We start from the raw sequence: 55044 nt of genomic DNA on the forward strand, positions 1-55044 counted from the left end.
GCGGCGGGGGCGGCGCCGCGCGCGACCAGCCGGGGTCCGGCCAGTGCGATCCCGGTGACGGCGCTTCGGGAACGCGTCAGAAGTCCACCGGCCATCGCTGCCTCTCAGCCCGTCTTCCGCGTGCGCGACGCGGACGCAGTCCCCCGGCTCCCACTCCCCGCCGAGCCGGCGGACCGACCGCCGGCGGCACCCTTCGCGGAGGTGTTCTTCGCGGCGGTCTTCTTCGCCCCGGCGGCGGTCTTCTTCGCCCCGGCGGCGGTCTTCTTCGCCCCGGCGGCCTTCGCGGCGGCGGTCTTCCGCGCAGCGGTCCCCGTCGCGGCGGTCCCCGTCGCGGTGGCCTTCTGCGCGGCGGCCCTGGTCGCGGTGGTCTTGCGCGCGGCGGTCCCCGTCGGGGTGGCCTTCGCCGTGACGGCCTTCGCAGCGGCGGACCTGCGCGCGGCGGTCCCGGACGCGGTGCCCTTCTGCGCGGCGGTCCTCGTGGCGGCCGACCTGGTCCCGGTCGTCCCCGCCGCGGCCGACGTGCTGCGCGCCGTCCTCGTCGCGACCGTCTTCGCCGCGGCCGTCTTCGCCGCCGCCGACCTCGCCGCCGCCGACCTGCTCGCGGCCCTCTTCGCCACGGCGCTCTTCCCGGTGTCGCCGGTCTCCGCGGCCGCGCTCCTGGTCGTGGTCCTCCTCGCGGCGTTCCGCTTCGCCGCCGTCGTGGCCGTCGGCGCGCTCCCGTCGGCGGTCGTCGCCCGTGCCGCCCCCGTCTCCTCCCGCGGGGACTGCTGGGGGCGCGGCCGCGTCAGCCACGCCACCGCCGCTCCGGTGAGCGCCACCGGCCACTCCACCAGACCGGCGACGCCCAGCACCCCGGCCCCGGTGTAGACGACCATGCGCCGACCGCGCGGTGACACGGCCCCGATCCTGCCCAGCGCCCCTTCGGCCACCCGGCCGACCGTCCCGGCGCCCGGCACCTTCCGCAGCACCGAGGCGGCCGCGTGCAACGGTCCCGGCAACGTCTGCGCCGACTTCTGCTCAGCCATGACTGTCCTCGCCCTGTGCGAACCGACGAAACCCTGGAACATCACCTTCCGCACATCTCCGGGTTCCCGCACCTCGGGCGGTCATCCCGGCGACGTCGCCCCGCGCGCCAGGGCGATCGCGTGCAGCCTCTCCAGCCGTTCCCGGGAGGTCTCGTCGGCCGGGACGTACGTCACCATGCGGGGCCCGGCCTCCGGCCCCAGCCACAGGTCGGTGTGGTCGACGCTGACGAGGCCCACGTACCGGTTGAGGAACTCCTTGCGCTTGCTGCGGTGGGCGACCACCTCGTACCGGTCCCAGGCCTCCAGGAACTCGGCGGACTCCGCCCGCAGCCGCTTCAGCAGCATCTTCCAGGCGGGCTCGGCGAGGTGACCGGCCATCGTGGTGCGGAACCGGGCGGCCATCAGCCGCTGGGCCTCCTCCAGGTGGACGATGGACGACCGCCACTCGTCGTGGGTGAAGGACAGGATCATGCAGTTGCGGTCCTCGGGCGGCACCGCGTCCAGGTCGCACAGCAGCAGCCCGTAGGTGCGGTTGTGGGCGAGGATGTCGTACCGGCTGTTCTGCACGCACGCCGGGTACGGCTCGAACTGCTCCAGCAGGGCGCGCACCGCCGGTGAGATCGACGGGCAGACCGTCGCGGGCGTCGGGTCGACGGCACCGGCCAGCCGGAAGAGGTGGGCGCGCTCGGTCGGGTCGAGCAGCAGCGCGCGGGCGAGGGCGTCGAGGACCTGCACGGAGACCTGGATGTCACGGGCCTGCTCGAGCCAGGTGTACCAGGTGACGCCGACGGCCGAGAGCTGGGCGACCTCCTCGCGGCGCAGCCCCGGTGTGCGGCGCCGGCGGCCGCGGGGCAGCCCGACCTGCTCGGGGGCGATGCGTTCGCGGCGGCTGCGCAGGAAGGCGGCGAGTTCGTGCCGCCGGACCCGCGACTCCGCCTCCGGGGGCCGCAGTTCCCGGTCCGTCTCCGGGGCGGCCGTCCGGCTCGCCGCCCCCGTGCTCTCCTGGGCCGTCGTCGTCATGTCTCCAGGGTGCCGCCGACCGCATCCTGTTGCCAGGTGTTTCTTCTACCAGGACAAGGAGACTCTGGTACCAGTCTGGAGGGCGCAGCAGTCTCGGTTGCGTGACCGAAACCATCACTTCACGTCCCGTCCGTCCGGCGGCCTCGGCGCCACCCGCGCTCAGCGGCCCCGGCCTGTTCACGGTGCTGCTGGCCGCGGCACTGCCCCTCGTCGACTTCTTCATCGTCAACGTCGCCCTGCCCTCCATCGGCACCGACCTCTCCGCGGGCGAGTCGGTCCTCGAACTCGTCGTCGCCGGGTACGGGGTGGCGTACGCCGTCCTGCTCGTCCTCGGCGGCCGGCTCGGCGACCTGTTCGGCCGGCGGCGGCTGTTCCTGGGCGGCATGGCCGCCTTCGGCCTGACCTCGCTGGCGTGCGGTCTGGCGCCGGACGCCTGGTCGCTGGTGGCGGCGCGGGTGGCGCAGGGCGCCTCGGCGGCCGCGATGCTGCCGCAGGTGCTGGCCACCATCCAGGCGACCACCTCCGGTCCCCGGCGGGCCAGGGCCATGAGCCTGTACGGGGCCACGGCCGGCCTGTCGATGGTGGCCGGCCAGATCCTGGGCGGCGTCCTGGTGGCCGCCGACATCGCGGGCACCGGCTGGCGTTCCGTCTTCCTGGTGAACGTGCCGGTCGTCCTGGTGGGCCTGCTGTTGGCCGCCCGCTCGGTCCCGGAGACCCGTTCGGCGCGTCCGGAGCCGGTGGACGGCCCCGGCACGGTCCTGCTGGCCGTCTCGCTCCTGACCCTGCTGGTCCCGCTCACCGAGGGCCGGGCGGCGGGCTGGCCGCTGTGGACGTGGCTGTCGCTGGCGGCGTTCCCGTTCGCGGCGGCGGCGTTCCACGCGGTGGAGCGCCGGGCGGACCGCGCGGGCCGCACGCCGCTGGTGCCGCCGAGCCTGTTCGCGATCGTCTCGCTGCGGCGCGGGCTGCTGCTGATCGTGCCGTTCTCGATCGGCTTCAGCGGTTTCATGTTCGTCATCGCGGTCGCGCTCCAGCAGGGCGCGGGCCTGGGCCCGGTGGCGGCGGGGACGGCCCTGGTGCCGCTGGCGGCGGTGTTCTTCCTCGTCTCCCTCGCCGGTCCCCGGCTGGTCGCCCGGTACGGCACCCGGGTGGTGCCGGCGGGCGCCGTGCTCCAGGGCGTGGGCCTGGCCCTGATGACGCTGGCCGCCTGGCGTTCCTGGCCGGACCTCGGCCTGGTCGAGCTGATGCCGGGCGCGGCGGTCGCCGGGGCCGGGCAGGCGCTCCAGCTCCCCGTGGTCTTCCGGATCGTCCTGTCGGAGGTTCCGCCCGCCCGTGCGGGGGTCGGCAGCGGCGTCATGATGACGACGCAGCAGTCGTCGCTGGCACTGGGGGTGGCCGCCCTGGGCACGCTGTTCCTGTCCCTGGTGCCGGGCCTGGGCATGCGGGACGCGCTGGTGACGACGCTGCTGGTCCAGTTGGCGACGGTGGTGCTGACGGGGTTGCTGAGCCTGCGCCTGCCGCGGACGATCGGCTGAGGCGGCCGGACGCCGATGAGTTCGGGACACGACCGGAGTCGTCACCGTGAACCGCGACGAACCGGAGGGCCCGCCCATGAACGACACGAGCGCACTGCGCACCACCCTGCGACGGTACGTGGACGACGGCACGGTGCCGGGCGCCGTGGCCCTGGTGGCCCGCGGTGACGACGTGGAGGTGGCGGCCGTCGGCCACGTGGACGCCGACGGCACCGCCCCCATGGCGCGGGACATCCTGTTCCGGATCGCCTCGCTGACCAAGCCGGTCGTCGCGGCGGCGGTCCTGGCGCTGGTGGAGGACGGCCTGTTGCGGCTGGACGACCCGGTGGACGCGTGGCTGCCCGAACTGGCGGATCCGGTGGTGGTGCGCACCCCGTCCGCCGCCGTGGACGACGTGGTCCCCGCGGCCCGTCCGATCACGGTCGAGGACCTGCTCGTCTTCCGGGCGGGCTGGGGCTTCCCGTCGGACTTCTCGCTGCCGGCGGCGCAGGCGCTGTCCGCCCTGCCGGGGCACCCCCTGCGCCCCGCGGAGGTGCCGGAGCCCGGGACCTGGCTGGCGGCCCTGGCGAAGGTGCCGCTGCTCCACCAGCCCGGGGAGGCCTGGCTGTACAACACCTGCTCCGACCTGCAGGGGGTGCTGATCGCCCGGGTCACGGGACGTCCGCTGCCCGAGTTCCTGGCGGAGCGGCTGTTCGAGCCGCTGGGCATGGTGGACACGGCGTTCGAGGTGCCGGCCGCGAAGCGGGACCGCTTCACCACGTTCTACCGGCCCGCCCCTTCCGGTGACGGGACCCTGGAGGTGTCGGACACGCCCGACGGCCAGTGGGGTTCCCTCCCGGTCTTCCCGTCCGGGGCCGGCGGACTGGTCTCGACGGCGGACGACCTGCTGGCCTTCGCCCGCATGCTGCTCGCCGGCGGTACGGCGAACGGCCGCACGGTCCTCTCCCCCGCCTCGGTCCGCGCCATGACCACCGACCACCTCACCGCCGCCCAGCGCGAGGCCGCCCGCCTGTTCCTGGAGGGCCAGGGCTGGGGGTACGGCGGCCAGGTCGACGTGGACCGGACGGAGCCGTGGAACGTGCCGGGCCGCTACGGCTGGGTGGGCGGCAGCGGCACCTCGGCCCACCTGGTCCCCGCCACCGGGACGACGGCGGTCCTGCTCACCCAGGTGGCCATGACGGGCCCGGCCTCGACACCGCTGATGCGCGCCTTCTGGCGGCACGCGGCCGGCGCCTGACGCCCGACGCCCGGCGGCGCGGCACCTGCGACGACGCCGGCGGACGGACCGACGGCCCGCGGAACGCCGAACGCCCGCTCCTCCCCGAACGGGTCGGGGAGGAGCGGGCGCGGGTCCCGGGGTCCGGGGGCGGGGCCCCCGGCACCTCATCGGAGACGGACGATCAGCAGCCGACGAGCCTCGAGGCGAGGTACCCCTCGATCTGGTCCAGCGACACCCGCTCCTGCTTCATGGTGTCCCGCTCGCGCACGGTCACCGCGTTGTCCTCGAGCGTGTCGAAGTCGACGGTGACGCAGAACGGCGTACCGATCTCGTCCTGGCGGCGGTAACGGCGCCCGATCGCACCGGCGTCGTCGAACTCGATGTTCCAGTTCTGCCGCAGCGCCTGGGCGAGGCCCTTGGCCTTGGGCGACAGCTCCGGGTTGCGGGAGAGCGGCAGGACGGCGACCTTCACCGGCGCGAGGCGCGGGTCGAGGCGCAGCACGGTCCGCTTCTCCATCTTGCCCTTGGCGTTGGGCGCCTCGTCCTCGACGAAGGCGTCGAGGAGGAAGGCGAGCATCGCCCGGCCGACACCGGCCGCCGGCTCGATGACGTACGGCGTCCAGCGCTCGCCGGCCTCCTGGTCGAAGTAGGACAGGTCCTGGCCGGACGCCTTGGCGTGCGCGCCGAGGTCGTAGTCGGTGCGGTTGGCGACGCCCTCCAGCTCGCCCCACTCGCTGCCGCCGAACTGGAAGCGGTACTCGATGTCGGCGGTGCGCTTGGAGTAGTGGGAGAGCTTCTCCTTCGGGTGCTCGTACCAGCGCATGTTCTCTTCACGCATGCCGAGGCCGGTGTACCAGTTCCAGCGCTGCTCCATCCAGTACTCCTGCCACTTCTCGTCCTCGCCCGGCTTGACGAAGAACTCCATCTCCATCTGCTCGAACTCGCGGGTGCGGAAGATGAAGTTGCCGGGCGTGATCTCGTTGCGGAAGGACTTGCCCATCTGGGCGATGCCGAACGGCGGCTTGCGGCGCGAGGTGGTCTGCACCTGGGCGAAGTTGGTGAAGATGCCCTGCGCGGTCTCGGGCCGCAGGTAGGCGACGGAGCCGCTGTCCTGGGTCGGGCCGAGGTGGGTGGAGAGCAGGCCGGAGAACTGCTTGGGCTCGGTGAAGGTGCCCTTGTTGCCGCAGTTGGGGCAGTTGAGGTCGGCGAGGCCGTTCTCGGGGGCGTGGCCCTTCTTCTCCTCGTACGCCTCCTCCAGGTGGTCCGCGCGGAACCGCTTGTGGCAGGAAGTGCACTCGGTCAGCGGGTCCGTGAAGGTGGCGACGTGACCGGAGGCGACCCAGACCTCGGGGGCCAGGATCACGGACGAGTCGATACCGACGACGTCCTCGCGCGAGGTGACCATGTAGCGCCACCACTGGCGCTTCAGGTTCTCCTTGAGCTCGACACCCAGCGGACCGTAGTCCCAGGCGGCACGCTGACCGCCGTAGATCTCACTGCAGGGGAATACGAAGCCACGGCGCTTGCTCAGGCTGACGATGGTGTCGATCTTGTCGGCGGCCACGGTGCTCTCTTCATTACGACGACGGGCGACGAAGCGAGATGCTTCCAGAGAATTGCCTCAGGTTACCGGCGCGGGACGCCCCCCGGCCAAATCGGGGGCCGTTCGGGGGCTTGTTGACAACGGTTTCCACATTCGTTGAAAATGACTGTCATGAACGCACGACGACGCCGCATATCCGGCATAGCGGTCACCACGGTCACCGCACTCGGTCTCGGGACCCTTTCGGCCTGCTCCACCGACATCGCGGCGGGCAACACGGACGCGTTCGACGTCGTCGCCTCGTTCTACCCGATGGCCTTCCTCGCCGAGCAGATCGGCGGGGACCACGTGAACGTCACCAGCCTCACCGCCCCCGGCCAGGAGCCGCACGACCTCGAGGTCAGCACCAAGCAGCGGGCCCAGCTGGAGGAGTCGGACGCGGCGCTCTACCTCAAGGGCCTGCAGCCCGCCGTCGACGAGGCCATCACCCAGTCCGGGATCGAGACGAAGATCGACGCGGCCTCCCTGACCTCCCTGGAGGAGCACGGCGACGAGGTCGGCGGCCACACGGACGGGCACGACCACGCCGCCGAGGAGGACGGGCACGGCCACGACCACGGCGAAGAGGGTGGCAAGGACCCCCACGTCTGGCTCGACCCGGTCAAGTACGCCGAGGTCGCCAAGGGCGTCGGCAAGGCCTTCGAGAAGGCCGACCCCGACCACGCCGCCGACTACAAGAAGAACACCGAGGCCCTGGTCAAGAGGCTCGGCGACCTGAACACGGCGTTCGAGACCGGCCTGAAGGACACGAGGACCAAGGTCTTCGTCACCACGCACGCCGCCTTCGGCTACCTCGCCGAGCGCTACGGCCTCACCGAGGAGGCCATCAGCGGCCTCGACCCCGAGTCCGAGCCCAGCGCCGCCCGGATCAAGGACCTCCAGAGGACGGCCGCCGCCGACGGCGTCTCCACCGTCTTCTACGAGACGCTCGTCAGCGACGAGACCGCGAAGACCCTCGCCAAGGACGCGAACCTGAGGACGGACGTCCTCGACCCGGTCGAGGGCATCACCGACGCGTCCCGCGGCGACGACTACTTCCAGGTCATGGAGGCCAACCTGAAGGCCCTGCAGACGGCCCTGGGCGCCGAGTGACCGCCCGGACCGAACAGACCGAACAGACCGACCAACCGGAGGGTGGCATGACCGAGCCCGTCATCGCACTGCGCGGCGTCCGCGCCGACCTCGGTTCGCGCCCCGTCCTGCGCGGCATCGACCTCACCGTGCGCCGCGGCGAGGTCGTCGCCCTGCTCGGCGCGAACGGCTCGGGCAAGTCCACGGCCGTGCGCACGATCATCGGCCAGGTGCCGCCCGTCGCCGGGGAGATCGAGCTGTTCGGCACCCCGCGACGCCGGTTCCGCGCCTGGGCACGCGTGGGCTACGTCCCGCAGCGCACCACGGCCGCGGGCGGCGTGCCCGCCACCGTGACCGAGGTCGTCTCCTCCGGCCGCCTCTCCCGCGCCCGCTTCGGCGTCCTGCGCAAGGCCGACCACGAGGCGGTGCGCCGGGCCCTCGACCTCGTCGGCATGGCCGACCGGGCCAAGGACTCGGTGAACGCCCTCTCCGGCGGCCAGCACCAGCGCGTCCTGATCGCCCGCGCGCTCGCCTCCGAGCCCGAGCTGCTGATCATGGACGAGCCGATGGCGGGCGTCGATCTGGCCAGCCAGGAGGTCCTGGCCGCCACGCTGCGCGAGCAGGTCGCCGCCGGCACCACCGTCCTGCTCGTCCTGCACGAACTGGGCCCCCTGGAGCCCCTGATCGACCGGGCCGTCGTCCTGCGCGACGGCTGCGTCCTGCACGACGGACCGCCCCCGAAGGCCGTCGGCCAGCACGCCCTGCCCGGCCACGACCACGTACACCCGCACGCACCCGCGGGCGCCGAACCGATCCGCACGGGACTGCTGAGCTGATGGAACTCCTGAACTACGCCTTCATGCAACGGGCGCTGCTGGCGGCCGTCCTGGTCGGCATCACCGCCCCCGCCGTCGGCGTCTACCTCGTCCAGCGCCGCCAGGCCCTCATGGGCGACGGCATCGGCCACGTGGCCATGACCGGCGTCGGCCTCGGCTTCCTGCTCTCCTGGTCCCCGGTGTGGATGGCGACCCTGGTCTCCGTCCTCGGCGCCGTCCTCATGGAGCTGATCCGCTGGTACGGCCGCACCCGCGGCGACATCGCCCTCGCCATGCTCTTCTACGGCGGCATGGCCGGCGGCGTGATGTTCATCAACCTCGCGCCGGGCGGCTCCAACGCCAACCTCACCTCGTACCTCTTCGGTTCGCTGTCGACGGTCTCCGAGTCCGACGTGACCGCGATCTGCGTGCTGGCCGCCTTCGTCGTGCTGGTCACCCTCGGCCTGCGCCGCCAGCTGTTCGCGGTCAGCCAGGACGAGGAGTTCGCCCGGGTCACCGGCCTGCCGGTGCGCGCGCTGAACCTGCTGACCGCCGTCACGGCCGCGGTCACGGTGACGGTCGCGATGCGTGTCGTCGGCCTGCTGCTGGTGTCCGCGCTGATGGTGGTCCCGGTGGCCGCCGCCCAGCAGCTCAGCCGCAGCTTCGCCGCGACCTTCGCGATCGCCGTCGCGATCGGCGTGACCGTGACGATCGGCGGCACGGTCACGTCCTACTACCAGGACGTGCCGCCCGGCGCGACGATCGTGCTGCTGACCATCGCCGCGTTCATCGCGCTGACCGCGCTGGCCACACCGCTGGCCCGGCGACGCGCGCGGGCCGCCGCCCTCGCCCGGTCCGCCGCGGATCCCGCAGAGTGCAGGATTCCGGCCTCCCGGGGAGCCGGTGACGAAATCGGCGCCTGACCACTGACAGCCCGGGCTGGCACAATGGCCCCGGCAGTGCAGACATGAGGAGGCCCCCGTGACGACCGCTGGACCGCCCGTGAAGGGCCGCGCCACCCGGCAGCGGGCCGCCGTGGCGGCGGCTCTCCAGGAGGTCGAGGAGTTCCGCAGCGCGCAGGAGCTCCACGACATGCTCAAGCACAAGGGCGACTCGGTGGGGCTCACCACGGTCTACCGCACCCTGCAGTCCCTCGCCGACGCCGGCGAGGTCGACGTCCTGCGCACCGCGGAGGGCGAGTCCGTCTACCGACGCTGCTCCAGCGACGACCACCACCACCACCTGGTGTGCCGGGTCTGCGGCAAGGCGGTCGAGGTCGAGGGCCCCGCGGTGGAGAAGTGGGCGGAGGCCATCGCCGCCGAGCACGGCTACGTCAACGTGGCGCACACGGTGGAGATCTTCGGCACCTGCGCGGACTGCGCGAGTGCCTCCGGCGGCTGAGCCGCCGAGGGCCCGGGGCTTCGGCCCCGGGCCTTTTCCGGCCCGACGGCCTCAGCCCTCCGTGCTCCTGCCCTCCATGGCGAGCAGCTCCTCGTTCGGGATGGCGCCGCCGAAGCGGCGGTCCCGGGAGGCGAACTCCAGGCACGCCCGCCACAGGTCGCGCCGGTCGAAGTCCGGCCACAACACGTCCTGGAAGACCATCTCGGCGTACGCGCTCTGCCAGATCAGGTAGTTCGACGTCCGCTGCTCCCCGCTCGGCCGCAGGAACAGGTCCACGTCCGGCATGTCCGGGTAGTACAGGTACTTCGCGAGCGTCTTCTCGTTCACCTTCGACGGGTCGAGCTTGCCGGCCCGCACGTCCTCGGCGATGGCCTGCGCCGCGTCCGCGATCTCCGCGCGTCCGCCGTAGTTCATGCAGAAGTACAGCGTCAGCCGGTCGTTGTCCTTGGTCTGCTCCTGCGCGACCTGGAGCTCCTTGGCCACCGACTTCCACAGCTTGGGCATCCGCCCCGCCCAGCGCACCCGCACCCCCAGCTCGTCGAGGGTGTCGCGGGACTTGCGGATGAAGTCGCGGTTGAAGTTCATCAGGAAGCGCACCTCCTCCGGCGAGCGCTTCCAGTTCTCGGTGGAGAAGGCGTACAGGGAGATGTTCCCGACGCCGATCTCGATCGCGCCCTGCAGGACGTCCATGACCTGCTCGGCGCCGACCTTGTGCCCCTCGGTGCGCGGCAGCCCGCGCTCCTTGGCCCAGCGCCCGTTGCCGTCCATGACGATCGCCACATGCTCCGGCACCAGCTCACCGAGCTTCGGGGGCCGCGCGCCGGACGGGTGCGGCTCCGGCGTCCTGTACTCCCGGCGCTGACGCCCCAGGAAACCGCGTACGGCCATGTGTCTCTCGTCTCCTCGTGCTCTACCTGTGTCCAGGACTGTCTAGGACTTCTCGACGTACCGCAGGGAACGCAGGCCGCGCTCCAGGTGCCAGTGCAGGTACGCGGACACCAGCCCGCTCCCCTCCCGGACGTACCGCGACTCGCACGCGTCCGCGGTCCCCCAGTCTCCCGTGAGCAGCGCACCGAGCAGTTCCAGGGCCTGCGGCGAGGGTACGACGCTGCCGGGCACCCGGCAGTCGGCGCAGACGGAGCCGCCCGAACCGACCGAGAAGAACCGGTTCGGTCCCGGCATGCCGCACTTCGCGCAGTCGCCGAAGGTCGGCGCGTAGCCGTTCACGGCGAGGGAGCGCAGCAGGAACGCGTCGAGGACGAGGTTCGGCGCGTGCTCGCCCCGGGCGAGGGTCCGCAGCGCGCCGACCAGCAGCAGGTACTGCTGCACGGCCGGCTCGCCCTCGTGGTCCGTGAACCGCTCCGCGGTCTCCAGCATGGCCGTCCCGGCGGTGTACCGGCCGTAGTCGGTGACGATCGCGCCGCCGTACGGCGCGATGGTCTCACTCTGCGTGCACAGCGGCAGCCCGCGCCCGACCAGCTCGCTGCCCTTCGAGAAGAACTGCACGTCCACGTGCGAGAACGGCTCCAGCCGCGCCCCGAACTTCGACTTCGTGCGGCGGACCCCGCGCGCCACGGCGCGTACGCGTCCGTGACCGCGCGTGAGCAAGGTGATGATCCGGTCCGCCTCACCCAGCTTCTGGGTGCGCAGCACGATGCCGTCGTCGCGGAACAGACTCATGGAGTCCATTCTCCCGCATGCCTCAGGGCACCTCGCCCCGGCTTCTGGCGTTGGTGTACGCCGTCGCCGCGCTGAGCCGCTCGGCCGGGGTGGCGTGGCGCACGTCACCCGGTTCGGCGTCCCACTCCCGGCCCCCGCCGTACGGCCGCATCTGGACGTACGGGCCCTCGTGCCCCATGACGATGCCGACCCGGCCGGTGCGGGTGTCGACGGCGTAGGACCCGACCGGCGGCATCATCGCAGCACCGCCGCGAGCCGGCGCGCGGTCTCCACGGAACACCGCCCCAATTCGATGAGCGGACAAGGCGCCTCCCGCGCAAGACTCACCGGGTCGATCCCGAGGGACGGCAGAGCAATTCCGGCCTTCTCGAGTGCTGCGCGCAATTCTTTCACCGCGTCCTCCGCTTCTTCGGCGCAGTGCGCCGAGTGTGTTGGCTCCACCGTGCTCCCCTCACCTTTCCTCTTTCACGCTTCGTCCTCCCAGAATGCCCGCCCACCTCTACACTTGGCAGGAGCCTGTGCACTACAAGTGCAGGTCAGCGCAGGGGGGTTTGGTTATGGCCAATGGTTCGCGGCAGGCCGCCTGGGAGTTCTTCGGCACGGAACTCAAGCGACGCCGGGAGGACGCCGGGATCACCCAAGTGGAGCTGGGCGCACGGGTATTTGTGTCCGGCGGTTACATCGGCCAGTTCGAACAGGCGATTCGCAAACCGCAGTTGGACGTGGCCCAGCGGATCGACGCGGTACTGCAAACCGACGGTATTTTCGAGCGCCTGTGCCGGAAGCTGATCGACGACCCGCGGTATGCGGATTATTTCGCGGCGGTGGCGGAGCTGGAGCGGACGGCTGTGGCCATCCTCGACTTCGAGCCGTCCGTCGTCCCGGGGCTCCTTCAAACACCGGACTACGCGAGAGCACTCACCCTGGCCACCCATCCGTTCGCGACCGACGAGTACGTCGACGACCGAGTCACCGCCCGTGTGGAGCGGTCACGGATTCTGGACGACGCTACAAGGCCGGAGTATTGGGTGGTCGTGCATGAAGCCGTGCTCCGCGTCGCCGTCGGCGGCCCCGAGGTGACGGCGCAGGCCCTGGATCACCTGGCTGCGCTGGCCCGTCAGCGAAAGGTGCTGCTCCAGGTGTTCCCGTTCTCGGCGGGAGCGCCCGCCAACAACGGCTCACTGCGGCTCATGGAGTTCGAGGACGCGCCGCCCACCGCCTATACAGAGACGTCGTTCTCAGGAAGCCTCCTGGACGATCCGGCGGTGGTGAAGCGGGCACGCCGAGCCTACGATCTGCTCAGGGGCGCCGCGCTGTCGCCGGAGGCGTCCCTCGCCCTGGTCCGATCGGCGGCTGAGGACTTCAGACGATGCGTGAGTACGACCTGAGCGGCGCCCGCTGGCGCAGGAGCACCTACAGCAACGGCGACGGCGGCAACTGCGTCGAGGTCGCCGACGGAGTCCCCGGTGTCGTCCCCGTCCGGGACAGCAAGGTGGCCGACGGTCCCGTGGTCCTCGTCGGGCCGGTCGCCTGGGGGGCGTTCGTCAGGGGTCTGGTGGGGTAATCCCCAAGACGTTTCAGGTCGTTGCCCGGATGGGGTGGGCCCCGGTGTTCCGCGAGGCTCGTCGCATGACGCAGCGCAAGCACACCATCCGCAACGCCGCCGTCGTCGGCGTCTCCACCGCCCTGCTGGCCGTCACCTCGCCCGTCACCGCCTCCGTGGCCGCGAGCCCGTCCGAGGGTCTCGACTGGACCACCTGCCAGGGCTCCGGCATCGACCCCCGTCAGCAGTGCGCCACCCTCGACGTGCCGATGGACTACGCCGATCCCGACGGTCCCCGCATCGAGATGGCCGTCTCCCGCATCCCCGCCGAGAAGCCGGACGCCCGGCGCGGGGTCCTGCTCCTGATCCCCGGCGGGCCGGGCGGGTCGAGCCTCAACGGCCCGTCGGGGAAGGGGCAGAAGCTTCCCCAGGAGGTCCGCGACACCCACGACCTCATCGGGTTCGCGCCGCGCGGCCTCGCGCCGTCCACGTCCGTCGACTGCGGGCTGGAGTACCGTGACCTCGCCACCTCCAAGCTCCGGCCCTGGCCCGCTCCGGACGGCTCGATCGACGCGAACCTCGACACCGCCCGGCGCATGGCCGACGCATGCGCCCGCAACGGCGGTGAGCTGATCAAGCACCTCAGCACCGCCGACGAGGCCCGCGACATCGACCGCCTCCGCGCCGCGCTCGGCGAGCGGAGGATCTCCGCGTGGGGAGTGTCGTACGGGACGTACGTCGGAGCGGTGTACGCACAGTTGTTCCCGCACCGCACCGACCGGATCGTGCTGGACAGCAACGACGATCCCGATCCCGGCCGCGTCAACCGCACCTGGCTCGCGGCTCACGAACGGGGAGTCGAGGACACCTTCCCGCACTTCGCCGCGTGGGCGTCGGAGCCCGGCAACCCCGACCGGGTGGCGGAGCGGGCCGCCGACGTACGGCCGCTGTTCCTGCGGCTCGCCGCCCGGCTCGACCGCGAGCCGATCCCGTGGCCCGGGGTCAACCCCGAGGAGCTGAACGGCAACGTGCTGCGGCAGACGATGCTGGACAGCTTCGCCGCCCCCAGCCGCTACCCGACGCTCGCCCGGCTGATGCGGGCCGCGGCCGAGGGCACCGTGCCGCCCGCACCCCAGGCGCCGCCCGAGGCCGTGCTGCAGAACGTCACCGCCGTGGGGTCCGGAGTGCTCTGCAACGACGTGGCCTGGCCCAAGGACGGGGCGGCATACGAGAAGGACGTCGCCGTGAGCCGCGCCAAGTACCCGCTCACCGCCGGGATGCCCCGCAACGCGATGCTCTGCGCGGCCTGGCCGTACCCGCCGCGTGAGGCGCCGGTGCGGATCACCGACCGCGGGCCGTCCAACGTGCTGCTCGTGCAGAACGAGCGGGACGTCAACACCCCGCTCGCCGGCGCCCTGCGGCTGCGCGAGGCGCTCGGCCGGCGCGCCGTCATGGTGACCGTGGACTCCACCGGCCACGACGCCTATCTCGCCAACGGCAACGCCTGCGGAGACGCCACGGTCTCCCGCTTCCTGGCGACGGGCCGGCGGCCGGCCTCCGACGTGCACTGCCGCTAGCAGGTCCGGGCGCAGCGGCGGGCCGGCCAGGGTGTGGACGGCCGTCGGTCCACGGCACCGTGACTTGGGTAGGCCGCCGGGCGTCGAAAGTCAGCCGGTGCCCGGCGTCACCAGGCCCGACTCGTAGGCCACGACGACCAGTTGGGCCCGGTCCCTCGCTCCGAGCTTGCCCATGATGCGGCTGACGTGGGTCTTCGCGGTGAGCGGGCTCAAACCCAGGGTCTCGGCGATCTCGGTGTTGGTGAGGCCCCGGGCGACCAGGGTGAGGACCTGGCGTTCCCGGTCCGTCAGGCAGTCGGGGCCCGGTCCGGGCGCGTCGGGGAGCGCCGGGCTGCGCAGGAAGCGCTCGATCAGGCGGGCCGTCGGGCCGGGTGAGAGGAGGGCGTCGCCCGCGGTCACCGTGCGGATGGCGTCCAGGAGGTCGGCGGGTCTCGTGTCCTTGACCAGGAAGCCGGAGGCACCCGCGCGCAGCGCCTCGACGATGTTCTCGTCGGTGTCGTAGGTGGTGAGGACCAGCACCTTCACGCCTGCCAGGTCCTCGTCGGCGGCGATCAGGCGGGTCGCCTCGATGCCGTCCAGGTCGGGCATGCGTACGTCCATGACGACGAGGTCGGCGCGTTCGCTGCGGGCCAGTTCCACGGCCTCGCGGCCGGTGCCGGCCTCGCCGACGACCTCCATGTCGGGGGCCGACGCCACCAGCAGGGCGAACGCCGCACGGACCAGGTTCTGGTCGTCCGCCAGCAGTACGCGTATCGTCATCCGGCTCGCTCCGGGGTCAGGGTCGTTCGGGGGGTGGCGGGGGTCGGCAGGACGGCCGTCACCTCGAAGCCGTCGGCGTTCCGGCGCGGTCCGGCGTCGAGTGTGCCACCCACGCTGCGGGCCCGCTCGCGCATGCCGACGAGGCCGAAGCCGGGGGTGCCCGCCGGGTCGGGTCCGGTGCCGTCGTCGGTGACGGACAGGCGCAGGGCGCCCGGCTCGGCCCGCACCTCGACGCGGACGGACGGCTCGGGTCCCGCGTGGCGTACGGCGTTGGTCAGCGCCTCCTGCGTGATGCGGTAGACGGCGGCGCCGACCGCGGGCGGGACGTCGTCGGCCTGCACCGACAGGTCCACGGCCGCTCCGGCGAGCCGGGCGCTCTCCGCCAGGTCGGGCAGGCCCCGCAGGCCGGGCAGCGGACCGCGGGCCTCAGGGACGCCGGCGGGGTCCTGGGCCCGCAGGACCTCCAGGGTGGTGCGCAGTTCGCCGCGCGCGGAGCGGCAGGTCTCGGCGATGTCGTCGAGGGCCTTGGCGACGGCCGCGCGGTCCAGGCGCTCGGGGTCGGCGGTCAGGACGTGCGCGGCGACCGAGGTCTGCACGCCGATCAGGGTGATGCTGTGCGCCAGCAGGTCGTGCAGGTCCCGGGCGACGCGCAGGCGTTCCTCGGCGACACGCCGCCGGGCCTCCTCCTCGCGGGTGCGTTCGGCGCGTTCGGCGCGCTCCACGATGGAGGCGACGTACTGGCGGTAGTAGCGGACGTCGATGCCGCAGAAGAGGATGGCGACGATCCAGCCGGAGATGCGGATCAGTTCGAGGGCCTGGTGGGTGTCGACGGTGAGCATGATGCTCACGGACACGGTGAGGACCGCGATGCCGGTGACGACGGTGCGCAGGGGGCGGCCGGTGACGGCGAGCGTGTAGAGCGCCACGTAGGAGGCGGGGCCCGCCGCGCTGTGGTTGTTGTCCAGCGCGTGGTACGGCACGACCAGTGCCATCAACGCCGCGAGGACCAGCAGCGGGTGGCGTCGCCGCCACACGATCGGGACGTGCGCGGCGACCAGCAGCGTCCAGCCCAGGGCGTCCGGGCGACGGCCGTCCTCGGTGAACAGCGCCAGGCAGACGGCGGCCAGGAGGAGGACCCCCGCGAGCACGGCGTCGTTGCGGGTGCCGTGCGGGGCGGTGCGCGGGTCGCGGTTGATCGCGGCGATGATCCGCTCGGCCGGACGGGGACGGGACGCTTCCCGGGTGGTTGCCTGCACGCGTCCATCCTCCGCGACGGGCGCGCCCCTCCGGGAGGGGAGGGACGCGTTCCGCCGACCCGGCGCCTCAGACACCGAGGGGCTCCCGCACCTCGTCGGGCGCGGGCCGGCCGGGCTCGCGGGACAGCCGTCCCGGCCACCACACCCGGCGCCGCAGGGCGACGCTCGCGCTGGTGACCAGGTAGGTGCGGACCAGGAAGGTGTCGAGCAGGACGCCGACCGCGATGACGAAGCCCAGCTCGACCAGCTGGACCAGCGGCATGTTGACGAGCACGGCGAAGGTGGCCGCGAGGACCAGACCGGCCGAGGCGATGACGCCACCGGTGGCGCGCAGCGCGGCCAGGGCCGCCCGGGTGGGTTCGGCTCCCTTCAGGGCCTCCTCGCGCATCCGGTGCATCAGGAAGATGCCGTAGTCGACGCCGAGGGCGACCAGGAAGACGAAGGAGAGCAGGCCGAGCCCGGGGTCGGTGCCCTCGAAGCCGAAGAGGGGGCCGAAGACGAGCCCGCCGACGCCGAGGGCCGCGCCCCACACGGCGACGACGGCGGCGACCAGGATCAGCGGCGCGACCAACGAGCGCAGCAGCACCGTGAGGATCAGCAGCACCGACAGCAGCACGATCGGTACGACGATGGCGGTGTCCCGGGCGTTGGTGTCCTCCAGGTCGATCTGCTCGGCGCTGGGGCCGCCGACGTAGGAGCCGTCGAGTGTGTCGCGCAGGGCTTCGACGGTGGCGGTCTCGGCGGCCGACTGGGGCGGGGCGGAGGCCAGGACGGTCAGCTCCGTCCACCCGCCGCCGCTGCGGCCGGCCTCGGCGCTCTCGACGCCCTCGGTGGCGCGGATTGCGGTGAGCGCGGCCTCGGCGCGGTCGGTGGGGGCGATGACGCTGATCGGCTGGCTGCCGCGCTCCGGGTAGGCGTCGGCGAGGGTCTCCATCGCGGCGATCGCGTCGGGGCGGGTGGTGAAGGTGTCCTCCTGTTTGAGGTTGCCGGGCAGGGCGAACGCGCCGAGCGCGAGCGCGCCGAGCAGGACGGCGCCGCCCACCAGGACGGTGCGGGGCCGGCGTTCGGCGGAGCCGCCCATCGCGGCGAACAGCGACCTGCGGGCCTTGGGGCTGCTGCCGTAGCGGGGCACGAGCGGCCAGAAGACGCGGCGGCCGAGCAGGACGAGGAGCGCGGGCAGCAGGGTCAGCATGGCGGCCAGCGCGCACAGCACGCCGACGGTGCCGAGGGGGCCCATGCCGCGGCTGGAGTTGAGGTCGGCGGCGAGCAGGCACAGCAGTCCGGCGGCGACGGTGCCGGAGGAGGCGAGCACGGCGGGGCCGCAGCCGCGCAGGGCGGCGAGCATCGCGTCGTACGGCCGCTCGATACGGCGCAGTTCCTCGCGGTAGCGGGAGACCAGCAGCAGCGCGTAGTCGGTGCCGACACCGAAGACGAGGATGGTCATGATGCCGCTGGACTGGCCGGAGACGGCGGTGCCGAAGGTCTGGTTGAGGCCGTAGGCGACGCCCATGGAGAGGTAGTCGGCGAGTCCGGCGACGGCGAGCGGGACGAGCCAGAGGAAGGGGCTGCGGTAGATGAGGATCAGGAGGAGGGCGACGACCCCGGCGGTGGTGTAGAGCAGGGGGCCGTCGAGGGAGTCGTAGACCTCGGAGGCGTCGGTGGCGAGCGCGCCGGAGCCGCCGACCTTCACGCTGAGCCCGTCGCCGCCCCGGGCGATGTCCCGTACGTCGTTGACGAGCGCGTCGCGGGCCTTCTCGTCGGTGCCGGGCTCGGTGGAGGCGACCGGGTACATGAGGGTGGTGCCGTCCTGGGACGGGATGCCCGTCGGGCGGGCGGTGAGTTCGTGCGCGGCGGCGATCTCGGCAACCTGCCGGGCGGCGGTGGTGCGGTCGGCGGCGGTCAGTCCGGCGTCGCGGTGGTAGACGAGGACCATCTCGGTGGTCTCGCCGCCCGGCAACTGCTCCTGGATCTTGGCGACCTGCGTCGAGTCGGCGCTGGCCGGCAGGTAGTCGACGGCCCGGTCGCGCTGCACGTCGCCGAGTTTCGCCGCGAACGGCGCGGCGATCGCCAGTACGGCGATCCACAGTCCGAGCACCAGCCACGGCACGGCCCGCCGCCGCCCCGCGCCTGTCTTCTTGGCCCCCATCTGTCGGGCTCCCCTCCGGTGGGTGTCTGGGTCGGTCTCCAGACTCCCGGCGGCGGGGCGCGGGCGCGTCGGACGTGAGGGCGAGCACCGCGCTACTGCCCGGGGAGACGCGGGGCCCGCGTTACTCCCCGGGGAGTACGGCGGCGGTCAGGCCCGGTCGACCATCCAGTTGCCGTCCTCCTCGGCGTCGACCCGCACCTCCAGCTCGCGCAGGCTCATGCTCCCCTCCCAGAGCTCCTTGAAGCGCTTCATCCGGTCCCGTACGTGTTCCTGACGGGCGATGAGCCGTGTCCTGACGTTGACGTCGCGCAGGTCCTGCTCGATCTCGAAGGACACCTCCTCGTCGAAGACGATGAAGTCGTTGGTGGTGCCGCGCTGGAGGTGCGGGGGCAGTTCGGGAAGGACCGCCGCGCGTACCTCGATGTGCCGCAGTTCCTGCTCCTCGCACAGCCGCAGCAGCCGGTCGTCGAGCTCCCGCGCGCTCTCCAGCAGGAACAGCCGGCGCACCGACACGCCGTGTTCGTCGACCGCGTCCTGCTGGGCCTCCAGGTAGCGGCTGGCGGGCTCGCTGTTCCAGAACTCGCGGTCGACGGAGGTGCTGGTGGCGCAGATGGACTGCTCGGCGGCCCGGGTGAGGGCGAGCATCCAGTCGTGGTTCTCGCCCGGGCACTCCGCGGTCAGGTTGGTGAGGTCCGCCATGTAGCCGACGACCCGCGTCATCTCCAGGCGGACGAAGGTGTAGAGGATCGAGGGGCCGGGGGCGAGGACCTCGGCGAAGCTCTTGGCCAGTTCGGGCACGCCCTCGATGCGGGCGCGGTCGAGCGGGGGGTAGGGCTGCTCGGCGCCGTGGCCCGCCTGGACGAGGTGGTTCTCGACGAGCTGCTTCACGTCCTCGGTGTGCCGGACCAGGCCGGTCCGCAGCTCGTCGTCGTACTGGTTCAGGCCGTCGCGCACGGCGGCGGCGTGCTCGGCCAGTGCGGTCTCCACGCGGCGGGTGTGTTCCTCCACCCGCCGGGTGTGCTCCTCCACCAGCAGGTCACGGGTGTGCGGGTCCCTCGCGCGCGGGTCCTCGGTGGGCCGGCCCAGGCCGTGGACGTACTGGACGAGCACCGCGGCGGCGGCGCACAGGGCGGCGGTCGCTAACTGCCGCAGCGGGCCGCTGTCCGGGCTCAGCAGTGCGGTGACGCTCCAGGCCAGGGCGCCGAGGACCAGGCCGGTCAGCAGGCGGCGCGGCCACGGGGACTCCCCCGTCAGGACCGCGGGGCCGGGGACCGCCGGGCCGTCCGTGCGGCCGGGTGCGACGGCCGGGTCGTCGGGCTGGGGTGACTGTGCCGTGCTCATCTCGCTTCTCCCCCCGTTGGGATACGCGTCGGATCGGGGTGCTGCGGGGATGTGCGTGGGAGGTCGTGCCGTCGCTCAGGACGCCGGCTCCACCTCCCGGTGGGCCGAGGGGATCGCGTGCAGCGTCAGCTGGTCGCGGATGCGCTGCACCAGCGTTCGCCACTGGCGGGTGAAGCCGGGCCGCTCCTCCAGCGGGTCCCACAGCGCGGCCAGCTCCTGGGGCACCCGGGCACGCGGCATCCACAGGTGCAGCAGGTGGTGGACGGCGGGGCGCAGGGCCTCGACGACGGCGAGGCCGTGTTCCGGGCCGCCGCCCAGGCGGATGCCGTCGAGCATGCGGACCAGGGTGGTGAGCAGCCAGTCGTGCAGGGCGAGGTCGTCGCACAGGGCGGCGAGGTCGGCGCCGGCGGTGTCCTCGGGCACCCGGAGCAGGACGGTGCGCAGTTCGTCCTCGGCGAGCGTGAACCGTTCGATCGACGGGCCCTCGCCCGGCGGGGCGGGCAGGGCCGCCCAGCGCAGCCGGGTGGGGCGGGACCGCAGGGGCGGCCGGTGGTCGAGGAGGGGGTGGCGCAGCAGCCGGGTGAGCAGCCCGTCGGCGATCAGTCCGGCGTCGAGGTCGCCGTGCCGCCCGCCGCCGAGCACGCCCTGCGCGACCGCCTCGCGGGGCAGCCGGCCGAGCGGTTCGACCACGCCGGGCCGCACCAGGTAGTGGCCCCAGGGCCGGCGCTGGTCGGGTCCGGCGGCGGGGACGCGGAAGTGGGCGGAGACCTGCAGGACGCGGCCCTCGGTGAGCGCGGCCCGCGCGACGACCGTGCCGACCGCGCGGACCCGGGCGCCGTTGGCGCTGGGCAGGGGGCAGTCGACGCCGGTGAGGGTGTCGGGGGAACGCGCGTAGAGGTTGGGGCGTTCGGAGAGCAGGACGCGTTCGTCGGCGCGCAGGCCCAGGAGCTGGGCGGCGGCGCGGATGTCGAGGGCCTGCCGGGTGGGCAGCAGGCAGGTGCGGACCTCTCCGCAGGCGAGCACGGAGTCCGGCGCGTTCTCCCGCGGCGCCATGTCAGAGCCCCGCGTAGTAGACGTAGGAGATGCGGTCGGCGACCGAGTCGGGGACGGTCGTCCGCTCGCCGGCGGACCGTTTGGCCGCCTGGTCCAGCGCGTGCGGGTCGACCTCGATCTGGTCGAGGATCACGCGGACGGCGTGCTCGACGGGCAGGAACCGGGTCGGCAGCACCGAGCAGGTCCGGTAGGCGGCGAACGGGTCGGCGCGGGGGTTGAGCCGCAGCAGCGAGGGCAGTTCGTCCCAGTCGTCGGGGAAGCCGGCGGTGGTGTGCGGCTGGGGGACGAGGACGGCCTCGCCCTGGTTGCGCAGCAGGCCGAGGCGGGCGAGCTGCCACACCGCGGCGAGGAAGGGGCAGGACCAGGTGCGCTGCCCGTCGGCGTCGTCGCTCCACAGCTCGACGTCGAGGAAGACGGAGTGGCGGCGGGCCGCGGTCTCCCGGGGCGGCTGCCAGGGGACGGCGCGCTTCATCGCCTGCGGGGCGCGGGCGACGGGGCTGCGCTCGCCGTTGGCCAGCCAGCCGCTCTGCGCGGCGGGCGGCCGCATGCCGTAGCTGCCGGGCGGCGGCGACTCGACGATGCGGCCGGCCACCGCCTCGGCGACGGGCACCTTGCCGGTGACGGCGCAGCCGGACTCGCGGGCGAGGTAGTCGACGGTCAGCCCCGCACGGTCGGCCTCCTCCAGGAGCATGGGGACGACCTCGGCGGGGGTGGAGAAGCGGGTGAAGTAGTCGTCGACGAGGAAGCAGGTGCTGATCCGGGCGCGCTTGCCGCCGGTGCGGGCGACGGCGGCGGCGCGGGCCGCCTCCGCCCAGGGGCGGACCTGGGTGAAGTGCTCCCGCAGCCGCTCGGGGCCGGCCTCGAAGTCCTCCATGTAGAGGTGACCCAGCTCCAGGGAGAGATGGGCCAGCGGCACCGCCTCGGTGCGCGGCTCGGCGGCGGTCTCGCGGAACCGGGTCTCCGTCACGGCCGCCCCCAGTACGTGTCGTCCGTCAGGCGCCGGGCGATCTCCTCCAGCGCTTCCAGGGTCTCCTTGTTGGCGATCTGGGTGGAGAGCACGTCCTCCTCGGTGATCAGCTGTTCGCGCCACTGGAGTATGGGTTCCAGCGGCACGACGCCGAGGACGACGCTGTCGCCGATGCGGTGCTCGGCGGCGAGCCTGCGCAGCGCCTCGTCGCAGGCCTGCATCCAGGCGGCCTGGGCGGGTGAGCCCTGGGACCACAGCGGCGACTCGGGGTCGGGCACGGCGGCCCGGACGAAGCGGACGGCGGCGTGCAGCGCCTCCTCGTCGTGGCCGCGTTCGACGCCGCCGCGGATGATGCCGTGCTCGGCGTGGACCAGTCCGGAGGCGGCGATCACGTGCTGGCGGGTCCAGCGGTGGAAGACGAGCCAGCGGAAGGGGACGAACTGCATCCGGGGGTGGGCGGTCGCCGCGAGGACCATGTCGACGGCGTAGCTGCGGCCGGCGCTGAGGTCCACGACGATCAGGTCGAACTCGCCGTTGAGACGCAGCAGCAGGTCGATACAGCGTTCGAGGGCGTCCTCGTCGGTGGCGAACTCGCCGCCGCCCGCGTCGCCGGGGAACAGGACCAGCCGGCCGGACTGGTTGGGGCGGGAGCGCAGCAGGGGGTGCTCGGTCTGCCGCCAGACGTCGATCCGGGCGGGCTCGGCGATCTCGCCCTCCAGGTAGGAGTGGAGGCCGCGTTCCTCGGTGCCGCGCATGGCGCCGGGCACGTCGAAGACGGCGGCGGCCGTGGGCGAGCCGAAGTCGAAGTCCACGTAGGCCACGTGGTCTCCGGTGAGGGCGCGCTGGTAGGCCAGGTTGGCGCTGGTCACCGAGCGGCCGGTGCCTCCCTTGTCGGAGGCGGCGAAGACGAGCACGCTCACACCTCCTGTGCTGCGGCGCCCCTGGCCTGGGCCAGGGTGTCGAGTTCCTGAAGGACGGGCAGGGCGAGGGCGAAGGCGGTGGCGGGCCGGTCGTCGACCAGGCTGCGGGCGTGGTCGAGGCGGCTCTCGATGCTGCGCATCGCCCGGGCTCTGCTTCCGTCGGCGGCGGCGGACGCCTCCAGCTGTTCCTTGCCGAACAGGTGGGTGGCCTCGCTGAGCAGTTCGCGGGCCAGTTCGGCTAGTTCGGGGCTGCGGATGGGCTGCTGCTCGTACAGGTTGCGGGCGGCGACGAGGCATTCGGTGACGCGCTCGGTGATGCTCCAGGACATGCGCAGCTCGGCGTCGCGCGCGCCGGGGTAGACGGCCCGGACGTTGTCCCAGAGACCGGCGCCCTCGTCGTCCTCTATCCGCCGGTTCCACAGGTGCTCGAAGGTCTGTTCGGCGAGGCGGAGCAGCCGGTCCTGTGCGCCGACGTTCCGGGAGAGTTCGGCGAGCTGGATGATCCGCTTGAGGAGCTGGGCGGAGAAGTCGGTCATGCGCCACAGGAGGAGCCCGCCGGAGCGCTCGGATCCGGCGAGCGGCATGGTGACGCCGGGGTTGTGCAGTCGGATGGTGGGGTCGTCCCGGGTCATCCGGCTGGTGACGCGGCCGCGGTCGGCCAGGCGTTCCATGATGGCGACGGTGCGGGTGAGGTCGTCGTCGGTGGCCTTCCGGCGGACCAGGTCGTGGACGAGGATGGCGGCGACGGTGAGGGAGAAGTACTCGGACTCCAGCTGCAGGCCGGTGGTCTGCCAGGGCAGGTCCTCCAGGGGCCAGCGTTCGGATCCGAAGCGGGCGATCGCGGACCAGTACTGCTGGCTGAGTTCCCAGCGCAGGCGCAGTGCCTCGGCGAGCTTCTGCTGGTCGGCGTCGAGCAGACCGAGGGTGAGGGTGCGCTCGGAGAACAGGTCCTGGATACCGTCCAGGGCGACGACGGTGAAGTACACGTAGGGCAGCCGGTCGGCGATGCCGTCGGGCTGGCCGGGCACCTGGACGGCCAGGTCGGTGACCTTGGGCGCGTCCTGGACGATGCCCCAGGCCCAGCCGCACTCGAAGAGCTGGCTCTCGTCCCGGATGCCCTCGTCGAACTGGATGCCGCGGGTGAGGCTCTCGATGATCGTGGCGCGCAGGGGACGCAGTCTTCGGGAGAACTGCTGGAGGGCGATCCGGTCGGACTGGCTGCCCTGGCCGATGACCTGGATCAGCCTGCGGCCCTGCTCGGACTCGGCGTCGAAGACGTTGACGGTGAAGGAGCGCAGCAGGCTGATCATGGCGGAGGTCAGCCGGGCGTTCGTGGCCTCGCGCAGCTCGGCGATCGCCTTGAGGATCTCGGGGCGGGTGGTGGTGGTCTCGTAGACCTTGAGGTATCCGAGGGTGGCGAGGCAGAGCGTGACGGACATGGAGTAGGAGTCCACCACGCCCAGCTGGCCCTGCTCGTGGGTGAGCTGCCCCCGGGGGTCGGCCGGTTTGAAGTAGTGCCCGCCGGCGAAGGTGGGGCTGTCGTCCGGTCCGGTGTGGGTGCGCATGAACTGGGTCAGCGCCGTGATCAGGTTGGCGGGGATCTCCAGCCGGGTGCCGACCCTCTCCAGCGCGCGCAGCACGTCGCGTTCGGTGGTGTCGGGCTGGTCGAGGCGGAACGCGGGGACCTCGGTCGCCGGATACAGCAGGCACAGCAGCCGCTCCGCGTCCGCGACGCTGCTCAGTCCGTCGGTGGGCCCCTGGACCAGCTTCCCGTCGTCGAACGAGTGGCGGGCCATGGCCTGCCAGATGTCCAACAGGTGCTGGCGTGGCTTGATCTGCATCCCCGTACCCCTCGTACAGATCTCGTTGCCCTGTGTTCAGACCGTGCGCTCAGACATGGTCCCCGTTCTCACGGGGCGGCAATCTCCGCGTTCCGCTGTCCCAGGGCGAGGAGGATTCCCTCGTGTCCCGGCCGCACCACGTGGTGCAGGTCGTGGATCTCCAGTTCCTTGCAGTAGGGGATCAGGCTCTCCCTGGCCCGGTCCTCGTTCACCCGGTAGGCCGGGTAGCGGTGTTCCCCGACCCGGTATCCGACCGACTCCTTCATGAAGGCGGCGGCGAAGGGTGCTCCCTCGCCGAGCGCGTTCATGAAGCACCGCACGCCCCGTTGGAACTCCTCGGGGCACTCGGACATCGAGTCGGCGACGAAGAACATCGTCCCGATGTCCCAGCGGGTCTGCCCGTCGAGGTCGAAGAGGTTGCCCTGCTCCACCCGGACGATCTCGCTGAACCGGGCCCTCGGCTCCAGGTCGCGGTAGGCCGGGGCCTCCCGGAGCTCCTCCCAGAAGGCGTCCCAGGCCGTGTCGTACCCCTGGGCGGAGGCCTGCCTCTTCAGGTACTCGACGTTCGGGCCGGCGTACTCGAGGAGGAGCACCTTCTCGCACCAGGGGAGCATGGACAGGGCGGGGTAGAGGTTCGCACCGGCACCGACGTCGACACCCCGGACGGCGTCCGGTACGGCCCCCTCGAAGCAGCGGCTGAAGTGGTCGCGCATCAGGCGCACGATCAGCCGGTCGACCTCGAGTGGGGTCCGGTAGTTGTTGTCGACATACACCTCGGGATCGAATTTCGACCAAGGCGCGTCGGCATTGCGGTCCATAGTCACCCTGCCGCGTTCCGTTCGCTTGTGGACAAGACCGCGCGTGCGAGCACGGGTCCTGTGGACGCCGACCGGTGAAGAGGCGTCTCCTTGTTCGCAAGATAGGCCGCCACCATGCATCCGGACAGCCGGGAACCCGCCAGTCCACATCCTTCGGGCGCACGTCAGGCGCACCGTTGCACACCCTAACTCTCCCTTGCACGGCGGGAGTTGGGCGCTCACTCTAGCCAGAAGGAGCACCGGGCCGCCAGCGGGACCGTTCATTCCATCGAGTGCGTCCCGATGCCCGTCGTGTTGACGTCCGCACATCCTGACTGGGGGTGGCATGACCGCCGAACCGCTGGAACGCGCCCTGGACCGCCACGAGCAACTCACGCAGCGGGGGCCGTTCCCGGACGCCCTGCCCCCGGTCCTGCGGACGGCACGGGAGTCCGACCTGCCTGAACTGCGACGACTCGACGAGGAGGTCTTCCAGGAGGTCGCCTATCCGGGCTTCCTGCTGCGCCAGCTCTTCGACATGTACGCGGACCACTTCCTGGTCCTCGACGGCGGCGGGGGCCGGCTGCGCGGCTACGTGCTGGCCGCCACGACGACGCCGGCGCTCGGCCGGGACAGCTGGATCCTCGGCCTGTGCGTGGCCCGGGACCGCCGCCGGAACGGGCTCGGCCGGGAACTGATGACGGAGATCCTGGCCCGGTTGCGCCGGGACGGCGTCGAGCGGGTCCGCCTCACCGTGGAGCCCGCCAACCACGCCGCGATCCTGCTCTACCGCTCCCTCGGTTTCGATCCCGAGGGTCCCGACGCCGGACTGCGCCCGGACTACTTCGGGCCCGGCATGGACCGCCTCGTGCTGTGCCTGGACCTCACCGGGAACCGCTGAGCGGCGTCACGACGGCGTGCCCGCCGACTCCAGCAGTCGGGTCACGTCGTCGGAGCGGAGGGTCAGGGCCGCGCCGACCGTCGCCAGGGCGTCGCGCTCGGCGGGTGTGTAGGGGCCGTCGGCCAGGGCGATGCGGGCACCCTGGAGGAGGATCGACTCGCGGCCGGCGGCGGCGAGGTGCGGGGCCAGCGGGTCCAGCGCCTCGTGGAGCTCTATGGCGAGTCCGGGCACGCAGGGTTCGTCGCGCACCCGCCCGGTGTCCGCCTCGAGCGCCTCGACCAGCGCGCCGAGCCGGTCCTCGGTGCAGTCCTCGAAGCCGGCCGCGCGCACCGCGGCGACCGCCGCCTCCAGGGAGGTGCGGGAGCAGGTGCCGCCCGCGGCGAGCACCGCGAGGGCGACGGTGTGGACGGCGTCGCGGAGCATCGCGGAGAAGCGGGTGGTGGTCGGGTGGTCGAGGACGTCGGTGCCGTAGTGGCGGCGGCAGGCCGCGCACTCGACGGTCGGCGCGGACTCGCCGCGCGGCAGCACGGGCACCCCGAGCAGGGTGAAGCGGCGGCGGCCGGCGAGGCGCTGGTAGTTGCGGTCGCCCCCGCAGCCGGGGCAGAAGAACTCGCCGTCGCCGACGGGTGTCCACGCGGTGCGGGTGCCCAGGACGCGGGGCAGCCGGGCAGCTCGGTCGTCTCGTCCCCGTCCAGGCAGCACGTCGCACCTCCGTAACCGCGCGGCAACATCGCCGCGCTTGCGTGATGTTAGCCACATCACCGACGTGGAGTCAGTACCCCGGAGGAGACCTTTCCGTGACCTACTCGGGGAGATGGCCGGTATACGACGGGGCCCCGCCCGCCGTCCTGCGGCGGGCGGGGCCCCGGTTCACCGATCCGGCTGGTCAGCGAGCCGCCCGGTTGACGGCGGAGACGACCGCCTTCAGCGAGGCGCGCGTGGTGTTCGCGTCGATTCCGATGCCCCACAGGACCTTGTCGCCGATGGCGCACTCGATGTACGAGGCGGCCTGCGCGGAGGCGCCCTCGCTCATCGTGTGCTCCTGGTAGTCCAGCAGGCGTACGTCGACGCCGACGCCCTGCAGCGCGTGGAAGAACGCCGAGATCGGGCCGTTGCCGGTGCCGACCAGGGTGGTCTCCTCGCCGTCGACGGTGGCCTCGACGGTGAGGGTGTCGACGCCGTCGCGGTCGGTCGTGGTCTGGCCGTTCCTGACCTGGATGCGACCCCAGGGGTTCTCGGGGTTGGGCAGGTACTCGTCCTGGAAGACGTCCCAGATCGCGGTCGGCGTGATCTCGCCGCCCTCGGCGTCCGTCTTGGCCTGGATGATCTTCGAGAACTCGATCTGCATCCGGCGCGGCAGGTCCAGCTTGTGGTCGTTCTTCAGGACGTAGGCGATGCCGCCCTTGCCGGACTGGGAGTTGACGCGGATGACGGCCTCGTAGGAGCGGCCGACGTCCTTGGGGTCGATGGGCAGGTACGGGACGGCCCACTCGATGTCGTCGACGGTGACGCCCTTGGCCTTCGCGTCGGCCTCCATGGCGTCGAAGCCCTTCTTGATGGCGTCCTGGTGGGAGCCGGAGAAGGACGTGTAGACCAGGTCGCCCACGTAGGGGTGGCGCGGGTGGACCTCCATCTGGTTGCAGTACTCCCACGTGCGACGGATCTCGTCGATGTCGGAGAAGTCGATCTGCGGGTCGACGCCCTGGGAGAACAGGTTCATGCCCAGGGTGACCAGGTCGACGTTGCCGGTGCGCTCGCCCTGGCCGAACAGGCAGCCCTCGACGCGGTCGGCGCCGGCCATGACCGCCAGCTCGGCCGCCGCGACCGCCGTGCCGCGGTCGTTGTGCGGGTGGGCGGACAGGCAGACGTACTCGCGGCGGGAGAGGTTGCGGTGCATCCACTCGAAGCGGTCCGCGTGCGTGGACGGCGTCGAACGCTCCACCGTGGCGGGCAGGTTGAGGATGATCTCGCGGCCGGGTCCGGGCTGGTAGGTGTCCATCACCGCCTCGCAGACCTCCAGGGCGAAGTCCAGCTCGGTGTCGGTGAAGATCTCGGGGCTGTACTGGTAGCCGAACTCGGTCTCGGGGCCCAGCAGCTTCTCGGCGTACTCCATGACCAGGCGGGTGCCGTCGACCGCGATCTGCTTGATGTCGTCGCGCGAGCCGCGGAAGACGACGCGGCGGAAGACGGGGGCGGTGGCGTTGTACAGGTGGACGGTGGCGCGCTTGGCGCCCTTCAGGGACTCCACCGTGCGCTCGATCAGGTCCTCGCGGGCCTGGGTCAGCACGGAGATGGTGACGTCGTCCGGGATGGCGTCCGGGTCCTCGATGATCGACCGTACGAAGTCGTAGTCGGTCTGGCCGGAGGCCGGGAAGCCGACCTCGATCTCCTTGTAGCCCATCGTGACCAGCAGGTCGAACATCGCGCGCTTGCGGGCGGGCGACATGGGGTCGATCAGTGCCTGGTTGCCGTCGCGCAGGTCGGTGGAGAGCCAGCGGGGGGCGGCGGTGATCCGCCGGTTCGGCCAGGTGCGGTCGGGGATGTCGACCTGCTCGTAGCCTCGGTACTTGGCGGTCGGCATGGGGCTGGGCTGCTGGCGGTTGGCCATGATCGCGTGGGCTCCTCGTGATGTCCGCGGTGTCCGCGTGTCCGGAAGGACGGCCGACGCGCAACACCAAGCACCGCGGGGAGGGAGTCGGCCTCTTACAGGCCCTCGCCGCGGCAGCTAAGGAGAAGCAGCCCGAAACGCATGATGCCCAGCACCTTAGCCGAGCCACGCCGGTCACGCGGGTCCGTATCAGTATGCGGGACCACGGAGGGTATCGGGACAAAAAGTGCCGTATACCACCTCCCGCCGCCCGGCGGGCCCTCTTGGCACCGCATTCCACCGATCACGGTCGCGGGGGGTGACAGGACCGTCACACAGTGCGATGGTTCCGGACATGACGACCAACGGGGGCTTCGAGCCCGTCTTCTGCACCATCGTGCCGCCCCACGTCCTCGACAAGCTGGCCCGGAACGCGGACCCCGTGCTGGCCGGGCCCGCCCGCCGGACCATCCAGCGCGACGCCGCCGAGCGCACCCGCCGCGGTCTGACCACCGTCATCGGCGCCCCCGCCGTGGCTCCCCGCGCGGGCGCCGAGGCCGGCAGGCCCCACCGCACGATCTACGACGCCCGGCACGGCACCGACCTGCCCGGCCGCGAGGTGCGCGGCGAGGGCGACGAGCCCGGGCGGGACGCCACCGTCAACCGCGCCTACGCGGGGCTCGGCGCCACCTTCGAGCTGTTCCTGAAGGCGTACCGGCGCGACTCCATCGACGGCGCGGGGCTGCCGCTGGACGCGACCGTGCACTACGACCGCGAGTACAACAACGCCTTCTGGAACGGCGAGCAGATGGTCTTCGGCGACGGGGACGGGGAGATCTTCCTCGACTTCACCATCCCCGTGGACGTGATCGGCCACGAGCTGGCCCACGGCGTCACGCAGCACACCGCCAACCTGACCTACTACGGCCAGCCCGGCGCGCTGAACGAGTCGGTGTCGGACGTCTTCGGCTCCCTCATCAAGCAGTACTCGCTCGGCCAGAGCGCCGCCGAGGCCGACTGGCTGATCGGCGCCGGCCTGCTCGCCCCGCGCGTGACGGGGGAGGCGCTGCGCTCGATGAAGGCGCCGGGCACGGCGTACGACGACGACGTCCTCGGCAAGGACCCGCAGCCCGCCACGATGGACGACTACGTGCGCACCGGCCGCGACAACGGCGGCGTGCACATCAACTCCGGCATCCCCAACCACGCCTTCTACCTCGTCGCCACGGAACTGGGCGGCCACGCCTGGGAGCGGGCCGGACAGGTCTGGTACGACGTGCTGACCGGCGGCGAGCTGCGCGAGGACGCGTCGTTCGCGGACTTCGCGACGCTGACGGTGAGGGCCGCCCGGGAGCGCTACGGCGACGGGGACGAGCTGGAGGCGGTGCGCAAGGGCTGGGAACAGGTCGGGGTGCACACGCGGTAGTTCCGTACTAGACACGGTCCCATGCGGATTCAGGTGAGTCGCACAGGAGGCTTCGCGGGCATCGAACGCCACGCGGAGATCGACACCGCGGGACGCCCCGACGCGGCCGAGTGGCACGCCCTGGCCGAGCGGGCGCTCGCCGGCGGACGGGACACGCCGCCCGTCGGGGTGCCGGACGGGTTCAGCTACCGGATCACCGTGGACGGCAGGACGGTGTACGCGGCCGATCCCCGGCTGACGGACGAGCAGCGCAGGCTGATCTCGCGGGTCCTGAAGGAGGGCGCGTGACGCCGTCCGCGCGCAAGGGCGTTGACTTCCGTCACCGGGGGTACGGATGATCCGCGCATGGCGACCGCATCGAGCACGGACCCGGTGCCCCGGTTCCCGGACGGCTTCCTGTGGGGCGTGTCCACCTCGGCGCACCAGATCGAGGGCGCGGCCGAGCTGCGCGAGCGGTCGGTGTGGGACGTGTTCACGGACGAGCCGGGACGGGTCAGGGACGGCTCGACGGCGGCGGTGGCCTGCGACCACTACCACCGCTACCGCGAGGACGTGGCGCTGCTCGCCGGCCTGGGCGTGGACGCGTACCGGTTCTCGGTCTCCTGGCCCCGGGTGAACTCCCCCGGCGGTCTCGACTTCTACGACCGCCTGGTCGACGAGCTGTGCGCGGCGGGCGTCCGCCCGGTGCCGACGCTCTTCCACTGGGACCTCCCGGCGGACCTGGACTGGCTCGACCGGGACACGGCGTCCCGGTTCGCGGAGTACGTGTCCGTCGTCGCGGGGCGGCTCGGCGACCGGGTCGGCACCTGGCTCACCCTCAACGAGCCCGCCGAGCACACCCTGCTCGGCCACGCCCTGGGCACGCACGCCCCCGGCCGGGAGCTGCTGTTCGATGCCCTCCCGGTGGCCCACCACCAGCTCCTCGCGCACGGCCTGGCGGTACGGGCCCTGCGCGCGGCCGGCGCGGGCGACGTCGGGATCGCCAACTCGCACAGCCCCGTCCGGCCCGCCTCGGACGAGCCGGCCGACCGGGAGGCGGCGGACTTCTACGACGCCCTGCTGAACCGCCTGTTCGCCGACCCGCTGCTGCTGGGCCGCTACCCGGACGGCCTCGGCGAGCTGATGCCGGGCTCCGCCGCGGGGATCGACGCCGACCTGGAGGTGATCGCCGAGCCGCTGGACCGGTACGGCGTGAACTACTACGCGCCGGCCCGGGTGGGCGCCCCGCGGGGCGAGGCGACCGAGTCCGGCGGTGTGCGCGTCCCGGCCGGGCTGCCCTTCTCGGTGCGCGAGATCGAGGACCGGCCGCTGACGGACTTCGGCTGGCCCGTGGTCCCCGAGGGGCTCACGGAGCTGCTCACCGGCCTGGCCGAGCGCTACGGCGACCGGCTGCCGCCCGTCGTCATCACGGAGAACGGCTGCTCCTACGAGGGCCTCGACGACCGGGACCGCATCGCCTACCTCGACGGTCACGTCCGCGCCCTGCACCGGGCGCTGGAGGCGGGCGTGGACGTGCGCGGCTACTTCGTGTGGTCGCTGCTGGACAACTTCGAGTGGGCGGAGGGCTACGCGCGCCGGTTCGGACTGGTGCACGTGGACTTCGCCACGCGGGCGCGGACGCCCAAGGCGTCGTACCACTGGTTCCGGGACCTGCTCCGCGCCCAGCGGTGAGCGGGGACCGGGTGTACTCCGGCGCCGGTCGGATAAAAGACCTGGGTGCTGTCGGCGCGGAGTCGTACGCTGGAGACAGCAGACACACCCGTCACGCGGCGCACGCCGCAGAGGAGGACGTGCAGGCCTCGAGCGCCGGCCCATGACTCAGACACCCTCAGCTCACACCCCCGCGCAGGGGCAGGCGAGAGCGCAGTTCACCGTCCCCGCCCAGCACCCCATGGTGACCGTTCTGGGATCCGGCGACTCCCTCCTGCGCGTGATCGAGACGGCCTTCCCGGCGGCCGACATCCACGTCCGGGGAAACGAGATCAGCGCGGTCGGCGACGCCCATGAGGTCGCCCTGATCCAGCGCGTGTTCGACGAGATGATGCTGGTGCTGCGCACGGGGCAGCCGATGACGGAGGACGCAGTGGAACGCTCGATCGCCATGCTCAAGGCGAGCGAGAACGGGGAGAGCGAGGGCCAGGAGACCCCGGCCCAGGTGCTCACGCAGAACATCCTGTCCTCGCGCGGCCGCACGATCCGGCCCAAGACGCTGAACCAGAAGCGGTACGTCGACGCGATCGACAAGCACACGATCGTCTTCGGCATCGGTCCGGCGGGCACCGGCAAGACCTACCTGGCGATGGCCAAGGCGGTGCAGGCCCTGCAGTCCAAGCAGGTCAACCGCATCATCCTGACCCGCCCGGCGGTCGAGGCCGGCGAGCGGCTCGGCTTCCTGCCCGGCACGCTCTACGAGAAGATCGACCCGTACCTGCGCCCGCTGTACGACGCGCTGCACGACATGCTCGACCCGGACTCGATCCCGCGGCTGATGGCGGCCGGGACGATCGAGGTCGCGCCGCTGGCGTACATGCGCGGCCGCACGCTCAACGACGCCTTCATCATCCTGGACGAGGCCCAGAACACCAGCCCCGAGCAGATGAAGATGTTCCTGACCCGGCTCGGCTTCGACTCGAAGATCGTGATCACCGGTGACGTGACGCAGGTCGACCTGCCCGGCGGCACGAAGTCGGGTCTGCGGCAGGTGCAGGAGATCCTGGAGGGCGTCGAGGACGTCCACTTCTCCCGGCTGACGTCCCACGACGTCGTCCGGCACAAGCTGGTGGGCCGTATCGTCGACGCGTACGAGCAGTACGACAGCAGGAACGGCACCGAGAACGGCGGCCACAACGGCGGCCGGACACCGAGAAACGGTGCCAAGGCCAAGGGGAAGTAGACCAGCACGACCATGTCGATCGACGTCAACAACGAGTCCGGAACCGAGGTCGACGAGCAGGCGATCCTCGACATCGCCCGCTACGCGCTCGCGCGGATGCGCATCCACCCGCTATCCGAGCTCTCGGTGATCGTCGTGGACGCCGACGCCATGGAGCAGCTGCACATCCAGTGGATGGACCTGCCCGGTCCGACGGACGTCATGTCCTTCCCGATGGACGAGCTGCGTCCGCCGTCGAAGGACGACGACGAGCCGCCGCAGGGGCTGCTCGGCGACATCGTGCTCTGCCCGGAGGTCGCCGAGAAGCAGGGCAAGGAGGCGCCGACGCAGCACTCCATGGACGAGGAGCTCCAGCTGCTCACCGTCCACGGGGTGCTGCACCTGCTCGGCTACGACCACGAGGAGCCCGACGAGAAGGCCGAGATGTTCGGCCTGCAGGCCGCCATCGTGGACGGCTGGCGTGCGGAGAAGGGCCTGACCGGCCCGTCCCCGGCCCCGACCGTCTCATGAGCCTGCCGCTCGTCGCCGGCGCCGTCGCCCTGGTCGTGGTCGCCTGGCTCGCCGCGTGCGCGGAGGCCGGCCTGGCGCGGGTCTCCAGCTTCCGCGCCGAGGAGGCGGTGCGCTCGGGGCGGCGCGGCAGCGCCAGGCTGGCCAAGGTCGCCGCCGACCCGACGCGCTACCTCAACGTGGCGCTGCTGGTCCGCGTCGCCTGCGAGATGGCCGCCGCGGCGCTGGTCACGTACGCCTGCCTGAAGCAGTTCGACGGCACCGGCGAGGCGCTGGTGATCGCCATCGCGGTGATGGTGCTGGTGTCGTACGTGGCCGTCGGGGTCTCCCCGCGCACCATCGGCCGCCAGCACCCGCTGAACACGGCGACGGCGGCGGCGTACGTCCTGGTGCCGCTGGACCGGGTCATGGGTCCGATCCCGTCGCTGCTCATCCTCCTCGGCAACGCGCTCACCCCCGGCAAGGGCTTCCGCCGCGGCCCCTTCGCCTCCGAGGCGGAGCTGCGGGCGCTGGTCGACCTCGCCGAGAAGGAGTCGCTGATCGAGGCCGAGGAGCGCCGCATGGTGCACTCGGTGTTCGAGCTGGGCGACACGCTGGTGCGGGAGGTCATGGTGCCGCGCACCGACCTCGTCGTCATCGAGCGGTACAAGACCATCCGCCAGGCCCTCACCCTCGCCCTGCGCTCCGGTTTCTCCCGGATACCGGTCACCGGGGACAGCGAGGACGACATCGTCGGGATCGTGTACCTGAAGGACCTGGCGCGCAAGACGCACATCAGCCGGGACGCGGAGGGCGACCTGGTGTCCACGGCGATGCGTCCGGCGTTCTTCGTGCCCGACACCAAGAACGCCGGCGACCTGCTGCGCGAGATGCAGAAGGAGCACAACCACGTCGCCGTCGTCATCGACGAGTACGGCGGCACGGCCGGCATCGTCACCATCGAGGACGTCCTCGAGGAGATCGTCGGGGAGATCACCGACGAGTACGACCGTGAGCTGCCGCCGGTCGAGGAGCTGGGCGAGGACCGCTACCGGGTCACCTCCCGCCTGGACATCGGCGACCTCGGCGAGCTGTACGGGCTGGAGGAGTTCGACGACGAGGACGTGGAGACCGTCGGCGGGCTGCTGGCGAAGGCGCTCGGCCGGGTGCCGATCGCCGGGGCCACGTCGGTCGTCGAGCTGCCCGACGGCCGTGGGCTGCGGCTGACGGCGGAGGCCGCCGCGGGCCGCCGGAACAAGATCGTGACGGTGCTGGTGGAGCCGGTGGTCCCGGCGGCGTCGGGTGCCGGGGAGGCGGCGGAGTGACCCCGCAGGAGCTGCGCGCGTTCTGCCTGTCCTTCGATGCGGCCGTGGAGGACTTCCCCTTCGGCCCGGAGACCTCGGTCTTCAAGGTGCTGGGGAAGATGTTCGCGCTCAGCTCGCTGGACGCGCGCCCGCTGACGGTCAACCTCAAGTGCGACCCGGAGGACGCGGTCCGGCTGCGGGCCGAGCACGAGGGTCTGATCGTGCCCGGCTGGCACATGAACAAGCGGCACTGGAACACGGTGACCGCCGACGGCGGGCTCCCGGACCGGGTCGTCCGGGAGCTGGTCGAGGACTCGTACGACCTGGTCGTCGCCGGCCTACCGCGCGCCGACCGGCTCCGCCTCGACCGTCCCTGAGCGGCGGGGGCGCAGTCCGGCCGCGACCAGGGCGGCCGCCGCGAGGACGATCGCCGCGTCCAGGACGAGCACCGTGTGCACGCCGGAGCGCAGGTCCGCGGAGGTGGTGGCCAGCACGCCCAGCAGCGGGATGCCGACGGTGATGCCGACCTGCTGCGTGGAGGTGACCAGGCCGGTCGCCAGGCCCTGCTCCTCGTCGGGGACGCCGGAGGTCACGGTCAGCCCGTAGGAGATGATCGCGCCCAGGTGGCACATGCTGGCCAGGGAGACGGCGGCCGTGGCCAGGACCACCGACCAGCCGCCCTCCCCCAGCGCCAGCAGGGGCAGCCCCAGGGCGCCCTGTCCGGCGAGCGCGCCGACCAGGGTGCGGCGGGCGCCGAAGCGGCCGATGACGCGGGGCGCGTACGTCCCGGCCACCACCGACAGCACGCCCTGCACGCCGAAGACCAGGCCGGTCTCGAAGGCGGTCAGGTGCAGGACCTCCTGGAGGTACAGGGTGAGCACGAAGACCACCGTGGACATCATCGAGAAGGTCACCAGACCGCCCAGGTTGCCCCAGGCCACCGTGCGGCGGCGCAGCATCGGCAGCGAGACCAGCGGCGCCGAGGTGCGGGACTCGACGACCGCGAAGGCGGTCAGGAGCAGCAGGCCCGCGGCGAGGGCGACGAGGACGTCGGTGCGGCCGAAGCCGTGCTCGGCGGCGGTGGTCAGGGCGTAGATCAGGGCGAGCAGGCCGCCGGTGACGGTGACCGCGCCGGGCACGTCGAGACGCGGGCGGTCCGGCGTCCGGGACTCGGGCAGCAGACCGGGGGCGAGGGGCAGCACGACCAGGGCGAACAGGGTCAGCAGGCCCATGGTGGAGCGCCAGCTCAGCAGGTCGGTCAGCACCCCGCCGGCCACCATGCCGACGGTGAACCCGAGCGAGAGCAGGGTGCCGGAGATGCCGAGGGCGCGGTCGCGGGCCGGGCCCTCCGGGAAGGTCGTCGTCAGCAGGGACATGCCGGTCGGCACGATGGCCGCCGCGCCGAGGCCCTGCAGGGCGCGTCCGGTGAGGAAGGAGGCCGGGTCCCAGGCGAGGGTGGCGAGCAGGGAGGCGGCGCCGAAGAGGGCGAGGCCGGCGAGGAAGAGCCGGCGGCGGCCGTAGAGGTCGCCCATGCGGCCGAAGAGCAGCAGGAAGCCGCCGGAGGGCAGCGCGAACGCCGTGACCGCCCACTGGAGGGCGGACTGGTCCATGCCGAGGTCCGCGCCGAGGACGGGCAGGGCGACGTTCAGGACGGAGAAGTCGAGCGCGACCATGAACTGGGCGGCGCAGAGCACGAACAGGACGAGCCGGTCGCGGGCCGAGAGCCGGGGAGCGGCCGGCGTGCCGGCGGGGGCCGGCGGGGTGGAGGTGGAGGTGTCGATCGCCATGGACAAGAGGCTGCGGGCGCCGGAATGATCGTGGGGAGCGGGCAGTTGTCCTGGTGGTGGCACCACCAGCCGGGAACGAGGGGGGAATCGGTACGTGACGGACACCGGGCTCAAGACCCATCGGCGGCGTGAACTGCGGGAGTTCCTGATGAGCCGCCGCGCACGCGTGACGCCGGCCGAGGCGGGACTGCCGGACGGCGGAGGGCGGCGCCGCACACCGGGGCTGCGCCGTGAGGAGGTCGCCGTGCTCGCCGGGGTGGGCGCCTCCTGGTACCAGTGGCTGGAGCAGGGCAGGGACATCTCCGTCTCCCCGCAGGTGCTGGACGCGGTCGGCCGGGTGCTGCGGCTGAGCGACGCCGAACGCCGGCACCTGTACCTGCTGGCCGGGCTGAACCCGCCGGCGCCCGAGGTGGAGCCCGCCCGGCGGGACATGTGCGACGGGCTGCGGCGGCTGATCGACACGTGGATGCCGTACCCGGCGCACATCATGGACCGGTACTACAACTGCGTGATGTACAACGACGCGGCGGCGATCGTGCTGGGCATGCGGCCGGACACCACGCAGAACTGCCTGGTCGACTTCTTCACGGACCCGCTGTACCGGGCCCGTTCGCAGAGCTGGGAGCGCAACGCCCGGACGGTCGTCGCCCAGTTCCGCGCGGCGTGCTCGGCCAGCCCCGACGACGAGGGGTTCCAGGCGGTCCTGGCCCGGTTGCGGGACGGCAGCGAGGACTTCCTGCGGATGTGGGAGGAGCGGGACATCGAGGACGCCGGGCAGATCCGCAAGGAGCTGGAGCATCCGCTGGTCGGGCTGCTGTGCGTGGAGTCGACGGCGCTGAAGGTGCCCGCGCGGCCCGACCTGACGATCGTGCTGCACACGCCGCTGGACGAGGCGAACACCGCGGCGAAGCTGGAGTGGCTGGCCTCGCCCCAGGGGCGGCGCGGGGCGATGTACCCGGTGGCGGGGTGACCGGCGCGGCGCCTCCGTATGCTCTGACCATGACCGACACCACCGACCTCGGCCCCGAGGACCGCAAGATCGTCACCCTGGCCCGTTCCGCCCGGGCCCGCAACGGCGTCCCGGAGGGCGCGGCCGTACGCGACGAGACCGGCCGGACGTACGTCGCCGGGACCGTCGCCCTGGACTCCCTGAAGCTCAGCGCCCTGCGGACGGCGGTGGCGATGGCGGTGGCGTCCGGTGCGACGTCGCTGGAGGCGGCGGCCGTGGTGACCGAGGCGGCGTCGGCGTCGGCCGAGGACCTGGCGGCGGTCCGGGACCTGGGCGGGGCGGGGACGCCGGTGCTGGTCGCCGCGCCCGACGGGACGGTCCGGGACACGGTGGCCGCGGGCTGATCCCCCCGCCTCCCGCCGGTTCGCGCCCGGTGGTGGTACGGCGGGGCTCCGGGGATCAGGGACAATGGGCGCCATGAGCGTGCGTACCCAGTCATCCGAAGAGCCGGCCGAGTCTGTCCACCGGGCCGGCTTCGCCTGCTTCGTGGGCCGCCCCAACGCGGGCAAGTCCACCCTCACGAACGCTCTGGTCGGGCAGAAGGTGGCGATCACCTCCAACCGCCCGCAGACCACCCGGCACACCGTGCGGGGCATCGTGCACCGCCCGGACGCCCAGCTGATCCTGGTGGACACCCCGGGTCTGCACAAGCCGCGCACGCTGCTGGGCGAGCGGCTGAACGACGTCGTGCGCACGACGTGGGCCGAGGTGGACGTCATCGGCTTCTGCCTGCCGGCGAACGAGAAGCTGGGCCCCGGTGACCGCTTCATCGCCAAGGAGCTGGCGGGGATCAGGAAGACCCCGAAGGTCGCGATCGTCACGAAGACGGACCTGGTCGACGGCAAGACGCTGGCCGAGCAGCTCATCGCGATCGACCGGCTCGGGGAGGAGCTGGGCATCACCTGGGCGGAGATCGTCCCGGTGTCGGCCACCGCGAACAAGCAGGTGGACCTCCTCGCCGACCTGCTGACCCCGCTGCTGCCGGAGGGCCCCGCGCTCTACCCGGAGGGTGACCTCACGGACGAGCCGGAGCAGGTCATGGTGGCCGAGCTGATCCGCGAGGCCGCGCTGGAGGGCGTGCGCGACGAGCTGCCGCACTCCATCGCCGTGGTCGTGGAGGAGATGCTCCCGCGCGAGGACCGCCCCGCCGACAAGCCGCTCCTGGACATCCACGCCAACGTCTTCATCGAACGCCCCAGCCAGAAGGGCATCATCATCGGCCCGAAGGGCAAGCGCCTGAAGGACGTCGGCATCAAGTCGCGCAAGCAGATCGAGGCGCTGCTGGGGACCCCGGTCTTCCTCGACCTGCACGTGAAGGTCGCCAAGGACTGGCAGCGGGACCCGAAGCAGCTGCGGCGGCTCGGGTTCTGAGGGGGGCCTCCGGGCCGGGCGGTCAGGTCGGGCGGCGGAAGCCGATCGTCGGGACCGCCCGTCGCAGGGGCCACGGTCTGACCGGTTCGTCCGGGACCAGGTCCGCCAGGAACGCGTACCGGCTCAGGGCCGCCGGGTCCTGCCCCTGCACCGACTGGACCTTGCGCCACCAGGTGGCGATCTCGGACCACCCGGGCGCCGACAGGGAGCCGCCGAACTCCTGGACGGAGAGGGCGGCGGTCAGCCCGGCGAAGGCGAGGCGGTCGGCGAGCGGCCAGCCGGCCAGGGTGCCGGTGACGAACCCGGCGACGAAGACGTCCCCGGCCCCGGTCGGGTCCAGGGCCTCCACGGCGATGGCCGGGACCTCGGCGCTCTCCCCCGTCCGCCGGTCCACCGCGTAGGCGCCGTCCGCGCCGAGGGTGACCACCGCGAGCGGCACGTGCTCGGTCAGGGCGTGCGCGGCGGCGCGCGGGCAGGTGGCGCCCGTGTAGCGCATGGCCTCCTCCGCGTTCGGCAGGAACGCCTCGCAGTGCGCGAGGTCGGCCAGCCCCGCCAGGTCCCAGGCGCCGGTGTCGTCCCAGCCGACGTCGGCGAAGACGCGGGTGCCCCGTGCGGCGGCCTGCGCGATCCACGGGGCGCTCACGCCGGGCGTCAGGGAGGCGACGGCGGCACGCGCGCGGGGCGGGCAGTCGGGGGCCGGTTCCTCGGGCGGCGGCTCGTGGCCGTGGGAGACCATGGTGCGCTCCCCCTCGTACGCCATGGAGACCGTCACCGGCGAGTGCCAGCCGGGCACGGTGCGCGAGGGGGTCAGGTCGATGCCCTCGCCCTGGGCGAGCGCGTCCCAGCAGTAGTCGCCGTAGTGGTCGTCGCCGAAGGCCGCGGCCAGCGAGGTGCGCAGGCCGAGGCGGGCCAGCGCGGTCGCCATGTTGGCCACGCCGCCCGGGCTCGACCCCATCCCGCGGGCCCAGGACTCGGTCCCGCGCACCGGGGCGGAGTCGAGCCCGGTGAAGATGACGTCGAGGAAGACGGTGCCGGTGAGGTACACGTCCCAGGGCGGGTCCTGCGGGGTGCGCAGGGCGGCCAGGGGGTCGACCTGCGCGTGCCGGTGCGATCCCTGGTCCTGCGGGTGGCGGTGTGTTCTCTCGTCGGCGGACATGGCGGTCATGACGGTCACGTCGGACGCCGCGGACACGGTGGACGCTGTCACGGTGCGCTCCCTGGCATGGTGCGGATCAGGCCAGTGTGCACCACGGCGCCGACAACGCGGTGGCGTTCGCGCCGTGGCCGTCGGCCTCGCGTCGGCCCCCGGTGCGTCCCGGGGGCGGGGTTCCCGGTCGGTGGTCGCGGTAAGGGAGTGGGCGTCGCCGGCGCTCACCAACGGGGGACGGACGGGGTGACCCACGCCGGGTCGGCGGCCCGCATCGCCGCCGCGTCGTCGCGGTCGCGGAGGGTGCCGTCGTCGTCGAGCCAGCGGCGGTGGAGGAACGCCAGCCTGTCGCGGTCGAGTTCGACGCCGAGGCCGGGGGCGTCGGAGACGGCGACCTCGCCGCCGTCGAAGGCGATCCGCTGCGTGAGCACGTCCTCGGACTGCCAGGGGTAGTGGGAGTCGCAGGCGTGGTGGAGGTTCGGCACGGTGGACGCCACGTGGGTCATGGCGGCGAGGCTGATGCCCAGGTGGGTGTTGGAGTGCATGGAGACGCCGACGCCGAAGGTGCGGCAGACGGCGGCGAGCTGCTGGGTGTTGCGCAGTCCGCCCCAGTAGTGGTGGTCGGAGAGCACGACCTGGACGGCGCCCTCGGTGAACGCCTCCCGGATCTCGGCGAACGTCGTCACGCACATGTTGGTGGCGAGCGGCACGCCGGTCCTCGCGGCGACCTCGGCCATCGCCGGGGTGCCCAGCGCGGGGTCCTCCAGGTACTCCAGGACGTCCCCGAGCTCCGCCGCGACCTTCAGCGAGGTCTCCACGGACCAGGCGCCGTTGGGGTCCAGGCGCAGGGGGTGCCCGGGGAAGGCCTCGGCGAGGGCCCTGATCGCGGCGATCTCCTCCTCGGGCGGGAAGACGCCGCCCTTGAGCTTGAAGGAGGTGAAGCCGTACCGCTCGGTGAAGGCGCGGGCCTGCGCGACGACGCCGGCCGGGTCGAGGGCGGCGCCCCAGTCGTCCTTCTCGCACGCCACGCCCTCGGGGTGGTCCGCCCACTTGTAGAACAGGTAGGCGCTGTACTCGACGGCGTCGCGGACCTTGCCGCCCAGCAGCGCGTGCACGGGCAGGCCGAGCGCCTTGCCGAGGGCGTCGAGACAGGCGACCTCGAAGCCGGAGACGACGGACAGGCGCAGCTTGTCGGCGGTCTGGACGCCGCGCAGCCCGCCGACGTCGACCCGCCCGGAGACCCGGGAGGAGTCGACGGCGACCTCGTCGGCGAGGGGGAACAGGCCGTTGAGGTCGCTCACCTGACGCCCGACCAGCTTGTCGGCGAAGGGGCGGGCCAGTTCCAGGTACTTGGTGTCGCCGTAGGTCTCGCCGACGCCGGTGATCCCGTCGGCGGTCTCCACCTCGACGATCAGGCGGGGAGTGTACGGCTGGTGCACGCCCTGGGTGTTGAGCAGCGGCGGGTCGGCGACGAGGATCGGCGTCAGGCGGACGGCGGTGACGGTGAGGTCGCGGGTCACGGTGCGGCTCCTGCGGGGTCGGGTCCGGCGGTGAGCGGGGTCTTCGGTGCGGTCGGTCCGGCGGCGGGGGCGGTGGGCGGGGCGCGGCCGTCACGGGTGGGCGCCGGAATCCACACCCACCACCCCTGTCCCCGTATGCAGACGTCATCCACGTATGAAGATGGAGATTAGGGAGGTGGACGGCGGGCGTCAATGGGGCGACGTCCGTCTACGATCGGCGCATGTCGGAGACGGGGGGCGCCGCGGGCGGCGTCCGCGAGGTGAAGTCGGCGGCGCGCACGGTCGAGCTGCTGGAGGTGCTGGCCGCGCGCGGGGACCGCCCGGCCCGGCTCCAGGAACTGGCGGACGAGCTGGACGTGCCGCGCAGCTCGATGTACGCGCTGCTGCAGACCCTGATCTCGCGGGGCTGGGTGCGCACCGACGTCACCGGCTCGCTGTACGGCATCGGCATCCGCGCCCTGCTCACCGGCACCGGCTACCTCGACTCCGACCCCCGCGTGCGGGCGGTGCGGCCGTATCTCGACGAGGCGTCCGAGGCGCTGGGCGAGACGATCCACCTGGGGCGGCTCGACGGGCGCGACGTGGCCTACCTGGCGACCCGGGAGTCGCACGAGTACCTGCGCACCATCAGCAGGGTGGGGCGCCGGCTGCCCGCCCACGCGGGCGCCCTCGGCAAGGCGCTGCTGGCGGAACGCCCGGACGCGGAGCTGCCCGAGGGCCCGTACGAGGCGCTGACCCCGAACACGCACACCGACCGGGACTCCCTGGCGGCCGACCTCGCCCGGGTCCGGGAGCGCGGTTACTCCGTCGACCGCGAGGAGAGCGTGACGGGGATCGTCGGCTTCGGCTTCGCGCTGCGTCACGAGGTCCCGGCCCTGGACGCGATCAGCTGCTCGGTGCCGCTGGCCCGCCTGACGCCGGCTCACGAGGCGCGGATCGTCGCGGTGATGAGGGAGATCCGGGCCAAGGCGGAGGCGACGATTCCGACCGGGGGCAGCTCCGTCCACTGGCGGTGACGGCCGCTTCTACCCAGGCTTCGGGACGCCAAACACCCATGTGATCCAGATCACACCCCCTCGCCTGTTTTCCGCCTCCTCGCGCTTGATACAAATTGCGCGCGCGTTCCTGTCCGTCGACGGTCGTCGCCCCCTTCCCTTCCCCCCTTCCTTCCGCATGCCCTGGGAACGCCCGTGTTCGCCCCCCGCACCACCCCCTGGCCCCTCGTCGCCCTTTTCACGGCCGGGTACCTTCCTCCCTACCTGCTGCCCACCACCGTCGGCAGACTGGACACCGGTCTGCCGCTGACCGCCACGCAGGCGGGCGCCGTCGGCAGTGCGCTGCTGCTGAGTTCGGCGACGGCGGGCCTGCTGCTCGCCTCCCGGGTACAGCGGATCGGCGCCCGGACGCTGGCCCGGTTCGGGCTGGTCCTGGCCGTCGTCGGCTACGGTTCCGCCGCGCTCGCCACCGCCGTCCCGGCCGTCGTCGCCGGCGCGGTCCTCGGCGGCTTCGGTTCGGGCACCGCCACCACGGTCGCCGCCACCCGGATCGCCGCCGAGCGTGACCCCCACCGGGCCTCCACCATGGGCCTGCTGGCCGTGTCCGCGCTGGCCGGCGCGGTGTACCTGACGGTGCCGCACCTGGGCCGGGCGCACGGCCTGCCGCTGGCCGCGATCGCGCTGACCGCCCTCGCGGTGTGGCCGCTGACCGGCCGGCTGCCGGGCGGGACGGCCGCGTCGCCGGCCTCGCGCGACGCGGACCCCGCCACCCCGCTTCCCCGCCGCCGCTCCGGAACGGTCCTCGCCGCCACCGTGATGTGCTGGTCCCTCGCGCAGAACTCCCTGTGGGGCGTCAGCGGCCGGATCGGGCTGACGCAGGCCGGACTCGGCGACGCCGCCCTCGGGGTCGTCTTCGCCGTCGCCCTGGGCGCGGGACTGGTCGGCGTCCTGGCGGCCGGCGCGCTCGGGTCGCGGCTGGGACGGGCGATGCCCGTCGGCGGGGGCACGGTGCTGATCGCGGGCTGCATCGCGGTGAGCGCGTCCGCGACCACCCCCGCGACGTTCGCGACCGGCGAGATCGCCTGGAACACCGTGTACCCGGTCGTGCTGTCGTACCTGATCGGCCTCGCCGCCTCGCTCGACCCGCGCGGCCGGTGGGCGGTGCTCGTCGGGTCGGCGTCCTCGCTGGGCACGGCGGCCGGTCCGCTGACCGGCAGTGCGCTGTCGGCGCAGGCCGGTTACGCGGGCATGGGCCTGGTCCTCGGCGCCGGACTGCTCCTGGCCGCCGTGCCGATGACGGCCGTCGCCCTGCACACGGGCGGACGCCCGCTGCTGCCCGGCGCGATCCGCCGCCGCGGCGGCACCCCGGCCGCCCTGGTCGCCGCCGCCACCGGCACGCCCAGCGGCTCCGTGCCCGAGGTCGGCGCCCCGGAACAGCCGGTCGTGGAGATCGACGTGGACGCACCGGCCGTGCCGGTGCGGCGCGCCTACGACACGGCGGGACCCCGGGCGGCCGCGTCCGCACCGGGGGCCGGGACCGACTGAGCCCTACGCCGTCGGGAACGCGTACGCCTCCACCTCGGCCAGGTACCGCGCCCGCAGCTCCTCGTCGTCCTCCAGGAAGGAGGCGAGGAAGGAGTTGCGGGCCAGCTCCCGCAGCCGCTCCTCGGTGAGGCCGAGCGCGGCGCGCACGGCGTCGACGTTGTCGCCCGCGTAGCCGCCGAAGTAGGCGGGGTCGTCGGAGTTGACCGTGCACATCAGCCCGGCGTCCAGCATCGCGGGCAGCGGGTGGTCGGCGAGGGTGTCGACCGTGCGCAGCCGTACGTTGGACAGCGGGCACAGGGTCAGCGGGACGCGGTCGCGCACCAGCCGCTCGACCAGCGCCGGGTCCTCCATCGAGCGCAGACCGTGGTCGATCCGCTCGACGCCCAGCACGTCCAGGGCCTCGGTGACGTACTCCGGCGGCCCCTCCTCGCCCGCGTGCGCGACGCGGCGCAGCCCGAGGGCGGCGGCGGCCTCGTACACCTCGCGGAACTTCACCGGCGGGTGGCCGACCTCGGCGGAGTCCAGGCCGACGCCGGTGATGCGGTCCAGGTACGGCTTCGCGGCGTCGAGGGTCGCGAGGGCCGACTCGGCGGACTCGTCGCGCAGGAAGCACATGATCAGCCGGGTGGAGACGCCGTGCTTCTCCCGGCTGCGGCCCAGCGCCCGCCACAGGCCCTCCACGACCGTGCCCATCTCCACGCCCCGGGCGAGGTGCGCCTGCGGGTCGAAGAAGATCTCCGCGTGCCGTACGCCCTGCGCGGCGGCGCGGGCCAGGTAGGCGTCGGCCAGGTCCTCGAAGTCCCGCTCGGTGCGCAGGACGGCCATGAGCTCGTAGTACAGGTCCAGGAAGGACTGGAGGTCCTCGAAGCGGTACGCCTCGCGCAGGGCGTCCGTGTCCGCGTAGGGCAGGGCCACACCGTTGCGGGCGGCCAGCTCGAAGGCCAGCTCCGGCTCCAGGGTGCCTTCGATGTGGAGGTGCAGTTCAGCTATGGGCAGAGGCATCAGAGCATCGTACGGCGATGTCACCGACGTTTCGGAACCGGGACGCGCATCAGGTCCCGGGCCACGGTCAGCTCCCCCTCGTACCCGGCGGCCCTCGCCTGCCGCTCGAACTCCTCGGGGTCGGAGTAGCGCTGGCTGAAGTGGGTCAGGACGAGGTGGCGCACGCCCGCCTCCCGGGCGGCCCGCGCCGCCTGGCCGGCGGTGAGGTGGCCGTGGTCGGCGGCGAGCTCCTCGTCCTCGTCGAGGAACGTCGACTCGATGACCAGCAGGTCGCAGCCCTCGGCGAGCTCGTGCACCCCCGCGCACAGCCGGGTGTCCATGACGAACGCGAACCGCTGGCCGCGGCGGACCTCGCTGACCTCGTCCAGCGGGACGCCGTTCAGCGAGCCCTCGCGCCGGATGCGGCCCACGTCGGGGCCCTCGATGCCGTGCGCGGCCAGCCGTTCGGGCAGCATGCGCAGGCCGTCGGGCTCGGTGATCCGGTAGCCGTACGACTCGACGGGGTGCGAGAGCCGGCGGGCCTCCAGCGTGTAGGCGCCGGTGACCGCGAGGGGTCCGTCCACGTCGACCGGCGCCTCGGTGAGGGCGACCGTCTCGCGGTAGGCGGTGGCGTACCGCAGGCGGTCGAAGAAGTGCTGCCCGGAGCGCGGGTAGTGGGCGGTGACCTCGTGCGGGACCCGGTCCAGGTTGACGCGCTGGATCACGCCGGCCAGGCCGAGGCTGTGGTCGCCGTGGAAGTGCGTGACGCAGATCCGGTTCAGGTCGTGGGCGGCGACCCCGGCGCGCAGCATCTGGCGCTGCGTGCCCTCGCCGGGGTCGAACAGGATGCCCTCGCCGTCCCAGCGCAGCAGGTAGCCGTTGTGGTTGCGGTGCCGGGTCGGGACCTGGCTGGCGGTGCCGAGGACGACGAGCTCACGTACGGACACGGTGCCTGTCCGGGCCTATCCGGGGGGCCATGCGAGGCCCCGGCCGCCGAGGACGTGGGCGTGGGTGTGCCACACGGTCTGGCCGGCGCCGCTGCCGGTGTTGAAGACGACGCGGTAGCTGTCCAGCTTCTCGTCGTCGGCGACGGCCTGGGTCTCGCGCAGGACGTCCGCGGCGACCTCCGGAGCACCGGCGGCGAGGGCGGCGGCGTCGCGGTAGTGGGCCTTGGGGATCACCAGGACGTGGGTGGGCGCCTGGGGGTTTATGTCGCGGAACGCGACGGTGGTGTCCGTCTCGCGGACGATCGTCGCGGGGATCTGACCCGCGACGATCTTGCAGAACAGGCAGTCGTCCTGTGGCTCGCCGGGCATGGGCGCTCCTTACGGTGGTGATCTTCTGGGGGCATCGTAGCGAGCCCGGGTGCGTGGGGCGCCGCGCGCCGGGGTGGCCGCCGGTGGGTTGCCCGCCCGCGCGTGCGGGGCGCGGGGGCCTCCCCCGGAGGGAGTACCCCCGGCGCCCGCCCTCCCCCACGCTCGCGCGGGGGACCCCCTCGCCCCCGGGGGTGCCCGCCGGGCCGCTCGGGCGCCGGGGGAGGCACGACCGTCCGCAGCCGGTCGGCCGTGGCTACGGAAGGCTCGGCGGTGTCTTCGCCGGGGTCTCCTCCAGCGCCTCCAGGGCCAGCCGGATCGCCTCGTCCAGCTGGGGGTCGCGGCCCGCCGCGTGGTCCTGCGGCCGCTGCGGGACCTCCACGTCCGGATCGACGCCGTGGTTCTCCACGCCCCACCCCTGGCCCTCCAGCCAGAACGCGTACTTGGGCTGCGTGATCAGCGTGCCGTCGACCAGCCGGTAGCGGCTGTCGATGCCGACGACCCCGCCCCAGGTGCGGACGCCGACGACCGGGCCGATGCCGAGCGCCTTGATCGCCGCGTTGACGATGTCGCCGTCCGAGCCGGAGAACTCGTTGGCGACGGCGACGACCGGCCCGCGCGGCGCGTCCAGCGGGTAACTGGCCGGCCGCATGCCGCGCGGCAGGTCCCAGCCGACGACGCGCCGGGCCAGCTTCTCCACGACCAGCTGGGAGGTGTGCCCGCCGCGGTTCTCGCGGACGTCGACGACCAGGCCCTCGCGGACGACCTCGACGCGCAGGTCGCGGTGGAGCTGGGCCCAGCCGGAGCCGACCATGTCGGGCACGTGGAGGTAGCCGAGCCGGCCGCCGGACCTCTCGTGGACGTGGGCGCGGCGGTCGGCGACCCAGGCGTGGTAGCGCAGCGGCTCCTCGTCGGCGAGGGGCACGACGACGGCGTGCCGCAGCCCGCCGCCGCCGGCCGGGGAGACGGTCAGCTCGACCGGCTTGCCGGCCGTGCCGACGAGCAGGGGGCCGGGCCCGGTGACCGGGTCGACGGGCTGTCCGGCGACCGCGACGATCGCGTCACCGGCACGCACCGCGACGCCGGGCGCGGCCAGCGGGGAGCGGGCGTCGGGGTCGGAGGTCTCCGACGGCAGGACGCGGTCGACGCGCCAGGTGCCGTCCTCGTGCCGGGAGAGGTCGGCGCCGAGCAGGCCCTGCCGGGCACCGCCGCCGTGGCCGCCGTACGGGGTGACGTAGGCGTGCGAGGTGCCGAGCTCGCCGTGCACCTCCCACAGGAGGTCGACCAGGTCGTCGTGGGTGGCGAGGCGGTCCAGGACGGGCCGGTAGCGGTCGAGGACGCCGTCCCAGTCGACGCCGTTCATGTCGGGCCGCCAGAAGTTGTCCCGCATGATGCGGCCGGTCTCGTCGAACATCTGGCGCCACTCGGCGGCCGGGTCGACGGTCTGCCGGACGCGGCCCAGGTCGACGGTGATGTTGGTGTCGCTGTCCTCGTCGCCGGAGGCCCGCCGGTCGCTGGGGACGACCTTGAGGCGTCCGTCGGTCCACAGCAGCACCCGCTTGCCGTCGCCGCTGACCTCGAAGTGGTCGGCGTCGCCGGCGAGGTGCTCGACGCGGTGCTGGGCGAGGTCGTAGCGCTCCAGCTCGGTGTGCGGGCCGGGGTCGTCCGGGTTGGCGCGGGAGGCGCCGAGGACGCCGGTGACCGGGTGGCGCAGCCACAGGACGCCGTCCTTGGCGGCGCGCAGCCGGGAGTAGCGGGCGGCCTCCACCGGGAAGGGCACGATGCGGTCGGCGAGGCCCTCGATGTCGATCCGGGTGGTGGGGGTGCCCTCGCTGTCGGGGGTCTCCTCGCGGTCCGGGGTCTCGAAGGGGCGGCCGTGGCGCTGCGGGCCGAAGGGCGAGGGGGTGGTCGCGGCCAGCGTGATCAGGTACGGACGGGCGCCCTCGACGAAGGCCAGGTCGAAGACGTGCTCGTCGTAGACCGGATCGAAGGAGCGGGTGGAGAGGAAGGCGAGGTGCTTGCCGTCCAGGGTGAAGGCGGGCGAGTAGTCCCGGAAGCGCAGCGGGGTCGCCTCGGCGACCGACAGGTCGGTGGTGTTGGCGAGCTTGAGCTGGCGCAGCGGGGAGGGACCGGGGTGGGACCAGGCCAGCCAGGCGGAGTCGGGCGAGAAGACGAGGCCGGAGGCGTCGCCGTCCTCGCTGCGGTCGACCTCGCGGACCTCGCCCGTCTCCCGCTCGACGAGCAGGACGCGGCCGTCGTGCGAGGCGACGGCGGCCCGGCTGCCGTCGGGGGCCATGGCGAGGTTCAGCACCCGGCCGAGCTGCCCGGCGGCGAGGCGGCGCGCGGTGGCGCCGGGCGCGAGGCCGGTGGCGGGCGCGAACTCCAGGGCGTCGTCGCCCTCGGCGTCCGTCACCCACACCACCCACTCCTCGCCGTCGGCGCGGAAGGTGCGCGGCAGCCGGGTGCGCACGCCGGGCGTCGCCGCGAGGGCGCGGGCCGGTCCGGAGCGGTGGGTGACCCAGTGGACGCCGCCGCGCACGGCGACGGCGCTGCCGCGGGCGGTGTGGTCGGGGGACGCGGAGCCGAACCAGCGGGCGGCGTCGACCGGGTACGCCTGGAGGTCGGTGCGGGAGCCGCCGAGCCGGATGTCGAGCCGGCGCGGCTCGGCGCCGTCCAGGTCGTCCAGCGTCCACAGTTCACCGGCGGACGAGTAGACGACGCGGGTGCCGTCGGTGGCGGCGTGCCGGGCGTAGAAGCCCCCGACAGGCGTGTGCCTGCGCAGGTCGGAGCCGTCGGCGAGGGAGGAGTAGAGGGCTCCGGTGCCCTCGTGGTCGGAGAGGAAGGCGAGCCGCTCGCCGACCCAGAACGGGTACTCGATGTTGCCGTCGAGGTCGCTGTGCAGCCGTACGAACTCGCCGTCGCCCTCGGCGTCGATCCACAGCTTGCCCGCCGTGCCGCCCCGGTACCGCTTCCACCAGGCGGCCTCGCGGCCCATCGGCGCGGACAGCAGCACGGTGCGCGGGCCGTACGCGACGTCGCCGACGGGTCCGTAGGGCAGGGTGGTGGCGGGTCCGCCGTCGAGCGGGACGGCGCGGGCCCAGCTGCGGCGCAGGCTGGCCTGACCGTAGGTGCTGAGGGCGAGGACGCGGCCGTCGGCGGTCCAGCCGCGGACCTGGGTCCTGAGGCTGCCCCAGTGGGTGAGGCGCTTGGCCGGGCCGCCGTCGACGGGGGCGACGTGCACCTCGGGGGCGCCGTCGCGGGTGGAGGTCCAGGCGACGGTGGTGCCGTCGGGCGAGATGCGCGGGTGGTTCACCGGCATGTTGTCGGCGCTCACCCGCCAGGCCCTGCCTCCGTCGAGCGGGGCGAGCCACACGTCGTCCTCGGCGGTGAAGGCGACCAACTCGCCGTGCGGGTGCGGAAAGCGGAGGTAGGCAGGCGCTGCGGGCTGAGTCACCCTCACAGCCTAAGCAGGGGCGGGGACGATCGACAGGGGTTCGGATCACTTCCCGCCCGGCGCCCGGGAGCGCGGTGGTCGCGCTGGGCGGGCTACTTGCCCTCCACGGGCCGGCAGTGCGGGTCGTCCGGGCACCAGATGGTCCGGGTGACGGTGACCGTGGGGCCGGGTCCGTTCCGGGTGGGCCGGTCCGCGGGCGGGGCGCCGGTGGCGTCGCAGTCGCCCAGCCCCTTCACCCGGAACCACTCCTTGCCGTCCACCTTCGCCGTCAGGTTCCCGCGCACGCAGGCGCCGTTGACGACCCGGGTCACCTTGCCGTCGACGGTGATGTCCTGGCCGGTGTCCGTCCTGCCCTCGCAGTGGACGGAGGCGACGGTCTTCTCGGCCGCCGAGGCGGTGCTGTCCTCGTCGCCGAAGGAGGCGGTGCAGGTGAGCCAGCGCACCTCCGCCTTCTGCCGCTCCAGCTCACGGGTCACGGTCTGGTCGGTCGTGTAGGCCACGGCCGCGGAACTGGGCGCGCCCGGTTCGCACGCGACGAGACCGCCGACGGCGACGGCCGAGCCGACGACCACCGGAGCCACTCGCCAAATCCGCCTCGAAGCCCCCATGGAGGGCAGCCTGCCACCGCACCGGGCCCGACGGTAGGGCGCATACGGCCACTCCTCACTACCGTGGGCGCGTGCGCAGCGGACGCCGGCTCAGAAAGCTCGTCGTGGACGGGGCCACCGCCTACGTGTGGTCGGTGCGTCACCGGCACAGCGTCACGGGGCCCTGCCAGGAGGTGCTCGCCCTGTCCCGGGACGGGACGCGGACCCGCCTGGTGTTCCGGGGCGGCGGGGGCCGGTACGTCCCCGACGGGTTCCTGCCCTCGGGCTGTGTGGCCGTGGGGGACGACTCGCTCAACCTGCACGAACCCGGGGTCGTACGGGCCTTCGTCGACGAGGCGGCCCGGCGGGGCCTGCTCGACCGGTCCGCGGAGCTGGACGGCTGGGAGCTGTTCCCCGCGGTCGTCGCCGCCCGCACGGCGGACGGCTGACCGGGGCCGTCAGGACCAGCGGCCGGTGCGGGCCAGGAGGACGGCGGTCGCGGCGGTGCCCGCGGTGGAGGTGCGCAGGACGCTGCGGCCCAGGCGGTAGGGCTTGGCGCCTGCCTGGGCGAAGAGCGCCAACTCCTCGGGGGACACGCCCCCTTCGGGTCCGACGACCAGCACGATGTCGCCGGAGGCGGGGAGTTCGGCGGCGGCCAGCGGCTCCTCGCCGCTCTCGTGGAGCACGGCGGCGAAGGCCGCGCCGGCCAGGAGCGACGCGACCTGCTTGCTCGTCGCCGCGTCCGCGACGTCGGGGAAGCGGACCCGGCGGGACTGCTTGCCGGCCTCCCGGGCCGTCGCCCGCCACTTGCCGAGCGCCTTCAGGCCGCGGTCGCCCTTCCACTGGGTGATGCAGCGGGAGGCGGCCCACGGCACGATCGCGTCGACCCCGACCTCGGTCATCGTCTCGACGGCCAGCTCTCCCCGGTCCCCCTTGGGCAGGGCCTGGACGACGGTGACGCGGGGCTGCTCCGGCGGCTCCTCGTGGACGCCCTCCAGGCCGGCCACGACCAGGCGGTCCTTGCCCTCGGCGGCCTCCACCACGCCCTCGGACCAGCGGCCGCGTCCGTCGGTGAGGACGACGTCCTCGCCGGGGCGCAGCCGCTTCACGGAGACGGCGTGCCGTCCCTCGGGGCCGTCGAGGACGTACCGCCCGCCGGGCAGCCCCCCGGACGGCAGCGAGTCGACCACGAACACCGGAGCCGTCATCGGTCCGTACCTCCGTTCACGTACCGCGTCAACGCCGCCTCGGCGGACGCGAGTTCGTCCACCAGGACCGCCACCAGCTCACCGGCGGGCAGGTCCCGGGCCATCCGGTGGCCCTGTCCCGCCCACAGCGCCATGCCCTGCGCGTCGCCCGCCTTCGCCGCCGCCTTGCGCAGGGGCGCGGTGAGGTGGTGCACCTCCGGGTAGGCGGCGGGGGCGTAGGGGCCGTGCTCGCGCAGGAAGCGGTTGACCAGGCCGCGGGCGGGCCGGCCGGAGAAGGCGCGGGTCAGTTCGGTGCGGACGAACAGCGGGTCGGTCAGCGCCTGCTTGTGCAGGGCGTGCGCGCCGGACTCGGGGGTGGCGAGGAAGGCGGTGCCGAGCTGGGCCGCGCTCGCGCCGGCCGCGAGGACCGCGGCGATCTGGGCGCCGCGCATGATGCCGCCGGCGGCGACGACGGGCAGGCTCACCGCCTCCCGGATCCCGGCGACCAGCGACAGCAGTCCGATCCCGGAGCCGCCGGTCTCCGGGTGGTCGCGGTGGGTGCCCTGGTGTCCGCCGGCCTCGACGCCCTGCGCGATCACCGCGTCGGCGCCGGCCTGTTCGACGGCCCGGGCCTCGTCGACGGTGGTCGCCGTGACCAGGGTGAACGTGCCGACGCGGTGGAGCGAGTCGACGACCTCGCGGCTCGGCACGCCGAAGTGGAACGACACGACGGGCACCGGGTTGTCCAGCAGTACCGCGAGCTTGGTGTCGTAGCCGTCGTCCCGGCCGCACTCGGGATCGCCGAGCTCGGTCCCGTACCAGGCGGCCTCACCGGCCAGCTGGTGGGCGTAGACGCCCACGGCCGAGGGGTCCGCCGTCTCCGGCTGCGGCATGAAGAGGTTGACGCCGAACGGGCGGGCGGTCAGCCCCCGCAGCTGCTTGATCTCCTGGTACATCCCGTCCGCGGTCTTGTACCCGGCGGCCAGGAAACCCAGCCCTCCCGCCTCGCAGACCGCGGCGGCGAGCCGCGGTACGGAGACGCCGCCCGCCATGGGCGCCTGCACGATCGGGTAGGGGAAGAGATCGGTCAGTGCGGAGGACATGAGCGCATGGTGTCACGTCCTCCGCACACGTCCGAATCCGGGTTTCCGTCGGCATACGCCAGGAGCGTCCGCACCGCGAAGCCCCGCCGACGGCCGGCGCCGGCGCCCGTCGGACGTGTCGGCCGGCGCCGTCGGAGACGCCGGTCAGCGCCCGTTGAACGCGTCCTTCAGCCGCGAGAACAGGCCCTGCTGCCCGGGCTGGAACTGGCCCTGGGGCCGTTCCTCGCCGCGCAGCTTGGCCAGCTCGCGCAGGAGGCGTTCCTGCTCGGGGTCGAGCTTGGTCGGGGTCGTCACCTCGACGTGGACGATGAGGTCGCCCCGGCCGCCGCCGCGCAGATGGGTGATGCCGCGCCCGTGCAGCGGGATCGACTGGCCGGACTGGGTGCCCGGGCGGATGTCGACCTCCTCCAGTCCGTCCAGCGTCTCCAGCGGCACCTTCGTGCCGAGGGCCGCCGCCGTCATCGGGAGGGTGACCGTGCAGTGCAGGTCGTCCCCCCGGCGCTGGAACTGCGGGTGCGGGAGCTCGTGGATCTCGACGTACAGGTCGCCGGCCGGGCCGCCGCCGGGGCCGACCTCGCCCTCGCCCGCGAGCTGGATCCGCGTGCCGTTGTCCACACCGGCCGGGATCTTCACGGTCAGGGTGCGCCGGGAGCGGACCCGGCCGTCGCCCGCGCACTCGGGGCACGGGGTCGGGACGACGGTGCCGAAGCCCTGGCACTGGGGGCAGGGCCGGGAGGTCATGACCTGGCCCAGGAAGGACCGGGTGACCTGCGACACCTCGCCGCGGCCGCGGCACATGTCGCACGTCTGGGCACTGGTGCCCGGGGCCGCGCCCTCGCCGTTGCAGGTGTTGCAGACGACCGCCGTGTCGACCTGGATGTCCTTGGTCGTGCCGAACGCGGCCTCGTCCAGCTCGACCTCGAGGCGGATCATCGCGTCCTGGCCCCGGCGGGTGCGCGAGCGCGGACCGCGCTGCGACGCCGTGCCGAAGAACGCGTCCATGATGTCCGAGAAGTTCCCGAAGCCACCCGCGCCGAAGCCGCCCGCGCCACCGCCGCCGGCCTGCGAGAGCGGGTCGCCGCCGAGGTCGTAGACCTGCTTCTTCTGCGGGTCCGACAGCACCTCGTAGGCGGCGTTGATCTCCTTGAACCGCTCCTGGGTCTTCGGATCGGGATTGACGTCCGGGTGCAGCTCGCGGGCGAGCCTCCGGAACGCCTTCTTGATCTCGTCCTGGGACGCGTCGCGGCGTACGCCGAGCACGGCGTAGTAGTCCGTGGCCACCTACGACTCCGCCAGGATCTGTCCGACGTACCGTGCCACTGCGCGTACCGCTCCCATCGTTCCCGGGTAGTCCATGCGGGTCGGTCCGACCACGCCGAGCTTGGCAACCGCCTCGCCGCCCGAACCGTAGCCCACCGACACGACGGACGTGGAGTTGAGTCCTTCGTGGGCGTTCTCGTGACCGATACGGACGGTCACGCCCGGATCCTTCGCCTCGCCGAGGAGCTTGAGGAGCACGACCTGCTCCTCCAGGGCCTCCAGGACGGGCCGGATCATGAGGGGGAAGTCGTGCCCGAAGCGGGTGAGATTGGCGGTGCCGCCGATCATCAGCCGCTCCTCGTTCTCCTCGACCAGCGTCTCCAGCAGGGTGGAGAGCACGGTGGAGACCGTACCGCGGTCCTCGGCCTCGAAGGCCTCCGGCAGATCCTCGACCAGGCTCGGGACGTCCGAGAACCGGCGGCCCGCGACCCGGCTGTTGAGCCGCGCGCGCAGGTCCGCGAGGGACGCCTCGCCGAAGGGCGCCGGGCAGTCGACCATCCGCTGCTCGACCCGCCCTGTGTCCGTGATCAGCACGAGCATCAGGCGCGCGGGCGCCAGGGAG

Annotated in this window: 53 protein-coding genes (1 of these 53 only partly in view); 24 read left to right on the top strand and 29 right to left on the bottom strand. The window is 73.0% G+C overall.

What is annotated here, in order from left to right; genetic code table 11:
* Positions 1 to 201 precede the first annotated feature (201 nt).
* Positions 202 to 867, top strand: a complete 666-nt coding sequence (locus tag JHAT_RS15515) for a hypothetical protein (RefSeq protein WP_253195503.1) — start codon at positions 202 to 204, stop codon at positions 865 to 867.
* A 239-nt stretch (positions 868 to 1106) separates the two neighbouring features.
* Here JHAT_RS15515 and JHAT_RS15525 read toward each other — a convergent pair whose 3' ends face one another.
* Complete coding sequence (locus JHAT_RS15525) at positions 1107 to 2045, bottom strand: helix-turn-helix domain-containing protein (protein WP_077798765.1); 939 nt, start codon at positions 2043 to 2045, stop codon at positions 1107 to 1109.
* Positions 2046 to 2146: 101 nt separating this feature from the next.
* On the opposite strand from JHAT_RS15525, the gene JHAT_RS15530 reads away from it, so the two are divergent.
* Positions 2147 to 3577, top strand: coding sequence for an MFS transporter (locus tag JHAT_RS15530; protein WP_077798766.1), 1431 nt, complete (start codon positions 2147 to 2149; stop codon positions 3575 to 3577).
* Between the two features lie 76 nt (positions 3578 to 3653).
* Complete coding sequence (locus JHAT_RS15535; RefSeq protein WP_077798843.1) at positions 3654 to 4814, top strand: serine hydrolase; 1161 nt, start codon at positions 3654 to 3656, stop codon at positions 4812 to 4814.
* A 163-nt stretch (positions 4815 to 4977) separates the two neighbouring features.
* On the opposite strand, the gene JHAT_RS15540 is transcribed toward JHAT_RS15535, so the two are convergent.
* Positions 4978 to 6360: a glycine--tRNA ligase gene (locus tag JHAT_RS15540; RefSeq protein WP_077798767.1), complete on the bottom strand. Its 1383-nt coding sequence runs from the start codon at positions 6358 to 6360 to the stop codon at positions 4978 to 4980.
* Positions 6361 to 6510: 150 nt separating this feature from the next.
* On the opposite strand from JHAT_RS15540, the gene JHAT_RS15545 reads away from it, so the two are divergent.
* From JHAT_RS15545 to JHAT_RS15560, 4 genes are read left to right on the top strand one after another with little or no spacing between them, the layout of a single operon-like run.
* On the top strand, positions 6511 to 7491 hold the full coding sequence (locus JHAT_RS15545) for a zinc ABC transporter substrate-binding protein (protein WP_077798768.1): 981 nt from the start codon (positions 6511 to 6513) through the stop codon (positions 7489 to 7491).
* A gap of 47 nt (positions 7492 to 7538) precedes the next feature.
* Complete coding sequence (locus JHAT_RS15550) at positions 7539 to 8306, top strand: metal ABC transporter ATP-binding protein (protein WP_077798844.1); 768 nt, start codon at positions 7539 to 7541, stop codon at positions 8304 to 8306.
* Positions 8306 to 9208, top strand: coding sequence for a metal ABC transporter permease (locus JHAT_RS15555; RefSeq protein ID WP_077798769.1), 903 nt, complete (start codon positions 8306 to 8308; stop codon positions 9206 to 9208). Before JHAT_RS15550 ends, JHAT_RS15555 begins: the two co-directional genes overlap by 1 nt.
* Positions 9209 to 9266: 58 nt before the next feature.
* Positions 9267 to 9686 carry a Fur family transcriptional regulator gene (locus JHAT_RS15560; RefSeq protein ID WP_077798770.1) on the top strand — a complete coding sequence of 140 codons (420 nt, stop codon included), beginning with the start codon at positions 9267 to 9269 and terminating at the stop codon, positions 9684 to 9686.
* A 51-nt stretch (positions 9687 to 9737) separates the two neighbouring features.
* Here JHAT_RS15560 and JHAT_RS15565 read toward each other — a convergent pair whose 3' ends face one another.
* Genes JHAT_RS15565 through JHAT_RS35295 form a run of 4 tightly spaced genes read right to left on the bottom strand, consistent with a single transcriptional unit; the run spans position 9738 to position 11807 of the window.
* The gene (locus JHAT_RS15565) at positions 9738 to 10574 is read right to left on the bottom strand and encodes an isoprenyl transferase (RefSeq protein ID WP_077798771.1); all 837 of its coding nucleotides are present in this window, start codon (positions 10572 to 10574) and stop codon (positions 9738 to 9740) included.
* Between the two features lie 42 nt (positions 10575 to 10616).
* Positions 10617 to 11366: a DNA repair protein RecO gene (gene recO / locus JHAT_RS15570; protein ID WP_077798845.1), complete on the bottom strand. Its 750-nt coding sequence runs from the start codon at positions 11364 to 11366 to the stop codon at positions 10617 to 10619.
* 22 nt (positions 11367 to 11388) lie between these two features.
* On the bottom strand, positions 11389 to 11604 hold the full coding sequence (locus JHAT_RS15575; protein WP_077798772.1) for a hypothetical protein: 216 nt from the start codon (positions 11602 to 11604) through the stop codon (positions 11389 to 11391).
* Positions 11601 to 11807, bottom strand: coding sequence for a hypothetical protein (locus tag JHAT_RS35295; RefSeq protein ID WP_077798773.1), 207 nt, complete (start codon positions 11805 to 11807; stop codon positions 11601 to 11603). Before JHAT_RS35295 ends, JHAT_RS15575 begins: the two co-directional genes overlap by 4 nt.
* Positions 11808 to 11923: 116 nt before the next feature.
* On the opposite strand from JHAT_RS35295, the gene JHAT_RS15585 reads away from it, so the two are divergent.
* From JHAT_RS15585 to JHAT_RS15595, 3 genes are all read left to right on the top strand, one after another.
* Complete coding sequence (locus tag JHAT_RS15585; RefSeq protein WP_077798846.1) at positions 11924 to 12754, top strand: helix-turn-helix transcriptional regulator; 831 nt, start codon at positions 11924 to 11926, stop codon at positions 12752 to 12754.
* A complete protein-coding gene (locus JHAT_RS15590) occupies positions 12736 to 12930 on the top strand; it encodes a DUF397 domain-containing protein (RefSeq protein ID WP_077798774.1) in 195 nt (64 codons plus the stop codon). The genes JHAT_RS15585 and JHAT_RS15590 overlap by 19 nt, the downstream gene beginning before the upstream one ends.
* Positions 12931 to 12995: 65 nt before the next feature.
* Entirely contained in the window at positions 12996 to 14486 is a 1491-nt protein-coding gene (locus tag JHAT_RS15595; protein WP_077798775.1) for an alpha/beta hydrolase, read from the top strand.
* A 90-nt stretch (positions 14487 to 14576) separates the two neighbouring features.
* Here JHAT_RS15595 and JHAT_RS15600 read toward each other — a convergent pair whose 3' ends face one another.
* The 9 genes from JHAT_RS15600 to JHAT_RS15640 form a co-directional block, all read right to left on the bottom strand.
* Positions 14577 to 15245 (bottom strand): response regulator transcription factor, encoded by a 669-nt coding sequence (locus JHAT_RS15600; RefSeq protein WP_077798776.1) that lies wholly within the window; start codon positions 15243 to 15245, stop codon positions 14577 to 14579.
* Positions 15242 to 16501 carry a sensor histidine kinase gene (locus tag JHAT_RS15605; protein ID WP_171990906.1) on the bottom strand — a complete coding sequence of 420 codons (1260 nt, stop codon included), beginning with the start codon at positions 16499 to 16501 and terminating at the stop codon, positions 15242 to 15244. The genes JHAT_RS15600 and JHAT_RS15605 overlap by 4 nt, the downstream gene beginning before the upstream one ends.
* Positions 16502 to 16568: 67 nt before the next feature.
* Positions 16569 to 18647, bottom strand: a complete 2079-nt coding sequence (locus JHAT_RS15610) for an MMPL family transporter (RefSeq protein ID WP_077798778.1) — start codon at positions 18645 to 18647, stop codon at positions 16569 to 16571.
* Positions 18648 to 18794: 147 nt separating this feature from the next.
* On the bottom strand, positions 18795 to 19988 hold the full coding sequence (locus JHAT_RS15615; protein ID WP_077798779.1) for a hypothetical protein: 1194 nt from the start codon (positions 19986 to 19988) through the stop codon (positions 18795 to 18797).
* A 75-nt stretch (positions 19989 to 20063) separates the two neighbouring features.
* Entirely contained in the window at positions 20064 to 21041 is a 978-nt protein-coding gene (locus tag JHAT_RS15620; RefSeq protein ID WP_077798780.1) for an SCO2521 family protein, read from the bottom strand.
* Position 21042: 1 nt separating this feature from the next.
* Positions 21043 to 22008 carry an SCO2522 family protein gene (locus JHAT_RS15625; RefSeq protein ID WP_077798781.1) on the bottom strand — a complete coding sequence of 322 codons (966 nt, stop codon included), beginning with the start codon at positions 22006 to 22008 and terminating at the stop codon, positions 21043 to 21045.
* On the bottom strand, positions 22005 to 22922 hold the full coding sequence (locus tag JHAT_RS15630; RefSeq protein ID WP_077798782.1) for an SCO2523 family variant P-loop protein: 918 nt from the start codon (positions 22920 to 22922) through the stop codon (positions 22005 to 22007). The genes JHAT_RS15625 and JHAT_RS15630 overlap by 4 nt, the downstream gene beginning before the upstream one ends.
* A 2-nt stretch (positions 22923 to 22924) precedes the next feature.
* Complete coding sequence (locus JHAT_RS15635) at positions 22925 to 24769, bottom strand: SCO2524 family protein (RefSeq protein WP_077798783.1); 1845 nt, start codon at positions 24767 to 24769, stop codon at positions 22925 to 22927.
* A 68-nt stretch (positions 24770 to 24837) separates the two neighbouring features.
* Positions 24838 to 25587: an SCO2525 family SAM-dependent methyltransferase gene (locus JHAT_RS15640; RefSeq protein ID WP_077798784.1), complete on the bottom strand. Its 750-nt coding sequence runs from the start codon at positions 25585 to 25587 to the stop codon at positions 24838 to 24840.
* A 325-nt stretch (positions 25588 to 25912) separates the two neighbouring features.
* On the opposite strand from JHAT_RS15640, the gene JHAT_RS15645 reads away from it, so the two are divergent.
* The gene (locus JHAT_RS15645) at positions 25913 to 26467 is read left to right on the top strand and encodes an N-acetyltransferase (RefSeq protein ID WP_077798785.1); all 555 of its coding nucleotides are present in this window, start codon (positions 25913 to 25915) and stop codon (positions 26465 to 26467) included.
* A gap of 6 nt (positions 26468 to 26473) precedes the next feature.
* On the opposite strand, the gene JHAT_RS15650 is transcribed toward JHAT_RS15645, so the two are convergent.
* Positions 26474 to 27169 carry a TerB family tellurite resistance protein gene (locus tag JHAT_RS15650; RefSeq protein ID WP_077798786.1) on the bottom strand — a complete coding sequence of 232 codons (696 nt, stop codon included), beginning with the start codon at positions 27167 to 27169 and terminating at the stop codon, positions 26474 to 26476.
* Positions 27170 to 27353: 184 nt separating this feature from the next.
* Complete coding sequence (gene leuA / locus JHAT_RS15655) at positions 27354 to 29075, bottom strand: 2-isopropylmalate synthase (protein WP_077798787.1); 1722 nt, start codon at positions 29073 to 29075, stop codon at positions 27354 to 27356.
* A 334-nt stretch (positions 29076 to 29409) separates the two neighbouring features.
* Between leuA and JHAT_RS15660 the strand changes: the two genes are divergently transcribed.
* The 7 genes from JHAT_RS15660 (at position 29410) to JHAT_RS15690 (ending at position 35540) form a co-directional block, all read left to right on the top strand.
* A complete protein-coding gene (locus JHAT_RS15660) occupies positions 29410 to 30480 on the top strand; it encodes a M4 family metallopeptidase (RefSeq protein ID WP_077798847.1) in 1071 nt (356 codons plus the stop codon).
* Between the two features lie 21 nt (positions 30481 to 30501).
* Positions 30502 to 30768 (top strand): protealysin inhibitor emfourin, encoded by a 267-nt coding sequence (locus JHAT_RS15665; RefSeq protein ID WP_077798788.1) that lies wholly within the window; start codon positions 30502 to 30504, stop codon positions 30766 to 30768.
* A 57-nt stretch (positions 30769 to 30825) separates the two neighbouring features.
* The gene (locus tag JHAT_RS15670) at positions 30826 to 32151 is read left to right on the top strand and encodes a GH1 family beta-glucosidase (protein ID WP_077798789.1); all 1326 of its coding nucleotides are present in this window, start codon (positions 30826 to 30828) and stop codon (positions 32149 to 32151) included.
* A gap of 142 nt (positions 32152 to 32293) precedes the next feature.
* On the top strand, positions 32294 to 33373 hold the full coding sequence (locus JHAT_RS15675) for a PhoH family protein (protein ID WP_077798790.1): 1080 nt from the start codon (positions 32294 to 32296) through the stop codon (positions 33371 to 33373).
* Positions 33374 to 33385: 12 nt separating this feature from the next.
* The gene (gene ybeY / locus JHAT_RS15680) at positions 33386 to 33883 is read left to right on the top strand and encodes an rRNA maturation RNase YbeY (protein WP_077798791.1); all 498 of its coding nucleotides are present in this window, start codon (positions 33386 to 33388) and stop codon (positions 33881 to 33883) included.
* A complete protein-coding gene (locus tag JHAT_RS15685; RefSeq protein WP_077798792.1) occupies positions 33880 to 35184 on the top strand; it encodes a hemolysin family protein in 1305 nt (434 codons plus the stop codon). Before ybeY ends, JHAT_RS15685 begins: the two co-directional genes overlap by 4 nt.
* Positions 35181 to 35540 (top strand): MmcQ/YjbR family DNA-binding protein, encoded by a 360-nt coding sequence (locus JHAT_RS15690; RefSeq protein WP_077798793.1) that lies wholly within the window; start codon positions 35181 to 35183, stop codon positions 35538 to 35540. The genes JHAT_RS15685 and JHAT_RS15690 overlap by 4 nt, the downstream gene beginning before the upstream one ends.
* On the opposite strand, the gene JHAT_RS15695 is transcribed toward JHAT_RS15690, so the two are convergent.
* Complete coding sequence (locus JHAT_RS15695; RefSeq protein WP_171990907.1) at positions 35502 to 36950, bottom strand: MFS transporter; 1449 nt, start codon at positions 36948 to 36950, stop codon at positions 35502 to 35504. The genes JHAT_RS15690 and JHAT_RS15695 overlap by 39 nt on opposite strands.
* Positions 36951 to 37098: 148 nt before the next feature.
* Here JHAT_RS15695 and JHAT_RS15700 point away from each other — a divergent pair, with 148 nt between their 5' ends.
* The 3 genes from JHAT_RS15700 to era all read left to right on the top strand — a co-directional run bounded on the left by JHAT_RS15700 (position 37099) and on the right by era (position 39330).
* Positions 37099 to 37920, top strand: a complete 822-nt coding sequence (locus JHAT_RS15700; protein WP_077798848.1) for a helix-turn-helix transcriptional regulator — start codon at positions 37099 to 37101, stop codon at positions 37918 to 37920.
* Positions 37921 to 37949: 29 nt separating this feature from the next.
* On the top strand, positions 37950 to 38303 hold the full coding sequence (locus JHAT_RS15705) for a cytidine deaminase (protein WP_077798795.1): 354 nt from the start codon (positions 37950 to 37952) through the stop codon (positions 38301 to 38303).
* Positions 38304 to 38376: 73 nt separating this feature from the next.
* Positions 38377 to 39330: a GTPase Era gene (gene era, locus JHAT_RS15710; protein WP_077798796.1), complete on the top strand. Its 954-nt coding sequence runs from the start codon at positions 38377 to 38379 to the stop codon at positions 39328 to 39330.
* 22 nt (positions 39331 to 39352) lie between these two features.
* On the opposite strand, the gene JHAT_RS15715 is transcribed toward era, so the two are convergent.
* Both JHAT_RS15715 and JHAT_RS15720 read right to left on the bottom strand, forming a co-directional pair.
* On the bottom strand, positions 39353 to 40486 hold the full coding sequence (locus JHAT_RS15715) for a carbohydrate kinase family protein (protein WP_253195505.1): 1134 nt from the start codon (positions 40484 to 40486) through the stop codon (positions 39353 to 39355).
* A gap of 215 nt (positions 40487 to 40701) precedes the next feature.
* On the bottom strand, positions 40702 to 41997 hold the full coding sequence (locus tag JHAT_RS15720; protein ID WP_077798798.1) for a glucarate dehydratase family protein: 1296 nt from the start codon (positions 41995 to 41997) through the stop codon (positions 40702 to 40704).
* A gap of 221 nt (positions 41998 to 42218) precedes the next feature.
* On the opposite strand from JHAT_RS15720, the gene JHAT_RS15725 reads away from it, so the two are divergent.
* Positions 42219 to 43013 (top strand): IclR family transcriptional regulator, encoded by a 795-nt coding sequence (locus JHAT_RS15725; RefSeq protein WP_077798799.1) that lies wholly within the window; start codon positions 42219 to 42221, stop codon positions 43011 to 43013.
* 174 nt (positions 43014 to 43187) lie between these two features.
* Positions 43188 to 44537 carry an MFS transporter gene (locus JHAT_RS15730; protein WP_077798800.1) on the top strand — a complete coding sequence of 450 codons (1350 nt, stop codon included), beginning with the start codon at positions 43188 to 43190 and terminating at the stop codon, positions 44535 to 44537.
* A 3-nt stretch (positions 44538 to 44540) separates the two neighbouring features.
* On the opposite strand, the gene JHAT_RS15735 is transcribed toward JHAT_RS15730, so the two are convergent.
* From JHAT_RS15735 to JHAT_RS15755, 5 genes are all read right to left on the bottom strand, one after another.
* Positions 44541 to 45539, bottom strand: a complete 999-nt coding sequence (locus tag JHAT_RS15735; RefSeq protein WP_077798801.1) for an adenosine deaminase — start codon at positions 45537 to 45539, stop codon at positions 44541 to 44543.
* A gap of 20 nt (positions 45540 to 45559) precedes the next feature.
* Positions 45560 to 46465, bottom strand: a complete 906-nt coding sequence (locus JHAT_RS15740; RefSeq protein ID WP_077798802.1) for a ribonuclease Z — start codon at positions 46463 to 46465, stop codon at positions 45560 to 45562.
* A 15-nt stretch (positions 46466 to 46480) separates the two neighbouring features.
* Positions 46481 to 46834, bottom strand: a complete 354-nt coding sequence (locus JHAT_RS15745; protein WP_077798803.1) for a histidine triad nucleotide-binding protein — start codon at positions 46832 to 46834, stop codon at positions 46481 to 46483.
* A gap of 253 nt (positions 46835 to 47087) precedes the next feature.
* A complete protein-coding gene (locus tag JHAT_RS15750; protein WP_077798804.1) occupies positions 47088 to 50291 on the bottom strand; it encodes a S41 family peptidase in 3204 nt (1067 codons plus the stop codon).
* A gap of 86 nt (positions 50292 to 50377) precedes the next feature.
* Positions 50378 to 50893: a hypothetical protein gene (locus tag JHAT_RS15755; protein WP_077798805.1), complete on the bottom strand. Its 516-nt coding sequence runs from the start codon at positions 50891 to 50893 to the stop codon at positions 50378 to 50380.
* A gap of 71 nt (positions 50894 to 50964) precedes the next feature.
* On the opposite strand from JHAT_RS15755, the gene JHAT_RS15760 reads away from it, so the two are divergent.
* Positions 50965 to 51321, top strand: coding sequence for a hypothetical protein (locus JHAT_RS15760; RefSeq protein WP_077798806.1), 357 nt, complete (start codon positions 50965 to 50967; stop codon positions 51319 to 51321).
* A gap of 9 nt (positions 51322 to 51330) precedes the next feature.
* On the opposite strand, the gene JHAT_RS15765 is transcribed toward JHAT_RS15760, so the two are convergent.
* The 4 genes from JHAT_RS15765 to hrcA all read right to left on the bottom strand — a co-directional run.
* Positions 51331 to 52080, bottom strand: a complete 750-nt coding sequence (locus tag JHAT_RS15765) for a 16S rRNA (uracil(1498)-N(3))-methyltransferase (RefSeq protein ID WP_077798807.1) — start codon at positions 52078 to 52080, stop codon at positions 51331 to 51333.
* Positions 52077 to 53162 (bottom strand): nitronate monooxygenase, encoded by a 1086-nt coding sequence (locus tag JHAT_RS15770; RefSeq protein WP_077798808.1) that lies wholly within the window; start codon positions 53160 to 53162, stop codon positions 52077 to 52079. The genes JHAT_RS15765 and JHAT_RS15770 overlap by 4 nt, the downstream gene beginning before the upstream one ends.
* 144 nt (positions 53163 to 53306) lie before the next feature.
* Entirely contained in the window at positions 53307 to 54443 is a 1137-nt protein-coding gene (gene dnaJ, locus JHAT_RS15775) for a molecular chaperone DnaJ (protein WP_077798809.1), read from the bottom strand.
* Positions 54444 to 55044: the 3' portion of a heat-inducible transcriptional repressor HrcA gene (gene hrcA / locus JHAT_RS15780; protein ID WP_077798810.1), read on the bottom strand. It continues 416 nt past the right edge of the window; the window shows 601 of its 1017 coding nt (coding positions 417-1017); the start codon falls outside the window, past its right edge — the gene reads right to left on this strand; it ends in the stop codon at positions 54444 to 54446.

The organism is Streptomyces sp. JHA26, from assembly GCF_002005565.1.
Lineage (GTDB): Bacteria > Actinomycetota > Actinomycetes > Streptomycetales > Streptomycetaceae > Streptomyces.

What these genes read in the sequence shown, in the direction of transcription:
- JHAT_RS15525 (WP_077798765.1), bottom strand. Translation starts at nt 2,045, where the DNA reads ATGACGACGACGGCCCAGGAGAGCACGGGGGCGGCGAGCCGGACGGCC.
- JHAT_RS15535 (WP_077798843.1), top strand. Translation starts at nt 3,654, where the DNA reads ATGAACGACACGAGCGCACTGCGCACCACCCTGCGACGGTACGTGGAC.
- JHAT_RS15545 (WP_077798768.1), top strand. Translation starts at nt 6,511, where the DNA reads ATGAACGCACGACGACGCCGCATATCCGGCATAGCGGTCACCACGGTC.
- JHAT_RS15550 (WP_077798844.1), top strand. Translation starts at nt 7,539, where the DNA reads ATGACCGAGCCCGTCATCGCACTGCGCGGCGTCCGCGCCGACCTCGGT.
- JHAT_RS15555 (WP_077798769.1), top strand. Translation starts at nt 8,306, where the DNA reads ATGGAACTCCTGAACTACGCCTTCATGCAACGGGCGCTGCTGGCGGCC.
- JHAT_RS15565 (WP_077798771.1), bottom strand. Translation starts at nt 10,574, where the DNA reads ATGGCCGTACGCGGTTTCCTGGGGCGTCAGCGCCGGGAGTACAGGACG.
- recO (WP_077798845.1), bottom strand. Translation starts at nt 11,366, where the DNA reads ATGAGTCTGTTCCGCGACGACGGCATCGTGCTGCGCACCCAGAAGCTG.
- JHAT_RS15575 (WP_077798772.1), bottom strand. Translation starts at nt 11,604, where the DNA reads ATGATGCCGCCGGTCGGGTCCTACGCCGTCGACACCCGCACCGGCCGG.
- JHAT_RS15585 (WP_077798846.1), top strand. Translation starts at nt 11,924, where the DNA reads ATGGCCAATGGTTCGCGGCAGGCCGCCTGGGAGTTCTTCGGCACGGAA.
- JHAT_RS15590 (WP_077798774.1), top strand. Translation starts at nt 12,736, where the DNA reads ATGCGTGAGTACGACCTGAGCGGCGCCCGCTGGCGCAGGAGCACCTAC.
- JHAT_RS15595 (WP_077798775.1), top strand. Translation starts at nt 12,996, where the DNA reads ATGACGCAGCGCAAGCACACCATCCGCAACGCCGCCGTCGTCGGCGTC.
- JHAT_RS15600 (WP_077798776.1), bottom strand. Translation starts at nt 15,245, where the DNA reads ATGACGATACGCGTACTGCTGGCGGACGACCAGAACCTGGTCCGTGCG.
- JHAT_RS15610 (WP_077798778.1), bottom strand. Translation starts at nt 18,647, where the DNA reads ATGGGGGCCAAGAAGACAGGCGCGGGGCGGCGGCGGGCCGTGCCGTGG.
- JHAT_RS15615 (WP_077798779.1), bottom strand. Translation starts at nt 19,988, where the DNA reads ATGAGCACGGCACAGTCACCCCAGCCCGACGACCCGGCCGTCGCACCC.
- JHAT_RS15620 (WP_077798780.1), bottom strand. Translation starts at nt 21,041, where the DNA reads ATGGCGCCGCGGGAGAACGCGCCGGACTCCGTGCTCGCCTGCGGAGAG.
- JHAT_RS15635 (WP_077798783.1), bottom strand. Translation starts at nt 24,769, where the DNA reads ATGCAGATCAAGCCACGCCAGCACCTGTTGGACATCTGGCAGGCCATG.
- JHAT_RS15640 (WP_077798784.1), bottom strand. Translation starts at nt 25,587, where the DNA reads ATGGACCGCAATGCCGACGCGCCTTGGTCGAAATTCGATCCCGAGGTG.
- JHAT_RS15645 (WP_077798785.1), top strand. Translation starts at nt 25,913, where the DNA reads ATGACCGCCGAACCGCTGGAACGCGCCCTGGACCGCCACGAGCAACTC.
- leuA (WP_077798787.1), bottom strand. Translation starts at nt 29,075, where the DNA reads ATGGCCAACCGCCAGCAGCCCAGCCCCATGCCGACCGCCAAGTACCGA.
- JHAT_RS15660 (WP_077798847.1), top strand. Translation starts at nt 29,410, where the DNA reads ATGACGACCAACGGGGGCTTCGAGCCCGTCTTCTGCACCATCGTGCCG.
- JHAT_RS15665 (WP_077798788.1), top strand. Translation starts at nt 30,502, where the DNA reads ATGCGGATTCAGGTGAGTCGCACAGGAGGCTTCGCGGGCATCGAACGC.
- JHAT_RS15670 (WP_077798789.1), top strand. Translation starts at nt 30,826, where the DNA reads ATGGCGACCGCATCGAGCACGGACCCGGTGCCCCGGTTCCCGGACGGC.
- JHAT_RS15675 (WP_077798790.1), top strand. Translation starts at nt 32,294, where the DNA reads ATGACTCAGACACCCTCAGCTCACACCCCCGCGCAGGGGCAGGCGAGA.
- ybeY (WP_077798791.1), top strand. Translation starts at nt 33,386, where the DNA reads ATGTCGATCGACGTCAACAACGAGTCCGGAACCGAGGTCGACGAGCAG.
- JHAT_RS15685 (WP_077798792.1), top strand. Translation starts at nt 33,880, where the DNA reads ATGAGCCTGCCGCTCGTCGCCGGCGCCGTCGCCCTGGTCGTGGTCGCC.
- JHAT_RS15695 (WP_171990907.1), bottom strand. Translation starts at nt 36,950, where the DNA reads ATGGCGATCGACACCTCCACCTCCACCCCGCCGGCCCCCGCCGGCACG.
- JHAT_RS15700 (WP_077798848.1), top strand. Translation starts at nt 37,099, where the DNA reads ATGAGCCGCCGCGCACGCGTGACGCCGGCCGAGGCGGGACTGCCGGAC.
- JHAT_RS15705 (WP_077798795.1), top strand. Translation starts at nt 37,950, where the DNA reads ATGACCGACACCACCGACCTCGGCCCCGAGGACCGCAAGATCGTCACC.
- era (WP_077798796.1), top strand. Translation starts at nt 38,377, where the DNA reads ATGAGCGTGCGTACCCAGTCATCCGAAGAGCCGGCCGAGTCTGTCCAC.
- JHAT_RS15715 (WP_253195505.1), bottom strand. Translation starts at nt 40,486, where the DNA reads ATGTCCGCCGACGAGAGAACACACCGCCACCCGCAGGACCAGGGATCG.
- JHAT_RS15725 (WP_077798799.1), top strand. Translation starts at nt 42,219, where the DNA reads ATGTCGGAGACGGGGGGCGCCGCGGGCGGCGTCCGCGAGGTGAAGTCG.
- JHAT_RS15735 (WP_077798801.1), bottom strand. Translation starts at nt 45,539, where the DNA reads ATGCCTCTGCCCATAGCTGAACTGCACCTCCACATCGAAGGCACCCTG.
- JHAT_RS15745 (WP_077798803.1), bottom strand. Translation starts at nt 46,834, where the DNA reads ATGCCCGGCGAGCCACAGGACGACTGCCTGTTCTGCAAGATCGTCGCG.
- JHAT_RS15755 (WP_077798805.1), bottom strand. Translation starts at nt 50,893, where the DNA reads ATGGGGGCTTCGAGGCGGATTTGGCGAGTGGCTCCGGTGGTCGTCGGC.
- JHAT_RS15765 (WP_077798807.1), bottom strand. Translation starts at nt 52,080, where the DNA reads ATGACGGCTCCGGTGTTCGTGGTCGACTCGCTGCCGTCCGGGGGGCTG.
- JHAT_RS15770 (WP_077798808.1), bottom strand. Translation starts at nt 53,162, where the DNA reads ATGTCCTCCGCACTGACCGATCTCTTCCCCTACCCGATCGTGCAGGCG.